This is a genomic window from Shouchella lonarensis, from assembly GCF_900096965.1.
Taxonomy (GTDB): Bacteria; Bacillota; Bacilli; order Bacillales; family Bacillaceae_D; genus Shouchella; species Shouchella lonarensis.
In genome coordinates this window covers 1-57,470 of record NZ_FMYM01000006.1, presented here as the reverse complement: position 1 = coordinate 57,470, position 57,470 = coordinate 1, and the positions used below count along the sequence as shown (strand labels likewise).

Below are 57,470 nucleotides of genomic sequence, written 5' to 3'. Positions count from 1 at the left end.
GTTCGGTACGAATAGACTTACCACCGTTCACATTGGTCGGGGCAACAACGAGAGCTGGCATGATTTCTTCACCATTGCGAGACCGATTTGGCGTTTTGTTGCGGTTGGAATATTATCAACCGGAAGAGCTCATACAAATTGTGACGCGTTCAGCGAGGGTGTTTGGCGTATCGTTAGCCGAAGAAGCGGCATTAGAAATTGCTCGTCGTTCACGTGGGACGCCGCGAATTGCCAATCGGTTACTGCGCCGAGTCCGTGATTTTGCGCAAGTACAAAGCGATGGAACGGTGACATATGATATCGCGTGCAGCGCCCTAGAAGCGTTGCAAGTGGATCCTCTTGGACTCGACCATATTGACGACAAATTGCTAAGAGGGATGATGGAGAAGTTTTCTGGCGGACCGGTCGGTTTAGACACCATCGCAGCTACAATTGGCGAAGAGTCAGACACGATCGAAGAAGTGTATGAGCCGTATTTGTTACAAATCGGCTTTGTGCAACGCACGCCAAGAGGACGCGTTGTGACAAGACAATGTTACGCGCATTATGGATTACAACCGCAGGAAGATGCACATGGCTAAAGTCATTATTGCAGTCGGAGTGGCGCTCGTAGTTGTCGGTTGTATTTGGTTGCTCGTTGACCGCTGGTTGCCACTGGGACGGTTGCCAGGTGACATTGTATGGAAAGGTGAACGAACGACCGTCTTTTTTCCCATTGTGACATGTATTATTGTTAGCATCGTGCTCTCAGTCGTCGTGTCACTTCTGCGTCGTCTGTAAGACTTGCGCTTCTGATGACTTCTGTGTATGCTAGGTAAGGTTGAAGGAGACGATGATAAAAGGTGATGGCATGAAAGTAGAAGCATTTGATTTTGAACTACCAGAAGAATTGATCGCGCAAACACCGCTACCAGCGCGTGCGGATTCGCGTTTACTCATTATAGATAAAAATACGAAGGCGCTCACAGATACAACCTTCACAGCAATTGTAGATGAACTCATGCCAGGCGACTGTTTAGTATTGAATGACACAAAGGTGTTGCCTGCGCGTTTATTTGGTGCAAAGAAAGATACAGGTGGCGCAGTAGAAGTACTGTTATTGAAACAAGAGGCAGAAGATGTGTGGGAGACGCTCGTCAAACCAGCGAAGCGCGTGAAGGTGGGGACCGTGCTCACTTTTGGAGAAGGGCGTTTGCAGGCAACTTGTACAGCCGTGTTGGCGCACGGTGGTCGGATGTTTTCTTTCTCATATGATGGCGTGTTTTATGAAATACTCGATGAGCTAGGAACAATGCCGCTACCGCCATATATTCGTGAACGGTTGGATGAAGCTGATCGCTATCAGACAGTGTATGCGAAACACCGCGGTTCGGCAGCAGCGCCGACAGCTGGATTACATTTTACCGAGACGTTGTTAAAACAAGTGGCAGAAAAAGGTGTCTCCATCGCTTATGTCACGTTACACGTCGGCTTAGGCACATTTCGACCGGTGAGTGCTGAAACAATTGAGGCACACGACATGCACGCTGAATATTACGAAGTGTCTCAGGAAACCGCAAATGTCCTCAAAGAGACGCATACAAATGGCGGACGCATCATTGCCGTTGGTACGACGTCAGCGCGCACGCTAGAAACAGTTTATCGTGATCATGGTGGTTTTGTTGCTTGTGCAGGTTGGACAGATATTTTTATTTATCCGGGTTATACGTATCAAGCCATTGATGGTTTGTTAACAAATTTCCATTTGCCAAAATCTACACTTGTCATGTTGGTAAGTGCGCTAGTCGGAAGAGAAGCGTTACTTAGCGCATACAAACATGCAATTGACGAGCGTTATCGCTTTTTTAGTTTTGGTGATGCGATGTTTATTAGACCTTAATGATAGGAGAAGAGAACCATTATGGCAGCAGTGACATATGAATTAATTAAAACATGTAAGCAATCGGGTGCGAGGCTAGGACGGGTACATACACCACGCGGGTCGTTTGAGACACCGATGTTCATGCCGGTTGGCACGATGGCGACGGTGAAGACACTCAGTCCAGAAGACTTAAAAGAAGTCGGTGCCGAAATTATTTTAAGTAATACGTACCACTTGTGGTTGCGTCCTGGAGAAGACATTATTCGTCAAGCTGGGGGACTGCACAAGTTTATGAATTGGAACGGTCCGATTTTAACGGATTCTGGCGGTTTCCAAGTGTTTAGTTTGAGCAATTTAAGAAAGATCACTGAAGAAGGTGTGCAGTTCCGTCACCATCTCAGTGGAGAGAAACTATTCCTTTCGCCAGAGAAAGCAATGCAAATTCAGCATGCGCTCGGCTCTGATATTATGATGGCATTTGATGAGTGTCCACCTTATCCGGCTGAATATGAGTACATGAAAGCATCGGTTGAGCGAACGACGAGATGGGCTACGCGTTGTTTAGAGACACACGAACAATCAGGGCAGGAAAAGGCGCAAGCATTATTTGGGATTGTACAAGGTGGAGAGTATGAAGCCTTGCGGAAACAGAGTGCAAATGATTTGACAGCAATGGATTTTCCGGGTTATGCTATAGGTGGACTGTCTGTTGGCGAACCAAAAGATGTCATGAATGAAGTACTCGAATTTACGACGCCATTGTTGCCGACGAATAAACCTCGTTATTTAATGGGGGTCGGCTCACCGGATTCGCTGATAGATGGCGCTGTGCGAGGGATTGACATGTTTGACTGCGTGTTGCCGACACGAATTGCGCGCAATGGGACATGCATGACAAGTAGTGGCCGTTTGGTCGTGCGAAATGCTGCTTACGCGAGTGATTTCCGTCCACTTGATGAGCAGTGCGCGTGCCACGTATGTCGAACATATTCTCGTGCGTATATTCGCCATCTCATTAAATGTGAAGAAACATTTGGTTTTCGATTAACGTCGTATCATAACTTGTATTTTCTTCTCAACTTAATGAAGCGTGTCCGCGAAGCGATTCAAGAAGATCGCCTGCTTGATTTTCGGGCGGAGCTTTTTGAGCAGTATGGATTCAATAAAGAAAACGCACGGAATTTCTAGCGTAATCATACAGAAAGGAGGGAAAAGAATGGATCAGTTAGGTATCTTTGGCGCGTTATTGCCATTTATCGGGATCATTGTTGTGTTTTACTTTTTGCTTATTCGCCCGCAACAAAAGCAACAAAAGCGTGTACGTGAAATGCATGCATCACTGCAGCGTGGGGATAAAATTGTGACGATTGGTGGTTTACACGGGGTGATTGACTCGATTGATGAAAACGTCGTTGTCTTAGTTGTGAATGACAATCGAAAGCTTACATACGATCGTTCAGCGATTCGTGAAGTGAAGTCAGGGTCATAAAAAGAAGGGTTATGCCACTCAAACCTTAAAAAAAGAGCTATCTTCAAAAAGTCTACTTCTGAAGATAGCTCTTTAATTTTTTCTTGTTTTATCATATCGATCACGTAGCTTCAATTATTGCCGTTTTTAACCAAATCGATTTGTGCGTAACTTGATGACAACGTTACTCTAATACATACTACTGAACAGATATGAGTGCATCATTCTTAAGAAGGTTTGTTTCCGTATGGGTTGACGCCAACCCATCTTGGGTTTACGGCCCCTGGTATTTGGATGTTTTCTAAAACTTGATTTGTTTTTAGATCGACAACGGTTACTTCAGTTGGGCGATCGGGGATATATAGTAATCGAAGAGGATAAGCATTTTTTAATAGGATAGAGAATGGGTTTAAATTTAATCCATACGGGCTGGAGCCGATATCAGTAATTGTGAACGTGACGACGTTATTTACAGTGTCAATAACAGACACACTTGGATCATTGAAATTTGAAATATAAGCGCGATCAGTTTCAATATCCATAGCTGTGTAACTTGGTTGGTCTCCGACTGTGATTGTAGTGATAGAGACAAAAGGAATACTGGATGTGTCAAAAACCGAGACATTATCATCACCAAAATTCGGAACAAATACTTTTTGTTGTATTGGGTCGATGCCTGGCTTTAGTGGGGCACTTCCTACAGTGAATGTTGTTGTAATTGTATTTGTAGTAGTGTCAATGACAGACACATTTCCAGAGACGTTGTTAGGGACGTATAGTAAATTATTGATAGGATCGAATGTAGATTCTCGAGGGTTGTTCCCAACAGTGATGGTGTTAATTGCTGCAGGTGTCGCCAAGCTATAGTCTACAACCGAGATAGAACCAGGTGTACCAGTATTTGATACATATAAAACGCTTAAATTTGTATTTACTTCACAACCTCGAGGTGTTGTTCCGACAGCCACCGTCATCATAAAAGTGTTTGTTGATCCATCAATGATGGTAATCGTATTATTACCAGCATCTGGAACAAAAATGAGGTTATTGATTGTGTCAATTGCACCACCACCAAATTCATTTGTGCCACCTGTTTGAATTTGTGCAACAATCTCGTTTGTTAAACCATTAATTGCAGAAACTTGGTTAGTTGCTTGTTCACTAACATAGATCATTGGGAAAGCACCACCGCCGTCAGCACCAGTAGGTCCAGGAATGCCAGTGGCCCCGGTAGGTCCAGTGGCGCCAGTCGCCCCTGTGGCTCCAGTAGGTCCAGTGGCGCCTGTGATACCGGTAACGCCAGTAACGCCAGTGACGCCGGTGGCGCCAGTGGCCCCCGTAGGTCCAGTAACGCCAGTAACGCCAGTAGGTCCAGTAGCCCCAGTAACACCCGTTGCCCCAGTAGCGCCGGTCGCCCCAGTAGCCCCGGTAACGCCAGTAACCCCTGTTGCTCCTGTGACGCCAGTAGGTCCAGTGGCGCCAGTCGCCCCTGTGGCCCCAGTAACGCCAGTAGGTCCAGTAGCGCCTGTGATACCGGTAACGCCAGTGGCGCCAGTAACGCCGGTGACGCCGGTCGCCCCAGTAGCCCCGGTAGGTCCAGTAACGCCAGTAACCCCTGTGACGCCAGTAGGTCCAGTAACGCCAGTAGGTCCAGTAGCGCCGGTAGCACCTGTCACGCCAGTCGCCCCAGTCGCGCCAGTAATGCCAGTAACACCGGTAGCGCCCGTGGCACCAGTAATCCCAGTTGCGCCAGTCACGCCAGTCGCCCCAGTGGAGCCAGTAACCCCGGTCGCTCCGGTAACGCCAGTCGCCCCAGTGGCTCCTGTGGCGCCAGTCGCGCCCGTTACCCCAGCCCCCGTCGGTCCGGTCGGTCCTTGTGTACCGAGCTCTTCCCAAGGGTTCCAAGTTGTTCCTGTGTCATCGGTCGCGCTTCGTACATAAATCGTTGGGTTACCAATAAGCAATTGTAAAATCGATGTGGTCGGTCCCGGCGTAATGACAGAAACATACAATGTCCATATCGGGCTTGTAAACCCGAGTGGACCGTTCACAGGTCCGCCTGCATTCCCTTCAGAACTGTAAACACCTTCTGTAATAAACGAATCTAAATCACTCCCAGAAGGCACTTCTTCATACGGAAAAGCGCCAACATCTTCCGCATTTAACGTCAAACTACCATCTGGTGCAGCAGTGATGCCGTTAATGTTTTCAATGCCGCCTGGAATATCGCCAATGGTGAGAACGACATTGCCTGGACCATCAGGAAGGATATTGTTCACACTTGTCACACTGCCAGCTGGTCCGGTCGCCCCAGTCGCGCCCGTCGGTCCGATCAACGTAGGAATGTTTGTCGCTGCTTTCATTTTTGATTCCAGGATAATTTCTTTCTTGAAAATCGTGTCGAGCATGTCGGCAGCACTTTCGTTAATCGATAATATTTCTTGCAATGTAGCAGGGGGTCCAGTGAGACCATTCAATGTTCCAAGAGCGTATTGAATCTTCTCTCCTTCTGCATTAATAATATGTGCTAAGCCCATTTCCTCCATCGCGATCGATGCGAGCAGTAAATTGACGACATCATCACGGTCGAGGGTAATATTGGGCGTGAAATTTGGCATGTTTGGTTGAGACACTTGAATTACTCCCTTCTTAATGTGATTGGAATACTCCTCAAAAAATGTAGAATGAGTACTCTGTATAGCATATGTTGTATCTTTTTTTTTGATTGGACATAGTGGAAACAAAAAGTAAGAGAGGTTTATGTAACAGAAGAGGACGAAAAAAGGCTACTTGAAAGTGGCAAGTAGCCTAAAAAGTAGCCCGATACAAAGTGTGATTTTTGTATGATCGCCTTACTGACTAGATAAATTGACGCCGATCATGCCACCTAAAGCAGCAACGGCGACATACACTGCATGAAAAAGAAGCTGTTTACTACTAAAGGTGGTGTTGTAACCTAAATAGCTAATGAGAAAGACAAGTCCAGAGAAAAGGATTGCAACGAGTCCACCAGCGATCCATCCCTTTGCATTTGCTTTTGCACCTGAGAGAAAGCCACCTATAAATAAAGATAGTAATGCAGTAGGCAACATGAGCCATTCAATCGAGTGTTCAGTCAGGCTCGTGAGCGACAACAACGTGGCCAAACATAAACTAAATAGTAAGATGATGATACATGTGACCACAGTACCGAATAAGACAGCTGGAAAAAAGCGGTTGCTTGTCATATCGTAAAACTCCTTTCGTGTAACGTTTTATATCATGCTTATTCAAAAAGTGGGACAAAGAGAACTGGAGAAATCTACACATGATGAAAGCATGAAAGTTTGGGTATAGTACGAGTAGCACGGTGGTGTGAAATATGGAGTGGGGTGACAGTGAATGGTGATCTTTTCGTTACTTGTATTGATGTTCGTCATCATTTGTGCACGGCGACTTTTTTTGGTGCAAACAGATGATGTAGCCGCTCGTGACAGTAAAGAGAAATGGGTACGCTCGTTGCCATTGATTGTAGATGGGTCAATTGAGCATACACATTTACAACGTTTGAACAAAAATGAGTTTTGGTTACGACAGCAATTGCGACGTTTTGGCTATCGAGACATTAAAAACATCTCTTATTGTACAATGAAGGGTAAGAACCGCTTCTTTGTCGCAGAACGTATCGCATGCCATGACAAGGAGTAGCAGTTCCAACTTTACTTTAAGATTTTGCTAAATAGTGGTAGCTGTTTTAGTTCTTCTTTTTTAATCAGACGTAGGAAGAACATGCCGATCATGTAAAGACATGTGGTCAAACCAATGGCACTTAAAGTCGCAACGAGTGGGTGAGAAAATGTTTGTGAAACCATTGGTTGTAGCAGTGTAGCAGCGTAGCCGACAATAAAAATAAGCATTGAGAGTTTTATAACGGCTCGCGCATTGATGACAAATCCCGTTGTTTTTGCGATCGATGCAAAATGCAAGACGGAGACAAGGACAAACCCAGTCACAATTGCCAGTGCTGCCCCCATGATGCCTAAGCTCGTATGTGTAGAGAGGGCAAAAATTGCGGCGGTTTTAATGACAGCACCAAATAAACTGTTCATCATGGAGACTTTTGCATAATTGAGTGCTTGTAGCGCAGCTTGTAATGGACCTTGGATATATAAAAACAAGGCAAAAGGTGCCATAATTTTTAACATACCGGCAGCTTCTGGCGCATCATACATAAGTGTCATTAAGTCAGTGGCAAATACATACAAAATGATGACGCAAATCCCACCAGAGAGCAGTCCGATACGTAATGTTTGTTCGAGCCGATAATGGATGAGGGTCGTATTTTTTTTTGCCGCAGCTTCGCTCAAATTAGGGAGCAGTGATACAGACAATGCATACGTGATAAAGCTAGGTAACGTCAGTAAAGGTACGACATAGCCGACAAGTAGCCCGTACTGACTCGTGGCGACACTCGTCGCAATGCCAGCGATTGCCAAGCTTTGAGCGACGACAATCGGCTCAAAAAACAAAGAAACGGTTCCAATTAAACGGCTCCCTGTTGTCGGAAGCGCCGTGAATAATAAAGCTTGGCACGTGTGCTTTCCTCCTTTAACTGCGGAGACAAAACGATGCCGAAACCGAAATGATTTATGATGTTTAAACAAATAAAGCATATAAAATAAAGAAGCAAGCTCACCTAAAACGACAGATAACATTGCGCCTGCAGCGGCATATTCCAAGCCAAGTGGGAGAAACGCTGTGGTGAGGACAGCGACGAATGTAATACGAATAACTTGTTCAATGACTTGTGAGTAGGCAGTTGGCTTCATATTTTGCCGACCTTGAAAATAACCTCTGATGACAGAAGAAATGGCGACAATCGGTACAATGGGTGTAATCGCAATTAACGGGTAAAAGGCACGGGCATCTGTCAGTAACGTATTAGAAACAATCGGTGCGAAGGCAATCATACTCGTGGTGAAAATGACGCTAAGTACAGCGGTCATTGCTAAGGAAACCGCAAGAATTTTTTTGACACGCTGTCTTTCTCCCCTTGCTTCTGCTTCAGCAACGAGTTTGGCAATCGCGACTGGTAAGCCCATTTGTGTCAACGTCAAAATGAGCAGGAGTGTTGGTACAGCCATCATGTACAACCCAACACCTTCTGAGCCGAGTATGCGTGCCATAACGATGCGGTTAATAAACCCAAGTACTTTTGTAATAAAACCAGCAGCAATTAAAATGAGTGTACCTGTTAAAAATGTTTGTTTTGTCATGATCGGTCCTCATCCTTTTCCTCATTTTCTAATCTCTGGTCCTTGACGTGTGTACTCCGTATTCATATGTATGCTGCTGCGGGACAGACATGACAAGCATTGTTGAAGCAATCTGGACTGTACATGTCTGTTGCATTGCGCTATACTGAAATTTGTACAAACGGCATTACTTATAGGTCGATAAGGTGGTAAGGAATGGATCCGATCACGTTTTAATTTTTAACATTTGTAACATTGGGGGAAGGTGTGACGATGGGAGAAAAGCAACAATTCGATGTGTGGCAAGAGGAAATCATGCCTGCACTGCACTGTAAGTTAGAAGAGTTTCATGACTTAGGTTATCGTCACGTGCAACTGCAAGATTTATGGGAATGCCTTATCACGAGTGAACGCAAAAAGAAATCATACGTCCCGTTTTACGCATTTGTCGATGCGTGCTTGTCGATGCGTCCACAAGATTATATGACATGGGTCACGATGAAGTCGTATCAAGAACCAGCTGATTGGCAACAAGCTTGGGCAGAGGTGACAGGACAACAAGCGGAAGCTCGCGCTGGATCATTGGCTGAAGAAGCATACAAATAGTCAGCCCCGTCAGGACATCGTAGATAGAAAGGAGTTTTATACGAGATGGCAGTAAAGAGAACGAAAATTTTATTATTCTTTGTGATTGTCGCGCTATGTGCGGCGGGTATTGCGTATACCGCGAAGCCAGTCATAAAGGATGTCAGCCTTGGTCTTGATTTACAAGGCGGTTTTGAAGTGCTTTATGAAGTCGGACCGCTTAAAGAAGGCGACAAAATTAATGAAGATGTGATGCTCGCCACAACGACAGCGCTGAATCAGCGGGTGAATACGATCGGGGTGTCGGAACCGATTATCCAAATCGAAAGTGACAACCGGATTCGCGTACAGCTTGCTGGTGTAAAAGATCAAGAACAAGCAAGAGAGTTGCTTGCGACAGGTGCGCATTTAACGATCCGAGACGTCGATGACAATGAGCTGCTTGATGGCAGTGATTTGGTGCAAAATGGCGCGAAGGGCCAACTGCACCCTGAAACAAATGCACCAATTGTCACGCTGACTTTGAAGGATGCCGACAAATTTGGTGAGATTACGAAAGAGATCTCTTCTTTGCCACCGCCAAATAATATGCTTGTCATTTGGCTCGACTATGAAGAAGGTGACAGTTACAAAGAGGAAAGTAAAAAAGTTGAGAGTGAACAAAAGTTTCTATCGGCGGCGTCGGTTCGGCAACCGATTTTTTCCACTAGTGTTCAGATTGAAGGTGGAGATTTCACAACAGAATCAACACGGCAACTAGCGGAGTTGTTAAATGCTGGTGCACTCCCGGTCCAATTGGATGAAGTCTATTCCACGTCTGTTGGTGCGTCCCTCGGTGAACAGGCGATGAAACAAACAGTTTTTGCTGGGATTATTGGTGTAGCCTTAATCTTTGCTTTCATGGTGATATATTATCGTTTTCCGGGTGTCGTTGCGGTCATTACATTGTCTGTGTACACGTTCCTCGTGCTCGTCATTTTTAATGCATTGAATGCCGTGTTGACGGTGCCTGGCATTGCGGCACTTATTCTTGGGGTCGGGATGGCAGTTGATGCCAACATCATTACGTATGAACGGATGCGCGAAGAATTAAAAGCCGGACGATCGATGTTGTCAGCTTTCAAAGTGGGTGGGAAAGATTCCTTTTCCACGATTATGGATGCGAATGTCACGACATTGATTGCTGCTGGTGTGATGTTCTACTTTGGGACAAGCTCGGTCAAAGGGTTTGCAGTCATGTTGATCATTAGTATCGTCGTGAGCTTTGTAACAGCTGTATACGGTTCACGGTTATTACTGGGGTTATGGGTCAACAGTCGCTTTTTAAATAAGCGTCCACGTTGGTTTGGTGTGAAAGAAGGTGACATCAATGGGCTTTAGTCCAGAGAATTGGAACGTTGATTTTACGAAACATCGGAAAAAGTTTTTTGTTGGTTCGATCGTTGCTGTGCTTCTTGGGATTCTTTGCATGTTTACACTCGGTTTGAATCTTGGTGTGGACTTTGAAAGTGGTTCCAATGTAGAAGTGCAAGTGAATACGTCATTGACAGAGGAAGCATTAAGGGAAGATTTTAAGCAAATGGCACTTGCGCATGAACCGCGCAACATGACAATTGGTGGTGACCAAAATCAGGTTGCAAATGTTCGGTTCATTGAGCCACTTTCAAAAGAAGATATTTCTAAAGTCCAATCCTACATGAAAGAGAAGTACGGTGAGGTACCGAATATTAGTACCGTTTCTCCGCTTGTTGGAAAGGAATTGGCACGAAATGCATTGATTTCCGTATTAATTGCTTCTGTAGCCATCGTGTTGTATGTGGCCGTGCGTTTTCAATTTCTTTATGGTATCGCGGCGATTGTTGGGTTGCTTCATGATGCGTTCTTCGTCATCGTCTTATTTAGTTTGTTTCAAGTAGAAGTGAATGTCCCATTTATTGCGGCCATTTTGACCGTGGTTGGTTATTCAATTAACGACACGATTGTTACATTTGACCGGATCCGTGAGAATGTGAAGAGAGAAAAGAAAGAAAAGCCAATTGAAGATTTCAATCATCTCGCACGAATCGTTAATAAGAGCTTATTGCAAGTCATTACTCGTTCTATAAACACGATGTTAACAGTGTTGTTTGCGGCACTCGCGCTCTTTATTTTCGGTAGCGAAGCGATCCGTTCTTTTTCACTCGCACTGGTGATCGGATTAATTGTCGGTACGTATTCATCCATGTTCTTATGTGCGCAAATGTGGCTTGTATGGGAATGGCGTCGGTTAAAAAGACTCAAAGAAAAACCGCCACAAGAGGAAGAAATGATTTAAACGCTAGCATAGAGGGGGGTGCGAAAAAGTACCCCTCTTTTTCTCTTTTTTAACCTGTTTTTCTCATTGGACACGTGTTTATTCCTTCTGTATAATAAGAGGGTCGAGGGGGATACATAATGTTGCAATCTACCGCGAAATGGCGGATATTAGCGCAAGATGATGAACGAGCGGCAAAGTTGGCATCGTCATTATCGATATCAATGTTGGTAGCGCGTTTGCTTGTGCAACGCGGCATTCATACAGTAGAAGCGGCAAACGTCTTTTTACAAAAAGAGACACCCGCTTTTTATGATCCGTATTTATTAAAAGGGATGAAAGAAGTTGTAGAAAGAATTTGCAAGGCACGTGATCAAGGTGAGAAAGTATTGGTGTTTGGTGATTATGATGCGGATGGCGTCAGTGCGACGGCACTGCTTGTGACGGCATTAAAAATGGCTGGTGCGAGATGTGATTACTATATTCCAAACCGTTTTACAGAAGGTTATGGTCCAAATAAACCAGCTTTAATAGAAGCAAAATCATCGGGTTATCAGCTCGTGGTGACAGTTGATACGGGAATCTCTGCAGTGGAAGAAGCTGCGTGTGCTAGTGAAATTGGGCTAGATTTTATCATTACCGATCATCATGAAGTACCACCAAAGTTGCCCGATGCTTATGCGATTGTGAACCCGAAGCAGCCGGGGTGTCCGTATCCATTCAAGGAACTAGCTGGTGCCGGTGTTGCTTTTAAAGTGGCACAAGCGCTGCTTGGAGATGACGCACTTGAGTTGCTTGATTATGCTGTCATTGGGACGGTTGCTGATCTGGTTCCACTTGTAGACGAAAATCGTTTCCTTGTAAAGAAAGGATTACGTGCGTTGGAAGCGAGTCACCGACCAGGTATTCAAGCGTTAAAAACGCTATGTGGTGCGAGACAAAAAGAGGTCGATGCGGATGTGATCGGATTTGGGATTGGTCCACGTCTCAATGCAGCTGGACGTCTTGACTCAGCTGAGCCTGCTGTCGCGCTCCTTTTGGCAACAGATAAAGCGCAAGCCAAGACGCTTGCAGAGGAAATTGAGCAATATAATCAAATGCGCCAGTCAGTTGTAGACGAGATGACAAAAGAAGCCATCATGCTTGTTGAAGCGATGCAAGCAGAGGAAGTGCAACGTGTCATCATCGTTGCGAAAGAAGGTTGGAATCCTGGCGTAGTTGGCATTGTTGCTTCGCGTCTTGTGGAAAAATTTTATCGCCCAACAATTGTACTTAGTTTAGACAAAGAAAAAGGGTTGGCGAAAGGTTCTGCGCGTAGTATTGCTGGTTTCGATATTTTCTCAGCGCTTTCAAAAAATCGCGATCTCTTGCCACACTTTGGTGGTCATCCGATGGCAGCTGGTTTAACAATGGCATTAGCAGATGTGACAAGATTACAAGCGAGATTAGATGAATATGCGCAAGAAGTATTGACAGAAACCGATTTCACACCGACAATGGAGATTGACTTGGTTGCAAAAGTATCAGACGTCACCCTTGAGGTGACGCGCGAGCTGCAACAGCTAGCCCCTTTTGGTGTAGGGAACCGAAAACCACTCATGCTACTTACCCATGTGTCGTTAGGGGAGATGCGCCAAATTGGCAGCGAGTTAAATCATTTAAAATGTCAGTTTGTTGACGGAGACACCTCACTTGATGCCGTTGCCTTCCGCAAAGGTCATTTGTACGAGGAAATGACCCCTCAAGCGACGCTTTCTGTCGTTGGAACGGCGGAAATAAACGAATGGAATGGCCACGTGAAGCCACAATTTCTCATCAAAGATGTCGCCGTGTCGCACTGGCAACTATTTGACTGGCGTAGCATTCAAGCAAAGCAATTAAATACGAGACTGGCAGCACTTTCAGATGCGCCTGTTTTGCCCGTTGCATTTCAGTCAACGACGCTAGAACGATTACATTTGACGGTTGATGTGATTCATCATCAAGGTGAACAACAATCTCTCAACGGTACGTATATTGTTTTTCTTGACTTACCTGACAGTAGAGATGACTTCATGCAGTTTTTCCGACGTCATGAAGGCGTACCGCATCGTATTTATGTCGTGTTTTCTGAAGAAGAAGAAGCTTTTTTTCGGACGAATCCAAATCGAGAACAGTTTAAATGGTACTATGCTTTTTTACAAAAACGAGGCACATTTGCGGTTGGTGAATTAGCTAAAAAGTTGGAAGCACATCGAGGCTGGTCAGCAGAAACGGTTGCGTTTATGACGACAGTATTTGAAGAGCTTGGTTTTATTACTGTTGAGAGAGGCGTTGTTCGTTTTGTTTCTGATCCAATCAAGAAGTCGTTAGAAGATTCTCCAACCTTTAGAAAAAAGCAAGAACAAACATGGCTAGAGCAAATGTTTGTTTATGCGTCTTATGAACAATTAAAAACTTGGTTTGATCAAGTGATCGAACCTGCCCGAGTTAAAGAAGGAGCGAAGTAAGGATGAATTATAAAGATTATATTACAATTGTGGAAGATTGGCCTCAAGAGGGCATTCGATTTAAAGACATTACGACATTAATGCAAAACGGTCCTGTATACAAAAAGGCAATTGGTGAGTTGGTCACATTTGCACAAGAAAAGCAAGCTGATGTCATTGTTGGTCCAGAGGCACGTGGTTTTGTGGTCGGCTGTCCTGTTGCAACAGCGCTTGAGATTGGTTTTGTTCCTGTGCGTAAGAAAGGGAAATTGCCACGTGAAGTCATTAGCTGTGAGTATGGGTTAGAGTATGGAAAAGATTGCTTGACGATTCATAAAGATAGCATCCACCCAGGGCAACGTGTGATCATTACCGATGATTTGCTTGCTACTGGCGGGACAATTGAAGCGACAATTCAGATGGTTGAAGAGCTTGGTGGAGAAGTTGTTGGTTTAGCGTTTTTGATTGAACTTGCTTATTTGAATGGACGAAACAAGCTGACGCGTTATGATATTTTCTCTTTAACGACATATCAATAGTGCATTTAGGACTGCTTTGTGTACGCAAAGTAGTCTTTTTTTGTTGTTTGCCCTTTACAATAGCCGCCTGTTAGCGGATAATGAAGAAAAACTTGTTAAATAAGTAAGGTGATTGTATGACTTTGGATGAAGTGCTGGAAAAAGCGCGTGCATATTTACATGAGGAGGATCTTCTTTTTCTTGAGCAAGCGTATGAGTTTGCGAAATGTGCACATAGCGGACAATATCGAAAATCAGGGGAACCCTATATTTTACATCCCATTCAAGTAGCAGGGATTATTGTTGGACTTCAGCTCGATCCCAATACAATCGCAGCTGCTTTTTTGCATGACGTGGTGGAAGATACGGATGTCACTGTTGACATGTTAGAAGAAACGTTTAACGCGGAAGTGGCGATGCTTGTTGATGGTGTGACGAAATTAAAAAAGTTTAAATATAAATCAAAAGAAGAGCAGCAGGCAGAGAACCACCGAAAAATGTTGCTAGCAATGTCCAAAGATATGCGTGTGCTTCTCATTAAATTAGCGGATCGCTTGCATAATATGCGTACATTGAAATTTATGCCGCCACGTAAACAACGTGTTACATCGAATGAGACCTTAGAAATTTTTGCACCGTTGGCACATCGGTTAGGGATTTCAACCATTAAGTGGGAATTAGAAGACACCGCATTACGTTATTTAGACCCACAACAATATTATCGTATTGTGAACTTAATGAAACGTAAACGTGCAGAGCGGGAAGCGTATTTGTCAGATGTCATGGAGAGAATTAAACGCCAATTAGAAGAGGTACATGTGACAGCGGAGTTGTCTGGACGTCCGAAACATATTTATAGTATTTATCGAAAAATGGTTTTACAACAAAAGCAATTTAATGAAATATATGATTTGCTCGCGGTAAGGATTATCGTGAAGAATATTAAAGATTGTTACGCTGTGCTCGGAATTATTCACACTTGTTGGCGACCGATGCCAGGACGTTTCAAAGATTATATTGCGATGCCAAAAGCGAATATGTATCAGTCTTTGCATACAACGGTTGTCGGTCCAAATGGCGATCCACTAGAAGTGCAAATTCGCACAGAAGATATGCACCGGGTGGCCGAGTTTGGGGTGGCCGCGCATTGGGCGTATAAAGAAGGAAAAACACTGTCAGGCCCACGCTACTCTTTTGAAGATAAATTAAGTTGGTTCCGTGATGTCATTGAATCACAAACAGAGACAAATGATGCGCAAGAATTTATGGAATCCATGAAAATGGACTTGTTCTCTGATATGGTGTTTGTGTTCACGCCAAAAGGCGATGTCATCGAGTTGCCACGTGGCTCAGTGCCACTTGATTTTGCCTATCGCATTCATAGTGAAATTGGCAATCGCTGTATCGGTGCAAAAGTGAACAATAAAATTGTGCCACTTGATCACGAATTGAAGACAGGTGATATTGTTGAAGTCATGACGTCAAAACATTCGTATGGTCCAAGTCATGATTGGCTCAAGATCACCAAATCATCTCACGCCAAAAATAAAATTAAACAATGGTTTAAAAAAGAGAAACGTGAAGAGAACATTACAAAAGGGCAAGAAATGATTGAAAAAGAAGTTCGCGCGCGTTCCTTGGAGCCAAAAGAAGTCCTGACCCAAGAGCACCTAGCAGAAGTGATACAGAAATTCAGTTTTGCTGGAGAAGAAGATATGTATGCAGCCGTTGGTTATGGTGGCATTAGTGTCAAACAAATCGTGAATCGTCTAACGGAGAAGTGGCAAAAAGAAAAAGAACAAGAGCATGAGCCGCAGTCTTTAGATGAGGCATTGAATGATATTCAGACTTTCTCTCCGAGTAAACGTAAAAATACAATTGGTGTGAGTGTTAAAGGAGTAGACAATGTGCTCATACGTTTGTCACGTTGTTGTACACCTGTCCCTGGAGACGAGATTGTTGGTTACATTACAAAAGGTCGGGGCGTATCAATCCACCGTTCAGATTGTGCAAATGTGACAGATGAAAAGACCCGCGTACGTTTGTTAGAAGTGGCATGGGAATGTCATGGTTCACAGACGAAGTCCTATCCAGTTGATATTGAAATTATCGGGTATGACCGTAACGGTTTGCTAAATGAAGTGTTGCACGTCGTGACGGAATCACGAACACAAATCCAAACTGTATCGGGACGTTCAGATCATAAGCAGAAACTGGCTACGATTGAAATGAGTATACTCATTTCAAATGTGGCTCATTTACAAAAAATCGTTGATAAGATAAAACAGTTAAAAGATATTTACTCGGTGCGTCGGGTAACACACTAAATCGGAAGTCAGAGATCACAATCCGGACTTCCGTCGTCTGGAAAGGGTGGTTGTATGCGTGTCGTTGTTCAGCGCGTCACACGCGGTTGTGTACGGGTCGATGGTGATGTTGTTGGGGAAATTGGTGCCGGTCTTGTCTTGCTTGTTGGTGTGACGCATCAAGATACAGAAGAAGATGTGGCTTATTGCGCAGATAAAATTGCCCATTTGCGTATTTTCAATGATGAAAATGACAAAATGAATGATTCTATTCTCACGCGTGGCGGCCATGTTTTGTCCGTATCGCAGTTTACGTTGTACGGTGATTGTCGTAAGGGGAGACGCCCGAATTTCATGCAAGCCGCAAAGCCTGACCAAGCCGCTTCTTTATATGATTTTTTCAATGAGAAATTACGTGCACACGGTCTACACGTTGAGACCGGGGTATTTGGCGCAACGATGGAAGTGGACCTTGTCGGTGACGGACCGGTCACACTTATTGTGGAGAGCGGTCTTTAGTGGGATAGATAGTATTGAAAGGAGGGAATATCGTGACATCCTTATGGCGTAAGACCGGTATTTCCACACGCTTTGTATCGGAGTTACAACACTTTTGTGCGCAGCATGAGCACATTGATAAAGTCATTTTATTTGGTTCACGCGCACGAGGGGATTATCGCCGTACTTCAGATATTGATTTAGCCATTGTAACCAAGCCTATCTCTCACTCTACGCAAAACCTCATTGCGCAAGCTATTTTAGATATACCTACACCATTGAAGATAGACATCACTTTCGTTGATCGTTTAAGGAAAGAGGCACTTCTTACGCGTATTCAAAAAGAGGGAGTCGTTGTATATGGACAAGGACAGATTGCTTGAAAAACTAAGTAATTACGAACGTGCGCAGATGAGGCTTTACGAAGCGACGTTGATCAATGAAGAAGAACCGATTATTTATGACGGTGTGATCCAGAGATTCAAGTTTACGTTTGAGTTAAGTTGGAAAGTGATGAAGGTATTTTTAGCGTATATGGGTGTGACTGAGCCAAGTAGCCCGCGGACAACGATTAAAGAGGCATTTGCTTACGGTTTGATTGAGGACGGGGAAACGTGGATAGATATGCTGATAGACCGCAATAAAACGTCGCATTTGTATGATGAAGCGGAGTCTAAACGCATCTATGACAAAATTAAATGTTCCTATCAACCATTGTTGTCGCGCTTATATGAACGCCTAAAAGAAGAGATCAACAACCTAGAATAACGAGTTAGAGGAGCACAAACAAATGAATGTCACAGTTTGGAATGAATATAGACATGAACGTCAAAATGAAGAAGTGGCGTCTGTCTATCCGAATGGCATGCACGAAGAGATTGCCTCTTTTTTACGTAAAAGTGGCGTCGAAAAAGTGAACACAGCGACGCTGGATGAGCCAGAACATGGGTTGACAGAAGACGTTTTGGCACAGACAGATGTCCTCATCTGGTGGGGACATATGGCGCATGAAGAAGTGACAGAAGCGGTTGTCAACCGTGTTTACGAGCGGGTGTTAAGTGGAATGGGCTTAATTGTGCTTCATTCAGGACACTTCTCAAAGATTTTTAAAAAGCTAATGGGCACCACATGTGATTTAAAATGGCGGCAGTCGGGTGAAAAAGAGCGGCTATGGGTCGTGCAACCGAATCATCCCATTGTTGAAGGTGTACCAGAATGTATTGAACTTGATAAAGAAGAAATGTACGGCGAGCATTTTGATATTCCGGTACCTGAGGAACTGTTATTTGTTAGTTGGTTTGCCGGTGGAGAAATATGCCGCAGTGGTTGTACTTATACACGTGGACAAGGAAAGATTTTTTACTTCCGTCCGGGACATGAAACGTATCCGACTTATAAACATCCTGAAATTAGGCGCGTCATTTCTAACGCTGTTCGCTGGGCAGCACCGACGAAACGCCCAGCGCCGATATACGGAGAAGCACGAGTAAACAACTAGAGGAGAGAACAACATGAAAGCGTCGATAAAAATTGGTTTTATTGGTGTCGGAGGGATTGCGATCGACCGGCATATTCCAGCATTTGCGCGAGTGCAAACGGTTGCACTAACGGCGGTTTATGATGTCAATGAAGGGCGCGCCATGGAAGTAGCCAAACAGTTTCATATCCCACACGTGGCGACGTCACGTGCACAGTTACTTCAGATGGTAGATGCGGTTGTCATTTGTACACCAAACCGCTTTCACCATGAAGCTGCACTCGAAGCGTTGCAAGCAGGGGTACACGTACTATGTGAGAAGCCGATGGCCCTCACGGAAGCAGAATGTTTGGAAATGGAATCAGCGGCCAAGACATCGGGGTGTGTACTGCAAATTGCCTATCATTATCGTTTTCACCCACAAGCATTGGCAGCAAAGCAGCTTGTTCAAGCCGGGGAAATTGGTGAGCCGCTCGTCATCAAAGTGGAAGCGTTGCGTCGTCGAAAAGTTCCGGGTTGGGGTGTTTTCACGAATCGCGACCTGCAAGGTGGCGGCTGTTTAATGGATTACGGGTGTCACTTGCTTGATTTGGCGTTGTGGCTCGCCGACTTTCCGCCGGTAAAATCTGTTCATGGACAAACGTATGCGGCCGTCAGTCGCGATATTGATCAAGTGAATGAATGGGGTACTTATAATGTGGCCACGATGAATGTGGAAGACCATGCTAGTGCATATATTACATTCGCGAGCGGAGCGACGATGTTGTTTGAGACGTCTTGGGCAGCTAATATCCCGGAAGATCGGGAAACAGTCCGCATTGCAGGAACAGAAGGTGGCATTGATTTGTTTCCGCTCACGCTAAACAAATCGGGTCAAGGGCTGCTCACGACAACAACAGTGGACTGGAGTATGTATGACACCGACCAAAGCCTCGCCCAAGCGCAGCAGTTTATCGCGAGTTGTCTAGGAGAAGCAGAACCGCACGTGCGACCAGAGGAAGCGCGAATGGTGTCGGCGATGATAGAGAGGATTTATGAAGGGAATGAGTAATGAGATTTTACAAAACCACCAGAAGCGACGGGTGGTTTTTAGTTTTATGGATAAGTAAGACAACGATGTATGACAAAATGTGACAATATTACCAAAAAACGCGTGCAAAATGAGGGTATTTGTCGTACGAAAAATGGAAATTAAGGAAGGGAAAGCGGTTATTGCCGTCGAAAAGGAGGAGGAACAACAGAATCAAGGGAGGTCAACGTTTTGGCAATAAATTATGCTGGTTTGTTTGGTGGCAATACCCTTCGTAGGATAACGGAAGACACAGAAAAGCGGCTCAAGCAAATGAACTTGTGGAATAAGGACAAGGAATGGACGCCAGCGCTAATGCGCCGGCTTGGGCGCGAAGACTTTCGGGAATTTAGTTTTGAACAAGTAGCATATTCAGTGAAGAAGATGGCAAAATCCCGAATGACTGCACTTATGAATGAATATGCGTTATCGCTGCATTCTTTACCTCATATTAAAGATGCATTTGAGTATGCCGCATTATTTCAACAACGAGACATCCTCCATCAACTGATTGAACGGTATCATGATGACGAATGTCTGGTGGAATGGGTTCATGTGTACCGCTTGTTGTTGCGGGTGCTGGAAGATCCATTTACGTATGAGGAGATTATTGATGAAGCACGGCATCTTGATGTTAATGTGAAAGAACCCGTTTTGAAGATACGCTTGAAGATACTAGCCGCAAATGCTTATGATCAAATGGGAAGTATTAGAGAATCGTCTTTGTTGCTTGAAAGGTTAGTGGATGATCTCTGGAAAATTGAAACAGGGTACACAAAGAGTGTGTTGGCAAGCCGTACATTATTGTTGGTAGGTAATTACTATTTGTATGGCGAAGGAGACGTAGAAAACGCAGAAAAAAACTATTTAGCGGTGACTGTAAACGAATCCACACCAGAAGCAGCAAAAGTTGCCCCTAATCATGGATTAGGGTTGATCATGATGTGCAAAGGAGATCGCTTACAGTGCGCGTATTATTTCCAAGAAGCAATCCGGATTGCAAAAGAGACAGGACAATATGCATATCAAGAGTGTTTAGAGCGTCAATATTATCCGTTTGCCCGTAGTATATTAGGGGAAACAGTTTCTGTAGAGGGGATTACTCTTGAAGAACAAGCGCACCAATATATTGTACGTGGTGAGCGTGAGAAAGCGTTGCGTTTAATTGGAGAGTTAGAAGTGTCAGTAAAAAGTGATCCTCATTTGACATGGTATAAAGGAATGGCGACAGGGAAGAAAGAGCTTTTGTGGTCGGCATTAGGACAATTTAAAGAGAAGAGCTACGCCCATTTGGTCATGCTTATTCAACAACAACTGGAAAGCCCTACTACTAATTTGGGAGGGGAAGTTAAATGAAGGTGATAAAATGTTTCTTATTTGCTGCTGTGGTTGTGCTTGGTGTTGTAGGTTCGCATGCAAGTGCAGAGGTCGAAACTGCTGGAGGCGGAGGTGGCAAGCCAGAAATTAAGTCGCACGCAGATGATAAATAGTACATCTCATTTAGTTGGGGGCGCTTCCCCTTTTTTATTTCACGCTGTAGCTAGCGAATTTGTTCTTTTCTTTTCATAAACCGATTAAGATCGTCCATAATAGGCGATCTTAATACTGTACATGAAAGGAGCGGAATTGCGCGTGCGTATTCACCCGAAGAAAAGTCTGTATACACAACAACATCCGGAACAAGAGAAGTCTTTGCTGGTTGAGGAAAATGTGCAATCACAGACGTGGCATGAGTCAGGCTTATCGTCTGCGGACTTGTTTTTATATAAAAAGCAACAAGAAAGACACTAGGAACGATTCGTAAGAAAGATTTACATAAAAGAACACATGATCGCTTGACGGATGAAAAAAGAATGCGTATAGTTTAGAAACTAACTTTTACTGACATTAATATATCAACTGATGACAAGGCATGTCATTTAGAATACAAATGCTAAAGAGAAGATCGTCGTGGCTGAGAGCGATCGCATTTGTCTAAATGAGTGAACACCTTCGAGGTTTTCTTTCTGAACCGATACATTGCAGTAGGAAAGAACGTTGCTGGCGTTAACAGACAGAGTGGAGGCAGTTTTTTGCCTCAAATTGGGTGGTACCACGGGAGATTCTCTCGTCCCAGATGATTCATGCATCTGGGGCGAGAGTTTTTTTATTTCTAACGTGAAAAAAGAAAGGGGCTTTTCATGATGGCGATGCAGCTTCCACGGGGAACGCAAGATATTTTACCTGAGGATATACTTGTATGGAAACAGATTGAGAAAGTGTCGATGGAAACATGTGAGGCGTACAATTTTAAGGAGATTCGTACGCCGATATTTGAGCATACGGAAGTGTTTGCAAGAGGTGTTGGCGACACAACTGATATCGTTCAAAAAGAGATGTACACGTTTAAAGATCGCGGTGATCGAAGTTTGACGTTACGTCCAGAAGGAACCGCTTCTGTCGTCCGTGCATTCGTGGAACATAAGTTATATGGTTCACCTGCGCAGCCGACAAAACTCTTTTATACTGGACCGATGTTCCGTTATGAACGTCCGCAAGCCGGTCGGATGCGCCAGTTTGTTCAATTTGGGGTTGAGGCACTAGGGAGTGCGAGCCCGCAACTAGATGCTGAAGTAATGGCATTATTAATGGACATTTGTCGGCGACTTGGATTAACGCATTTAAAATTAGTCATTAATTCGTTAGGTGATACGGAGAGTCGCGTGGCTCATCGTGAAGCGCTCATGAAACATTTTGAACCGGAGCTACATACATTATGTGGCGATTGCCAGCAGCGCTTTGAAAAAAATCCTCTCCGTATTTTAGACTGTAAAAAAGATCACGCGCACCCGTTGATGGCGACAGCACCGTCGGTGTTAGATCATTTGAATGAGGAGTCAAGCCAATATTTTGCGGAATTGAAGCAGACACTTGATTTGCTAGAAATTCCTTATGAAGTCGATGCCAACCTCGTTCGTGGGCTTGACTACTATAACCATACTGCATTTGAGTTAATGAGTACGGCGCCAGGGTTTGGTGCGATTACAACTTTGTGTGGTGGCGGGCGTTATAACGGACTTGTTGAGCAATTTGGCGGGCCAGAGACACCAGGGATTGGTTTTGCGTTTAGCATTGAACGATTGATTTTGGCGCTGAAAACGGAAGGTGTGGCGTTACCAACAGCGCAAGGGTTGGATGCTTATGTCATTGCTCTTGGCAAAGACGCGCACATGCAGGCGATGAAATTGTTATACGACTTACGTCAAGCGGGTGTGCATGCAGATAAAGATTATTTAGATAAAAAGATGAAAGCTCAGTTCAAAGCCGCTGACCGGTATCATGCGAAATATGCGGTGATTTTAGGGGAAGACGAGTTGGCGCGTTCATGTGCGGTTGTCAAGCATATGCAACGAGGGACACAACAAGAAGTAGCACTAAGTGAGCTCGTGCCGTGGTTGAGACAAGAACTGGAGGGAGAGGAACATCATGAGTAAAGGTCGACATCAATGCGGGAAATTAGGGAGCGATCATATCGGACAAGTTGTCCATTTAAAAGGATGGGTGCAGCGGCGCCGTGACTTGGGGCAACTAATCTTTTTAGATGTACGTGATCATTCGGGGATTGTGCAAACGGTTTGTAGCCCGGAAATTAATGAAACGGCATTACAAGAAGCGGAGAAAATGCGGAATGAGTATGTTGTATCCCTTAGTGGTACGGTGGTGGCACGCGAACCAGAAAATGTCTCAACGAAGCTTGTGACAGGTGCGATTGAAGTGCATGTCCATGAAATGACATTAATCAATGCAGCGAAGTCGTTGCCCTTCCAAATTGAAGCCAATACAGATGCCTCAGAAGATGTACGGTTACACCATCGGTATATTGACTTGCGTCGTCCTGATATGCAAACCGTTTTTGCATTGCGTCACCGGGTGACAAAGGTGATGCGTGATTTTCTCGACCGTGATGGCTTTTTAGAAATTGAGACGCCAATGTTGACGAAAAGCACACCAGAAGGGGCACGGGACTACCTCGTCCCGAGTCGGGTACATCCGGGCTCATTTTATGCGCTCCCACAATCGCCACAAATGTTTAAGCAGTTGCTGATGGTAGCAGGGTTTGAAAAATATTTTCAAGTTGTTCGTTGTTTCCGTGACGAGGATCTTCGTGCCGACCGACAACCAGAGTTTACACAAATTGATATTGAAACAAGTTTTTCAAGTACAGAAGAAATATTGGTGATGACAGAGTCTATGATGAAGCTGTTGTTAAAAGAGACACATGCCCTTACGCTAGCCGAGTCTTTCCCGCGAATGACGTATGCTGAAGCGATGGATCGCTATGGTTCTGACAAACCGGATACACGTTTTGCGATGGAGTTAGTTGAGCTTGGTGAAGTAGTGGCGGATACAACGTTTCAAGTATTCACACGTGCACTTGAAGCAGGTGGCATCGTCAAAGGATTGACACTTGCTGGAGGCGCAGACAAGCTGTCGCGTAAAGAGATTGATGCACTGGCCGAATTTGTGAAGCCGTACGGAGCAAAAGGGTTAGCGTGGCTGAAAGTGACCGAAGAAGGCATTGCTGGACCGATTGCGAAGTTCTTTGATGAGGATCAAACTAAGGCATTGTTGACAGCGATGGGCGCCAAGCCATCGGACTTGCTCTTGTTTGCCGCAGACAAAAGTCAAATTGTGTATGATGCGCTCGGCGCTTTGCGGTTAAAGCTAGCGAAACAGTTTGGTTTGATTGACGAGACGAAGTTCAACTTCTTATGGGTCGTCGACTTCCCGCTTGTTGAGTATGATGCCGGGGCAAAGCGCTACGTCGCGTTACATCATCCATTTACACGGCCGAAAGCAGAAGATGAGCATTTAATGGAGACGGCTCCTGAAAAAGTACGGGCAGAAGCGTATGATCTCGTATTGAATGGTTATGAGCTCGGCGGCGGATCACAGCGGATTTATGAGCGTGAATTACAAACACGGATGTTCCAATTACTCGGGTTTAGTGAAGAAGAGGCAAAAGAAGCGTTTGGATTCTTACTAGAGGCATTTGAATATGGTGCCCCGCCACACGGCGGGATTGCCCTCGGGTTAGACCGGATTGTCATGCTGCTGGCAGGCAAGACAAATTTACGTGACGTCATTGCCTTTCCAAAAACAGCAAGTGCAAGTGACTTGCTAATGGATGCGCCAAATGAAGTCGCGCTCGCGCAGTTGTTAGATTTACATGTATCTGTACAAACAAAATAAGCATGCACAGCGCCTCCTTTCTGAATGACAGTAAGGAGGCGCGTTTCATGTTTGTGAGCGGAAAGTTGTTTCGGGAACAAGGGTTTTAAAAGCGGCAATGAATGCTTTCGGGTTGGTGTTAATTTGGTAAGTGAGGACACCGCGGCTTGTATGCAAATATAAAAACCCAATCGTTTTTTCGCCACTCGGTAACCGATAAGAGACGTCAAAAATGATAGAAAGAGCGATCTTTTCTCCTTTTACGTCAATGTGATCATCGTATAAAGACATTGTGAAAGGAATTTGCGTCACCTTTTTCTCAAGTGAATTTATTTCTTGTCTTACTTCTATACATTGTTGCGTTGCACGTGCGTCCATAAACTTCACACCTTTTAGTGGTTAAATATTTTTTGTCCTATAGATAGTGTAACGGAACATTAGCGAGGATACAATGAGCGGATGCAAAGTTAAAAAAATGTTAGGTGAATTTTCAGAACAACTTGCATAGGGCAATGTAGTCTGATATAATCAAATCAAGAAATCACGTGATCCTGTGATGTGCGTAAGATGTTTTTCTTTGAGCCAACACTTTAGACGAGGGAGCTTGGCGTTGTTTGTCCGATTACAAGCCTTGGAAGTGAAGGGGACGTAAAAAGGCAAATGCAGAGCGCCCACCTGCGTAGCAGGTTCAAAGCGTCACCTTTTACGGCATTAGCGGGACATAAAAAAGTACCCAAGTGGGTACTTTTTTATGTGAATACGAACATGAGAGAGGACAGGGTCGACGATGTTACATCAATTTTCAAGAAATGAATTAGCAATTGGTCAAGAAGGATTGCAGCGTTTAAAGGAGAGCACGGTCGCTGTCTTAGGTGTTGGTGGTGTTGGTTCGTTCTCTGCTGAAGCATTGGCGCGTTCAGGTGTTGGCCGGATCATCCTTGTCGATAAGGATGATGTTGATATTACAAATGTGAATCGACAAATCCACGCCCTTCTTTCGACGGTAGGTCAGCCGAAAGTGGAACTAATGGAAGCGCGTATAAAAGATATTAACCCAGCTTGTGATGTGGTGGCATTAAAGATGTTTTATACCGAGGAAACATATGAAAGTTTTTTTGAATATGGGATTGATTACGTCATAGATGCAAGCGATACAATTTCTTATAAAGTACATTTAATTGAACAATGTAAAAAGCGGGGTATCCCGGTTATTTCAAGTATGGGTGTGGCGAATAAGATGGATCCAACACGATTGCGTGTCGTGGATATATCTAATACAAGTTATGATCCGATTGCACGAGTGGTGCGGACGCGTCTTCGTAAAGTCGGTATTCATAAAGGGGTTGACGTTGTCTTCTCTGATGAGAAGCCGATCCGGATTCGGGAAGAAGTGCGTGCCGATATTGTCCCGCCTGCTGCGGAAGAAGGACCGATTCGGAAGGCGAAAATGCCCCCGTCATCTAATGCATTTGTGCCGTCTATTTCTGGCTTGATGATGGCAGGCCATGTGATTAATCGATTGCTTGAAGGGATAAAGATTGAGCGGCAACCATAAAAGAACCAAGCCAGAGGGCATGGTTCTTTTATGTGAAAATCGGTGCTCCTTAATTGGAGAGCTTTTCAAGATTACCATTAGGCTCCATTCGAAAAGTCGCGCTGTCAGTTTGTTCATCTTCTAAAATGGCCATCCGGCGCGCCCGGTTCATAATTTGAATGAGTGATTGATAATCTTCTTCAATCATACTATGATCTTGTTTATGTTTTTGGAGCGAGGTTTCAAGCTCCTGTAAACGTTGTTGTGATTGCCGGAGTTCATTCCGAAGTTGCTCATTTTCTTGTAGCAAGCCTGTATGTTGTTGTTCAGTTGTTGCATATTGTTGCAGTTGTTGAATGATGGACGCGAGTGTTACATTTGTTGGCGTATGTGCTTGCTCGTGATCCATTTGAAAGAATCGTGAAACGGGTTGTCTCGTTTCTTGCCTGCGAGGTTGTGAGAAAAAGTGCGTTGTTTGGGCACGTTTTCTTTCTTTTCGCTCCCGTTTTGCTAATTCAATATTTTGCAAGTGTTTTTTACGGACAACGGCGTTCCATCTAAAGCCACAGGCAGCGGATGTCCGGTTTAATAGATCGCCTACTTCATCAAACGCTCTTAGTTGTGTGCTACCTTCTTTGATATGAGTGAGGACTGTCTCAGCTAGCAGGACATCGTCTTCGTGGGACCATGCGTCTTGTCTCACTTTCATATGTTCAACCCCTTTTGCTATGGTATGACTATAATATTTCCTTACAAAAAGAATTTTATACAAGTCTTGCATGAGGAAGTGAGACAAAATGGATGATCAACCTCGTCATATCATTTGTGCTGTAACGTTTCATAAACTTGCGCAAGCGCTTGTTCAAATTTTCCTGTCTTCTTTGCATCATAATATTGGTGGTGCGCAATGGCATCCGGTAAGTATTGTTGTTTCACCCAACCAGATTTGTGGTTATGTGGATATTGATAGGTAAGACCATTGCCTAATTGTTTTGCGCCTTGATAGTGTGCATCTTTTAAATGGCGTGGAATTGTCCCGCTCTCTCCTTTGTGTAATGCAGCAATGGCATGATCAATCGCTTGATAGGCGCTATTGCTTTTAGGGGACAGTGCGAGTTCTACGACAGCGTTAGCAAGTGGGATTCGTGCTTCTGGCGGTCCTAATCGCTCGGAAGCTTCAATGGCAGCGAGTGTACGAGGTCCAGCTTGTGGATTCGCAAGTCCAATATCTTCATAGGCGATCACAAGGAGACGGCGATGAATACTTGCAAAGTCTCCAGCGACAAGCAAGCGCGCCAAATAGTGAAGGCTTGCATTGACGTCACTGCCGCGAATAGATTTTTGAAATGCAGAGAGGACATCATAGTGTGCATCGCCATCTTTGTCATGCTGAATGTATTTTTTTTGAATGCTTTGTTCCGCTGTTTTTAAAGTGATGTGGCGTTCCCCGTGCTCGTTTTTTGGCGTAGATAAAACGGCTAGCTCCAGCGCATTTAAAGCAGCGCGCACATCCCCACCGCAAGCGCGTGCGAGATGAGGGATGGCTTCTTCTTCCATATGAATAGATGCTTCGCCAAAGCCATTTTTGCTATCTCTTAATGCGCGTCGAAGCACATTTTCAATGTCATCTGGCTGCGGGGTGGCTAGTTCAAAAATATGGCAGCGACTGCGTACCGCAGGATTGATCGCGTGATAAGGGTTAGCAGTTGTGGCACCGATAAGGCATAATTGTCCATTTTCAAGGTGAGGGAGGAGCAAATCTTGTTTTCCTTTGTCAAGCCGGTGTACCTCGTCTAATATTAGTAATAGTGAACCGGACATTTTCGCTTCTTCAATCACGACGACAATATCTTTTTTCTGGTGTGTAGCTGCATTAAGCATGCGAAACGGGTAACCACACGTACCAGCAATGGCGCGAGCAAGCGAAGTTTTTCCTGTACCTGGTGGTCCGTATAAAATCATAGAAGATAGTTGTTTTGTTTCAACCATTCTACGTAGTAACATTCCCTCTCCTAAAATTGCGGATTGACCAATGATGTGTGCAATGTCGGTTGGGCGCATGCGGTAAGCAAGTGGTTGTTTTTTCATAGGTGGTCGTTCGCCTCTCTTCCAATTTCATACTATTATACGTGTAAAGAAGAAGAATTTCGTAAACTAACAGTGAAAAATCCTTTCATTCTCATTTTCGGCAGTGTATACTATAAAGTATAACATCCTTTCACGATTTTGAGGGCAAAAGGGAGGTGTGACAAAGCAAATGAGTGAACAAATGCTGGAAAAAATCTTACACAAACTAGGCGATATGGAAGCGGATATTAAAGTGATGAAACAAGATCAGTCATCAATGAAAGAAGATCTGTTATCAATGAAAGAAGAACAATCGTTTATGAAAATGGAGCAGCAACAGATGAAGCAAGCTGTATTGGAAACGAATGACAAAGTACATGAGATTGACGAAAATATGCAAGTTTTAAAGCGACAACAGAAGGAACATAGCCGGTTATTAGGGGTTTTGTCAGCTCGTTCATTATTACATGAGGCATAAATAGTACGATAAGTGATAGCGATTGTGTAATGAGGTTCCTTGCTTACTTAGATACAGGCTTCAAAGACCAGAGGAACCTTTTTGTTTTCTTTTGTGTTACGTAGGAAAAATCGGTACATAAATAACAGAATTAACTTTAAAATTGATTTATTTGTTATTTTTGTCGCATCTCCTTTTTCAATCGTGGGTGTTAACGTTATAGAGAAACATGTTATAATATGGACGGATAAAGAAGCATATTTAATAGTGGAAATTCAAAAGAGCAGTGATGCAAGAAAGTTGCGCCATTGAGACGATAAAGGGTGATAAGATGAAGATTTCAACGAAAGGGCGTTACGGCTTAACGATGATGATGGCACTTGCGAAAAAGGCTGGAGAAGGACCGATTTCATTAAAGTCGATCGCCAAGGAACACAAGTTGTCGGAACACTATTTGGAACAGTTGATTACACCATTGCGTCATGCAGAGCTTGTCAAAAGTGTGCGAGGCGCTTATGGTGGTTATATGTTAAATAAACGAGCAGAAGAAATTACGGCCGGTGATATTATTCGTGTACTGGAAGGACCAATCAGTCCAGTTGAAGTATTAGAAGATGAAGAGCCAGCCAAAAGAGATTTATGGATCAAAATTCGTGATGCGGTGAAAGAGGTCCTTGATCAAACAACGTTAGCAGATTTAGCCAATTTTAAACAAGAGCGTGAGCAGGAATATTACATGTTTTATATTTAAAACTGATTTGCGATGAATGCCAGTGAAAAGGATTCGTTTCTGGCTTCTGGAAAAAGGGAGTGATCTCATGGAAACGAAGGAAGCGGTCTATATGGATCATGCAGCGACGTCCGGATTGCATCCGGTCGCTTTCGAGGCAATGTGTCCTTACTTTTTAGAGCGGTATGGTAACCCATCGAGCTTGCATCAATTTGGACGTGAAGCAAAAAAGGCGGTTGTGTCTGCCCGCCAAACCATTGCTTCGTTGCTTTCTGCGTCCCCTGCTTCTGTTTTATTCACCAGTGGTGGCACAGAGTCGATTAACCTTGCTTTATTTGGCTATGTGCGACAGTACGGTCGTCCAGGGGCTCATATCATTACAACCGAAATTGAACACCACGCGGTTGCACATGCAATTTCTGAGCTAGAACAGGAAGGGTACCGAGTGACGCGTTTACCCGTTAACCAATCAGGTGTGGTCTCCGTTGAAGCAATTAAACGCGTATTGACAGATGACACGGTGCTTGTATCCATTATGTATGCGAATAATGAAACAGGTGCACTTGCGCCAGTTCCAGAAATTGGTAGACTCCTGAAGGGTCATCCGGCAGTGTTCCATACAGATGCGGTACAAGCTGCAAGTAGTTGTTTGCTTGATGTGGATGTACTCGGCGTAGATTTAATGTCAATTTCTAGTCATAAAGTAAACGGACCAAAAGGAGTAGGCTGTTTGTATGTGCGTAATGGTATTGTGCTAAAACCGTTACTTTATGGTGGCGAACAAGAACAAAAGCGTCGAGCAGGAACAGAAGATGTACCGGGCATTGTCGGATTTGCGAAAGCATTTGCAATTACTGCCGAAGAGCAAGACATACGAAAGCAGCATTACATGACGCTCAGACAAGCATTGTTGACGATATTAGCGCGTGAAGGTGTGTCTTATGAGATTAATGGCACAAGTGAACGTACGTTGGCGCACATTCTGAATATCCATTTCCCGAAAGTGAAGACGGAGACGCTGCTTGCCCAATTAGATTTAGCTGGCATTGCTGTGTCGGGTGGTTCTGCTTGCACCGCAGGCACACTTGAACCATCACATGTTTTACAATCAATGTATGGAAAACAGTCACCGCGAGTACAAGGATCGATTCGGATTAGTTTTGGTTATACAAATACATGCGCAGAAGCAACTTACGTGGGCACAATGCTCGCCAAATATGTGCGACAAGCGCAGATGGACGAGCCATTTATTCAATAGTATTGCGGAAATAAGGAAGGTGGCAAGGTGATGGAAGCACAGAGAAAAACGCGTGTGGTTGTGGGCATGTCTGGCGGTGTAGATTCATCGGTGACAGCATTATTATTAAAAGAACAAGGGTACGATGTCATCGGTATTTTTATGAAAAATTGGAATGAAGAGAACGACGCCGGCTTTTGCTCAGCGCAAGAAGATTATGAAGATGTCGCACGTGTGTGTGAACAACTAGATATTCCGTATTACGCTGTAAACTTTGAAAAACAGTACTGGGATAAAGTGTTTACTTACTTTTTGAATGAATATAAAGCTGGAAGAACACCGAATCCAGATGTGATGTGTAATAAAGAGATTAAATTCAAGGCATTTTTAAATCACGCGCTCACACTAGGTGCCGATTATGTTGCAACCGGACATTATGCACGACTTGAAGCGCATGATGGTGAATATCAGTTATGTAAAGGTTTGGATCAGAACAAAGACCAAACGTACTTTCTTTATGCATTGAGTCAGAAGCAGTTGTCAAAAGTAATGTTTCCACTTGGTGAATTGCCGAAAGTAGAAGTTCGTAAACGTGCGGAGGATGCAGGACTGGCAACCGCAAAGAAGAAGGATAGCACCGGCATTTGTTTTATTGGCGAGCGCGATTTTAAGTCATTTTTGCAAACATTCCTGCCAGCTCAACCGGGTCGGATGGAAACCGCTGCTGGAGAAGTGAAGGGTACTCATGACGGTTTAATGTACTACACACTTGGTCAGCGTCAAGGTCTAGGAATCGGTGGCGCAGGTGAACCTTGGTTTGTCATTGACAAAGACATTGCCCGCAATGTACTTGTGGTTGGGCAAGGGGATGACCACGAAGGATTATATAGCGCTGGATTGATCGCTACGGATGTCAATTGGATTTCAAAAGTAGCACCGACAAAACCTTTTTCATGCATGGCAAAGTTTCGCTATCGCCAAGCGGACCAGGCGGTGACGGTTGTGCCGAACGAAGAAGGGAAAGTGCATGTTACTTTTGAAACGCGACAACGGGCAATTACGCCTGGTCAAGCGGTCGTTTTTTATGAAGGAGATCGCTGTATTGGTGGCGCAACGATTGACCAAGTATTAAAAACGTTGTAACAGGCGGCTGTTGCCATTGGGAGGAGCAATACAAAATGGATGAACAACAAGGCGCAACTTTCATGCGCGAAGGAAAGTATGAAGAGGCAGCAAAGTATTTTACTGCATATATTGAGGAAAATCCGAAAGAAGCTGTTGGTTATGTGAACATGGGGAACTTGCTCCATGTGTTGGGCGATCAAGAGCGGGCACACATTTTTTTTGAACGTGCAATTGAATTAGAACCTGATTCGGCCGTGGCTTATTACAGTGCTGGGACACTGTATTATGAGCAAGAAATGTATGAGCAGGCGATTCAACATTTTAAACATGCACATAAAAACGGTTTAGATGAAGCGGACTTGTATTATATGCTTGGGATGAGTTATTACCAGCAAGGGACGTTGCCGCATGCATTGGCAAACTTTAGTCGAGCGCATGAAATGAATGAGATGGATGTAGAGGTTTGTTTCCAATACGGTCTTTGCTTGGCGCAATTAGAACAGCTAACAGAGGCACGTAGGCTGTTTGAAAAAACGTTGTCATTAGATGAAACACATGCGGACGCCCATTATAATTTAGGGGTTGCACAAGCTGCAAATAATGAAATAGATGAAGCATTGGCATCGTTTACCCGCGCATTACATTCCCAGCCCGATCATTTACTTGCTGGGAATGGCAAGCGTGTAGTAGAAGACGCATTAAATAAAGGATGACCGGCATGGAACGTCCAGCAGAGCTGAGTACGCAAGGTTTCATTAAAGGTGAGATTATCCACGTTCTGTTTCGTAACGATGAAAATGATTATACAGTGGCGTTATTACGTGTGCATGAAACAAATGAAGAACTTCACACAAAAAAAGTCACCATCGTGGGCCATTTACCGACGTTGGAGTTACATGAACTGTTTATTTTTCAAGGACAAATGACAGAACATCCACGTTTTGGCACACAGTACCGTGTGGATGCCTTCCGTCGTGACATACCTCAGACAAAAAATGGGATTGTGCGTTTCTTAGCAAGTGATCGTTTTCCAGGTGTGGGAATAAAGACAGCAGAGGTGATTGTCAATACGCTTGGAGAACGTGCGATATCGTGCATTGTGGAAGACCGATCTGTCCTTGATGATGTGCCGAAACTAAAAAAAGACGTTGCTGATAGATTGTATGAGCAGTTGCTCGATCAGCAAGGGGCAGAACAAGTATTATTACAGTTATCACAGTATGGATTCGGAACAGAGCTATCGATGGCAGTTTATCGCGCGTACAAGCTCCAAGCACTGGATATTATTCGTACAACCCCATATAAATTGATTGAAGATGTCGAAGGAATTGGTTTTCGACGCGCAGATCAGTTAGGGGCGGCAGTTGGTTTAACTGGCAGTCATCCTGAACGATTGCGTGCAGGGCTACTTTATTTGCTTGGCGAATTAAGTGTGCAGCAAGGGCACATGTATCTTTTGCAGCCTGATCTTGTGCAAGAAGCAAGCGCTTTGTTAAGTCACCCACATACTGAGATTACTGTAGACGAGTTGAACAAAACACTTATCGAGATGAGTGAAGAAGATTTATTATTCATTGAAGAAGATCGTGTCTATATGAAGACGTTATACTTTGCTGAAAAAGGCATTGCCCGCAACACGCATCGCTTGTTGTCGCAAACAATGAAACAGCAATTTCCAGACTCAGAAATTGAAAAGACGTTAGGGTTTTTGGAGGAATCACACGGGGTGACGTACGCGCTCGCGCAGAAAGAAGCCATACACAAAGCACTGTCTTTACCATTATTATTATTGACAGGTGGTCCAGGGACTGGGAAAACAACAGTGATTAAAGGCATTGTGGAGGCATATGCCCACCTACATGGTGTTTCTCTATCTGTTGAGACATACAGCGAGAACAATCCTTTTCCGTTAAAATTAACAGCGCCAACAGGTAGAGCGAGTAAACGTATGGCCGAAGCGACGGGGTTACCAGCGAGCACGATCCATAGTCTGCTTGAATGGAAAGGAAGCGATATCGGTTTTGGTAAAGGTGATCATGACCAATTAGACGGCGAATTACTCATTGTGGATGAAGTATCCATGGTGGATGCTTGGGTCGCACATCAATTATTTAAGGCCATTCCGCGTGGGATGCAGGTTGTTCTTGTTGGCGATGAAAACCAATTGCCGTCCGTAGGGCCTGGACAAGTACTAAAAGATCTGTTAGCTTGCGGGAACATTCCCACCGTGCAGCTGACAGGGATTTATCGCCAAGCGGAAGGTTCATCCATTATTGAATTAGCGCATGCTGTCAAGGACGGGATCATCCCGAGCGATTTTCAAGCTCAGAAACCAGACTATCGCTTTTTTCCTTGTCATCCAGGACAAGTGCAAGAGATGGTCGGTCAAATTTGTATGAATGCAGTAAAGAAAGGTTACACGGCAAAAGATGTCCAAGTATTAGCACCGATGTATAAAGGGCCTGCCGGTATTATTGCCCTAAATGAGTGGTTACAATCGTTATTTAATCCACCAAAAAAAGGACGACGCGAATTGTCGTATGGGGACGTGGTGTTTCGTACAGGGGACATGGTTTTGCAACTGATTAACAACGCAGAAGATGGTGTTTATAACGGTGATCGAGGTGAGGTTGTCGGAATCATTTATGCAAAAGAAACGGTGGAAAAGCGCGATCAAGTGGTTGTCTCTTATGATGGGGTTGAGGTGACGTATGAGAAAAAGGATTTAGGTAATATTACTCATGCATATTGCTCATCCATTCATAAAGCACAGGGAAGCGAGTTTCCAATTGTTGTTTTGCCCGTTGTTGCCAATTATCATCGTATGTTACGTCGCAACTTATTGTATACAGCCATTACGCGTGCGCAACAGTTTTTGTTGTTGTGTGGAGATATACGTACCATTGAAATGGCTGCAAAAAATACCCATGACATTGAGCGGTATTCAAAGCTGCAAGAACGTCTCACCATGACTACAAGTGAGAGAGCAGAAGCCAAAATCCAAAGTGATGGCGCCCGGGACGAGTAACTTTCAGGAAATGACTTCCGACTCCTCGGTTGCATAGCGTCGTGTGGAGATGCTTAAACTAAAACTGTTCGGAAGGGTGGGTGTCTACTTTGCGAACAGTACAAGCGTTTGTCGGGCTGCCAGTCATTGAGCGCGCTACTGGAATAGAAAAGGGTCGTGTCATTGATGGGCTGCTTTTTGAATCACGTATCATTGGCTTTTTAGTGCAGAAGCGGCGCCTCTTTTCTCATACCCATTTTCTATCCGTAGATGCTGTCACAAGTGCGGGTTCAGAAGCAATGATGATTGAACATGCTTGTGCGCTTGAACCAGTGTCCCACAAGCATAAGCAGTGTTATTCAATTGTCACGGGGAAACGTCGTTTTCGAGGCAAGCCATTGTTGTCGTCAGAAGGCGAGACGCTTGGGTTGGTAGAAGATGTATACTTCGACGTTGAGCTGGGTACAATCGAAGGGTATGAAGTGACGGATGGTTGGCTTTCTGACATCACAGAAGGGCGAAAGATTGTTCGAGGCAAAGACCTTGTGATTAGTAAAGATCGCGCGGTGTTGTCTCTATGAGCGCTTAGATTCATGATGGAAGTAAAGTCATCATCTGAGATCATTCCGAAAAAACGGAGGCCCAGACGATGCGTTGCCCAAACTGCCAACGAAAAGACATCGGTAAAATTGGTATGAACCAATATTATTGTTGGCATTGCTTTATTGAAATGAGCTTAGTGGATGGCTGCTTGTCTTTACACCAAGTGGAGGAAGACGGTTCGCTCAGCTCGCTTGACGACTTGTTTGAAGAAAATGAGCGTCGCATCAATTTGTGACGTTCAATCCGGAGGTGAGTCGTATGAAAAAAGCAATGACCCCGCTCGTTGTATTAGGCCTCGGTGCTGCTTGGTACTCAATGAGCGATAAAAAGACGAAACGGAAAATGCAACACGTTCTTGCGCCAGTATTGGCAATGGATCGACAGCTTATGGACACGCGAGTATGGAAAAAAGCGAAGAAAAAGCTGCGACACATGTTTCGTTAAGTGTAAGGAGTGGTCTAAGATAGACCGCTCTTTTTTTTGATGTTTAACATCCTGTCTGTCCTCTTCACCATACAAAATGGAAGCAGTCGCTAGATGCGCTCTATGATAGACAGATGAAAAAGCGCCCCATTGGAAAGAGGCGCTACACGTGGAAATTGCTGAATGTAGGTTATACATTTGCACCAAGTGAAAGGTATAGGCTAAAAGGTAATGAGATAGTACCACTTTAAATCTGAGAAGCTTTTTTATTTTTCCCTGACACAACGCTCTTCTTCCTAAGTGGAACAATACGCCAGTATGTTCCAAGACGCCAAACCCATTCTAAAGGTCCATACGCAAAGCGTTCCAGCCATAGATGGCTAAATACCATTTGCAATAGGAAAACGAATAATCCGAGCACGAGCAATTGAATTTCTGAAATGGTGTCTATGAGTCCCCATCCTGAAAAATACTCGTGCTCTGTCTGTATAGCGATCATGGCAAATATAAGCGACTGTAACAAGTAGTTCGTAAATGCCATTCTGCCAACAGATTGAAAAGGAGTGAGCAACGAACGAATTTTCTTCTCACTTGTACCGATGGCTAAAAATAAAAATACATAACCTGCTGTAACGAGCAAACAGGATAATAGAAAAATCGTATGAAAGAACACATCACTGGAATCAAATATACCGTTGAAATGCATGACTTTTACTGGAATTCCTATGACGAGAAAGATACACGCCGCGCCCCAAAGAAGAAGACGTTTTTTCGGTAGATGTGTAAACAATCCAGCGCGATACGCGTACATACCAGGCAACATGTATCCTAAATAAGCTAAAATTAAAGGGAGCCCGGCCATCTGTTCTATCTGGATCGCAACAATCCCATAAATAAAGAAGACGATACTGAGCGTTAAAAGCCATTTTTGTGGAAGTTTTACAAACAAGACGAGTATCAAGCCTGCGAGTCCATATCCAAGTAAAATATCTACACTAAAAATAAATGCTGCATGAATGACGCCGAATGGTACCAATATGAACATCCGTCTAAGCAAAATGATTGTCGGATTCGCTTGACGTTTGCGTAAATTATTATAGAGGATTGCTGCACTGACTCCGAACAAAAACGCAAACAACGGGGCAGCACTCATGGAAAATAAAATATCCGGAATGACGGTGATGCTCCCCGTTGTCAACGGTGCAATAAACATAGGGAGGTGAACGAGCAAAATGAACAAAAGCGCGATGCCTCGCATACTGTCCAGCACATTGATTCTCCCGATTTTTTGTATATCTTGATTCATTATTATTCCCCCATGTGTAAAATTTTCGTAAATAACATGTTTTAATTATAGATAAAATAGGACGATCATCCCATAGAATTGTCTTGCAAAAGCGTTGTATAACATTACAATCATGTCATGTAACGTTTTTACCGTCCGAGTGGCTCCCTTGAGCGTCCCACTATTTACAAACAGAAGTGGTAAAAAATACTGTCGAAACGTTCATGTACCATGCCAATGCTTTTCAAGGAGTGCGCGATATCTTAAGTGATTTAAATGACCAAGTCGTGTCCTTTTTCAGGTTGTTACAAAAGCGGTTTCTTCTTGTCTTCCCGATTAGATTTTCACTTGATGGTACATCCTAACGAAAACATGGGACGAAAGGGAATGAACACATGAACAATGAGCAACATATTATCAACTTGTTAAAATGGACAAAATGGCTGATCATTGCGCTTCTTTTCCTTATTGCAAGTCGGTTAATGCCCTTTTTTCACCCCGTTTGGGATGTCATCTGTACATTATTCTGGCCTATTTGTGTGGCGGGATTATTTGCTTATTTGTTACACCCTATCATAGAGAAGCTTGTTCATATAGGTATGTCTCGAACATGGGCTGTCGTAAGCTTATTTGTAACATTTATTGTTGTGACTGGTGCGGTAGTATTTTTTGGTGTGCCGATCCTGATTAGGCAAATAACAGAAGCGATAGACGTATTGCCTGGACAACTAGCTGAATTTGAAAAGTTGCTATTGCATGTGCAACATACTGTAGATCGTTTACCTGAACCAGTAGATGATTACATGGATGATTGGACTGGACGATTAGAGGGATGGAGTGCTCAAGCATTAGACTTAATGGAGCAAGGGTTGTTACGCGTAGCGCAATCAATGATCGTTTGGCTCGTTGTCCCTTTTTTAGTCTTTTATTTACTAAAGGATTACACGCTACTCGTTCGCGTAAGTTATTATTTAACACCGAGGAGATGGCGAAAGCCGCTGCATCAGTATGTTCATGAAGTAGATGTGACGTTTGGAGCGTACATCCGCGGGCAATTATTTGTTGCACTCTGCGTTGGAATGCTTTCTGTTATCGCCTTCTGGTTGCTCGGAATTCCTTATTCATTGATTTTAGGATTGTTTATTGGGGCAACGGACTTGATTCCTTATTTTGGGGCTTTTATTGGGGCAGCCCCTGCTGTTGTTGTCGCTTTCATGAGTTCACCAACGCTTGCCCTGTACACCATCATTGTTATTTTCGTGATCCAACAAATAGAAGGGAATGTCCTCTCTCCAGTCATTGTTGGGCGGACTGTCCACTTGCATCCGGTTTTTATTATTCTTGCATTGCTTATTGGTGTGGAAGTGGCTGGAATTATCGGTTTACTCGTAGCGGTGCCTATTTTGGCAATTGTGAAAGTGACACTTTTGCACGTACGCAAATATATAGATCAAGCGGGCGATAAAGTGTGAAAGAAATTGTGAAAAAGAAAGGGGAAGTCAGTAACAGTACTAGTGAAGCCCATATACTTTATGGTATAATAAAGGTCATGATGAAAGAATGACAAGTAGTGGCATACGGATGCGTGACATAACCGAATCTATAGGTGACAATAGGGTTACTTATCCTTGGGAAGGTTTTCAATACGTCATAGCGATCCTCGTCCGAGTTTGGAGAGGACTTTTTTCATTTTTTATACATAGATAGGAGCGATCATTGTGAAACGACTAACCTCAGCACAAGTTCGACAAATGTTTTTGGATTTCTTTGCTGAAAAAGGACATGCGGTGATGCCAAGTGCGTCGCTCGTTCCTTTTGAGGACCCGAGTCTTTTATGGATTAATAGTGGTGTCGCAACATTGAAGAAATATTTTGACGGTCGGGTTGTGCCGGACAATCCGCGGATGGCAAATGCGCAAAAATCAATCCGTACAAATGATATTGAGAATGTCGGAAAGACAGCCCGCCACCATACATTTTTTGAAATGCTTGGGAACTTCTCTATTGGTGATTATTTTAAAGAAGAAGCCATTCAATATGCGTGGGAGTTTTTAACGAGTGATCAGTGGATCGGTTTTGACCCAGAGAAGTTATCGGTAACCGTGCACCCAGAAGATGAAGAAGCATATACGTATTGGCACGATGTCATTGGCATCCCGTCTACACGGATCGTCAGACTAGAGGGGAACTTTTGGGATATAGGAGAAGGACCAAGTGGACCGAACTCAGAAATTTTTTATGACCGCGGTCCTGCATATGGTGATGACGAAAATGATCCTGAGCTTTATCCTGGTGGAGAAAATGATCGTTACTTAGAAATTTGGAACTTAGTGTTCTCGCAATTTAATCATAATGCTGATGGCACATATACACCGCTACCAAAGAAAAATATTGATACGGGTATGGGGCTTGAGCGGATGGTATCGGTCATTCAAGAGGCGCCGACAAATTTTGAAACCGACTTGTTTATCCCGATTATTAAGGAGACAGAGCGTTTTACAAAAGAAACATATATGGAAAGTGCAGACGAGAAGCGGACAGCATTTAAAGTCATTGCGGATCATATTCGAACCGTTTCATTTGCGATTGCAGATGGCGCGCTTCCTTCTAATGAAGGGCGAGGGTATGTATTAAGAAGGCTACTTCGACGAGCGGTTCGTTTTGCAAAAACGCTTAGAATTGAGCGACCATTTATGTATGAGCTTGTGCCTGTAGTTGCGGAAGTGATGGTGGATTTCTATCCGGATGTGACGACAAAACGTGATTTCGTTCAGCGAGTCATTCGTACAGAAGAAGAACGTTTTCATGAGACGTTAAATGAAGGCTTAGGTTTACTAAATGATGTGATGACCCGTGCGAAGCAAGAAGGGACGACAGTCATTGCCGGTAATGAGGCGTTTCGTTTGTACGACACATATGGATTCCCGATTGATTTGACAGAAGAATATGTTGCAGAACAAGGACTCACTGTTGACCGTGCGGGTTTTGACAAGCAAATGGAAGCCCAACGGACGCGTGCGCGTCAAGCACGACAAGAAGTAGCTTCAATGGGCATCCAAGAAGGTGTCTTAAGTGATCTTAATGTACAAAGTATGTTTGTTGGTTATGACAAATTTGATGTGCCTGCAGTCATTACAACGATCATTTCTGGACAAGCGCTTGTGACGCAGGCGCAAGCAGGTGAGACGGTACAAGTACTGTTGAATGAAACCCCATTTTACGCTGAAAGTGGTGGTCAAGTAGCTGACTGTGGTTTACTTGTAACTGACGGCGCGCAGGCACGTGTTTGTGACGTGAAAAAAGCGCCGAATGGTCAACACTTGCACACTGTGGAAGTGATCGAAGGCACGTTGTCTGTCGGTCAATCGCTTAATGCATCTATTTCTGCACACGAGCGATTAGCCATTCAAAAAAATCATACAGCGACCCATTTGCTTCATCAAGCGCTCAAAGATGTGCTCGGGGCGCACGTGAATCAAGCAGGATCGCTTGTGGAAGAAGGGCGATTACGCTTTGACTTCTCTCATTTTGGTGCTGTTACAAAAAATGAGCTTGCCCAAATTGAAACACGCGTGAACGAGAAAGTGTGGCAATCATTGCCAGTAAACATCGCAACAAAAACATTGGAAGAAGCAAAAGCAATGGGTGCGATGGCGCTTTTCGGTGAGAAATATGGTGAACATGTGCGCGTCGTACAGCTTGGTGACTATAGTTTGGAGTTGTGTGGTGGTTGCCATGTGCATAACACAGCAGAAATTGGTTTGTTTAAAATTGTGTCTGAAGTAGGCATTGGCGCCGGTGTACGCCGAATTGAAGCAGTGACATCAAAAGGGGCATATCAATTTTTAAGTGATCAAGTGATGGTGTTGCAAGATGCTGCCGAGCGGTTGAAAGCAAAACAATTAACGGATGTGCCAACGCGCATTGAACGAATTCAAGAAGAACTTCGCGAAGCACGGCGTGAGAACGAATCACTTACAGCGAAGGTCGGGCAACTAGCATCTGGTGATTTAATGTCACAAGCGCAAGAAATTAATGGTGTGACAGTGCTTGCAGCAAAAGTCTCTGCGAAAGATACGGAGGCGCTTCGGAAGATGATTGACGTACTGAAACAGAAATATGATGCTGCGGTCATCGTACTTGGAGCCGAGACAGGTGAGGCAGCCACCTTTGTTGCAGCTGCTACAAAGGATGCCATTGCAAAAGGACATCATGCCGGTAAATTAATGAAAGAAGTTGCGACACGTGCAGGTGGTGGAGGCGGTGGACGTCCAGACATGGCACAAGCCGGAGGCAAAAGACCAGAAAAAATTGATGAAGCACTTGCTTATGTTTACGAGTACGTAAAATCCCTTTCCTAATGTGCGATAGATAGTGTACAATGTAAGGGATAAGATATTTGTCCGGTATTTTAGGAATATGCGAAGAAGAGGTGAGAGCGGTGAGTTCAATCGATCATACGATGCAATTCAGTTTCAATGATGACTCCTTCGATGCAGATGTACAAGAAGTGCTCTTGTCTGTTTATGATGCGCTTGAGGAAAAAGGTTATCATCCAATTAACCAGATTGTTGGCTACTTATTATCAGGGGATCCGGCCTATATTCCACGTCATCGTGACGCAAGAACGCTCATTCGAAAGTTAGAACGAGATGAATTAATTGAGACATTAGTGAAATCCTATTTGATGCAACACGGTAGGACCTATAAATGAGGATAATTGGTTTAGATGTTGGAACAAAAACGGTTGGTGTGGCTTTAAGCGATGCACTTGGTTGGACGGCGCAAGGATTGGAAACGATAGCGTTTAATGATGAGAACAAAAGCGACATGTTTAGCAAGCTGGTGTCATTAGTAAATATGCATGAAGCACAAACTGTTGTCGTTGGTTATCCTAAAAATATGAACGGCACGATTGGTGAAAGTGGACGCAGGAGTGAAACTTTTGCTAAAATGCTAAGAGAGCATGTTGATGTACAAGTCGTGCTCTGGGATGAGCGATTAACAACTGCAGCAGCAACACGCGTGCTCGTTGACGCCGATGTCAGTCGAAAAAAACGCAAAAAAGTGATTGACAAAATGGCAGCAGTACTTATATTACAAAGCTATTTAGACCACGCGAGCCATCGACCGACATCTATCTAACGACAATTGGAGGAAAAAAAATGTCCCAAGAAGAAAGAGAACGCATTGTAATCCCTGATGAAGAAGGAAATGAACATTTATTTGATGAGTTATTTCGGTTCACTGTAGACGAGACAGGACGTTCTTATATTATGCTAATCCCGGAGGGCGCTGACTCAGAAGAGGAAGAAGTTGAGGTGTTCGCGTTCCGTTATGAAGATCGTGATGATCCAGACAACGACATTGCCCTTTTTCCAGTAGAGACAGACGAGGAATGGGAAATCATTGAGGAAATGCTCAATACTTTTTCGGAAGAAGAGGGAGCCGAGGAAGAATAAAACAAGGAACCCGTGCCCATTAGGTAGCGCGGGTTTCCTTTGAAATATTTGTGGCAAAGGGGGTTAAATCTACTTACACCCTTTTTCCACTTGTTTGGTATGGGGAGGCAGTTATGTCCAAAAAACAAGATAAACAGTTTATGACGCAATACGAGGAACAAGTTTCCCGGGCAAAGACCGTTCGAAAAATTGTTTTTATTTGTGTCGTATCTCTGCTATCGCTCATTGTGGTCGTAGGTGTTGGTGCATATATTTATGTTTCATTGGCCTTAAAAGCAATGGATGCAGACGGAGAGGGACGAGATGTACATGTATCAATTCCAATAGGCTCTTCAACGACAACAATTGGTGCCATTTTAGAAGAACAGGGGCTCATACGTAATGCGTCCATTTTTCGCTACTATACACGTTATAAAAATGCATCAGATTTTCAAGCAGGTGAGTATAACCTTAGCACTGAGATGGATATTGATCAATTGATTGCCACGTTGAAAGACCCAAGTGCGACAGCAGATGCGGCGCATTCTTTTATTATTCCCGAAGGATGGACACTACAGCAAATTGCTGCACGTGTGGCTGAACATGTCCCTGAAAAAAAGGAAGAGATTTTAGCAAAAATGGATGACCATGACTATGTGAAGTCACTCATTGAAAAGTACGATATGTTGACAGATGAAATTTTGAATGAACATATTCGTCACCCGCTTGAAGGTTATTTATATCCGTCCCGTTATGATTTTACAGAAGAAAATATGTCACTTGATGCAGCGATTAAGGCAATGCTTGACCGTACGCAAAAGATGATCGATGATAAGCAAGCACTCATTCGTGCAAATGAAGGGAAGTATACAATTCATCAGTTACTTACCATTGGTGCCATTGTCGAGCGTGAAGCATTAGAGCAAGAAGATCGTTTCATGATTTCAGGTGTGTTGCATAATCGTCTAAATAAAGACATGAAATTACAAGTTGATCCTACTGTTGCCTACGCAAAGGGAGAACATTTATATATGACGTCCCTTAAGGATCTTGAGGTCGATTCACCATACAATACGTATAAAAATAAAGGCTTGCCACCTGGACCCATTGCGAACATGCGTGAGGAATCCTTTATGGCTGCGGCTGATCCAACACAGACGGACTACTTATTTTTTTACGCTCGTTATAATGGAGAGATTATTTATAATGTTGATCTTGAGGCGCATGAAGCTGCCCGCAATAAGTATAGGAGCGAGTGGGAGGAAAACAAGAAAAAAGATGATGAGTAAATATGACATCTTCCACAAAGGACGTAAAAAAGGATGGTTCACATGATAAATAACCGCGTAAAGGGCTATGTTGAATCATGGATTCCTGACCGCGTGCCATTATTACAAGAAATGGAGCGCGTCGCTAAAGTGGAAAACGTCCCGATTATGGAACTCATTTCACTCGAGATGATGTTGTCACATCTGTTATTGCAGCAACCAAAGCGCATTTTAGAGATCGGTACGGCAATCGGTTATTCGGCGATCCGGATGGCACTTGCCATACCATCTGCTCATATCGTGACGATTGAACGCGATCCAGTACGATTTGCGCAAGCGGAAGGTTTTGTAACGGAAGCAAAATTACAAGACCGGATCACACTTATTCATGCAGATGCAACAGAAGCCGTAAACCAAGTTGTACATTTTCAGCCATTTGATGTATTATTTATTGATGCAGCAAAAGGACAGTACCGCACTTTTTTTGAGCAATATGAGCCATTTGTTAAAGCAGGTGGCGTTATATGGAGTGACAATGTATTGTTTCGAGGTTTGGTTGCAGTGGCAGATGAAGAAATTTCTGAAAAGAGATTGCGTCCCCTCGTCAAAAAAATTCGTCACTACAATGAGTGGTTGATGAAGCATCCAACGTATGAGACGCGTGTTTATCCGATTGGTGATGGTGTTGCATGCAGTGTAAAAAAATTGTAACCGAACGCGTCATAAAAGTCGTTGTTTTCGTGTAGGATGATTTAAGTTTTACTTGTATAGGAGAGAAGAGCATGCAGTCAAGCAGACCCGTGATAATTGGTGTAGCAGGAGGGACGGGTTCAGGAAAAACGACCGTCGCGCAAGAAATTTTTAAGCAGTTTCAAGGCTCATCGATTGTTTTAATTGAACAAGACGCTTACTATAAAAATCAAGACCATTTATCTTTTGAAGAGCGCTTAAAAACAAATTATGATCATCCGCTCGCATTTGACAATGAATTGTTATACACGCACTTACTACAGTTGGCTGATCGGGCGCCAATTGAAAAGCCCAGTTATGACTATGCGAATCATACACGGGCAAAAGAAGTGACGAGAATTGAACCAAAAGATGTGATCATCCTAGAAGGCATTCTCATCTTAGAAGATGAACGTCTAAGGAGCTTGATGGATATTAAAGCGTTCGTCGACACAGACGCAGATATCCGTATTATTCGACGTCTCATGCGAGATACAAAAGAGCGAGGTCGTTCGATTGACTCGGTTATTGAACAGTACACATCCGTTGTTCGCCCGATGCACTTGCAGTTTGTAGAACCTACAAAACGTTATGCGGATGTGATCATTCCTGAAGGTGGACAAAATAAAGTGGCCATCGATTTGTTGGCAACAAAGATTCATACAGTTGTGGCGAACAAATCATTACACGGGTAATAAGGCAGCTAATTCGCGATATGACAGTAATTTTAGTAGAAAATAAAAACGAAATTGATGAGGAGTGACGATGATGGCAGCAGAAAAAAAGCATTATATGACAGAAGAAGGAAAGCGAAAGTTGGAAGATGAGTTACAACAACTTATTACTGTTCGCCGTAAGGAAGTGGTGGAGCGGATAAAAGTGGCACGGAGTTTTGGGGACTTATCGGAGAATTCAGAGTACGATTCAGCTAAAGAAGAGCAGGCTTTTGTAGAAGGGCGCATTGCACAGCTGGAAAAGATGATTCGTAATGCGGTCATGATTGAAGCAACAACGACAGAAGACCATGTGGTTTCTCTCGGGAAAACAGTCCGCCTCGTCGAGCTGCCGGATGGAGAAGAAGAAGAATATACAATTGTTGGAAGCGCAGAATCAGACCCGCTTGACGGGAAAATATCCAATGATTCTCCAATGGCGAGAAGTTTGCTAGGTAAAACGGTCAATGACAAGGCCGTCGTAAATACACCAGGTGGAGAGTTAGAGGTCAAGATTTTAGAGATTCGCTAATAGCGCAACGTGTGTTTGTAGATGGTTAAAGGAGTGTGAGCATATGAGCAAGCGATATGAGAACCGGAAAAGTAGACGGATTAATCGGTTGTTAAATATTGCAATCGCAGTTGTCAGTGTTCTAATCGTCGTATTAGGTGTGACGCTTGTGACGCATTGGATGTCTTCAAATACGCAACAGGCGAGCAACAATGAACCAGAAAAAGAAAACAATGGGCCAGCGCTTGTTGAAGATGGTAAAGACGAGGACAAGCAAGCATCTGCGAATGTAGACGCGCGTGCAGAAGAGGAAGAAGAAAAAGAGAAACCTTCTGAATCTGAAGAGACAGAGGAAGAAAAAGAAGAGGAAGAAGAAACGACCTCAGAAGAAAAGCAAGTGGAAACAGCGCAAGAAAATCCAACACCAAACGATTTTACTATGGGTAGTCAGAATTGGAATGAAATGGAAGAAGCCGTTTATTTAGGTACGAATTTACGCGATGGAGTCAATGGTGCGATCTTATGGCGTTTAGAAAATGGTGGTTCATCTGCAGCGCGTGCTGTGATTAGTGCTGCTGGCAGTCATGATACACCACAAGAAGTACAATTAAAGTGGGTAGACGGTGTTGGTTGGGAAGTGACATCGGTCGAGCAAATGACAAGCAACCCATACCGATAAAACAAGAGTTGGAAAAGTGAGGAGATAACGTGCGGGTTGGTATTATTGGTGCAATGGAAGAAGAAGTTAATGAATTGCGGGGGAAAATGGTCGAACCAGTTGTAGAAACAGTCGCTCATTGTACGTTTACATTAGGTAAAATTGAAGGTGTGGAGGTTGTGCTCACTCTTTGTGGGATCGGTAAAGCGAATGCGGCGATGGCGACAGCGCTTTTAAACGACCGCTATCGTCCAGATTACGTTGTGAATACAGGGGTTGCTGGGGGATTGCATGAAGCTATGGCTGTTGGTGACATTGTCATCTCAACAGAAGTGCGTTATCATGACGTTGATGCAACGGTATTTGGCTATGAATATGGACAAGTCCCCGGCTCTGTGCCTGCCTACATGCCTGCAAAGAAGCTCATTGATATTGCAAAGCAAGCAGCGCAAGAAGTGGGCATCCGAACGGAGACAGGTCTTGTGCTGACGGGTGATTCTTTTATGGGAGAAGCCACACGTGTGCAGCAAGTGAAAGGGCAATTTCCAACGGCTTATTGTGTCGAAATGGAAGCAGGGGCAATTGCCCAAGTGTGTCATCAATTTGAAACACCGTTTGTCATTATTCGGGCGTTGTCAGATGTAGCTGGGGGCGAGGCACACGGATCTTATGAAACCTTTTTAAAGAAGGCTGCAGATCACTCAGCGCAACAAGTGTTACACATGTTGCGTGCTTTGGCGGCATAATACCAAAATTTCTCTTCTCACGTCATCTATCATATTTGTTAAGATACAAAAGAAGACACTTTTGTAGATAAAGAATAAAGATGTCCTATATCTTAGGAGGACGAGCAGATGGAGAAACAATTGGAGGCAGCACAGCAAGACTATCATCGGTTTAGTTGTTTATTTCTATCATTAGGGCTATTTTTGACGCTAGGCTTTTTATTGCCACCAGGCTACCGAATAGATGTGAAAGCACAGCCGATGTATGTTCTCATTGTGATTGTCACATTTATGGTTGCAGCTATATTTTGTTGGTTATCTATGCGAGCAAAGCGGGCACGTGAGCAAATGAATGAGTAAGTATGATGAGAAAAAGCCGTGCATTTGCATGGCTTTTTCTCAATGAGGGAAAGATGTCACAAGAAGAGGGGGCGTAAAAATGAGAGGAACAAAACGCCCATTTGTACTAGCAGCCATATTACTGGCAATGTTTATGGCTGCGGTGGAGGCAACGATTGTGGCAACCATTATGCCACAAATTGTTGGTGACCTTGGTCAATTTTCATTGTTTAGCTGGGTGTTTTCAGCTTATTTACTAATGCAAGTTGTCACCATTCCAATTTATGGTAAACTCGCAGACATTTATGGAAGAAAACGTATTTTTACCATTGGTGTGTTAATATTCTTAATCGGATCTGTCCTGTGCGGCTTTGCACCGTCAATGGCCTGGCTCATTGTTTTTCGTTGTATACAAGGTTTAGGCGCGGGGGCGGTGCAACCAATTGCGACGACAATCGTTGGTGACATATATACGAAGGAAGAACGTTCGCGTATTCAAGGGTATTTGTCTAGTGTGTGGGCAATTGCGGCGGTGACAGCCCCTTTTTTAGGTGCGTTGCTAATTACGTACGTACATTGGTCCTGGGTTTTTTGGTTAAATGTGCCAATAGGGTTGATCTCAGTCGTTGGAATTATCCTCTTTTTAAAGGAGTCTGTTCCAAAAGAGAAGCAACCGATTGATTACAAAGGGGCTGCGTTGTTACTTGTGGCGACGATGACACTCATGCTCGTCCTTGTGCAAGAACAGTCATTTTTACAAACGTCTACGTTTATTTGGGTGTTGTTAGTTGTCAGTGCGATTAGTTTGTTTTGGTTTATTAAACATGAGCTGCGCACAACACATCCAATGATGACGTTGCCACTTTGGCGTCGGCGGACGGTATGGACGATCAATGTCGGCAGTTTATTTATCGGGGCAATCATTTTAAGCATCTCAAGCTTTTTGCCTACATATATGCAAGGGGTATTGCAAGTGTCTCCGCTCATTGCAGGGTTGTCACTTACGACGCTTTCTGTAGGTTGGTCGACGTCAGCTGTTGTTGCTGGAAAGATGATGTTAAAAACGGGATTCAAGAAAACAGCGTCAATTGGCGCTGTCGCGTTATTAATAGGTGCGAGTTTATATGTATTGTTGCATGTGACAGCACAAGTATGGCTCGCTGCGTGTGCGTCTTTAATTATTGGTGTCGGAATGGGCTTTTGCTCGATGACGTATATTGTGTCTCTCCAGTCCAGTGTCGCTTGGAATGTACGTGGTGAGGCGACAGCGATGCTCATGTTCACACGTCAATTAGGTGGGGTGATGGGTGTCTCTTTTTTAGGTGGCCTGTTAAATGCGCGTTTAGCGACAGAGCTGTCACGAATGCAAACATCATTTACTGAACAGCCATCGCTTGAGAAAGTGAATCAACTGCTAAATCAACAATCAGTGCTTCCGGCGGCAGAGAAGACACTGATTGCGAATAGTCTTTCTAGTGGGTTGTCAGCCGTTTTTATTGCGATTGCCATATTTGCAGTGTGCATTTTCATTGTAAACATATTTGTCCCTAAAGGGGATCAGAAGACGTCATCTCCTGCTGCAAATGACTAAGGAATTGCTGTAAGATTCGTGCTGTCAATCCCCAAACGGTTCGCCCTTTATATGTGTAGAAATACTCTTGTAACATGTAGGTACGACGGATGTACCCCCCTTGATTTGCAATTTTTTCGATTGGGAAATCTTCAGCTGGTTCGACCGTTACATTGAAGTGTCCAATCTGTGGTGGATTCGTCAATAAGTAGGCGAGTGGGATCGTGAACCAATCGGCGACTTCACTTGGATCGATGGTGATCTGGTGAACATCACGAATGTTTGCTAAGTATGGATGGATGACAAGCTGTTGATGAGGGGCTTCAACTTTTGGCAACGGTGCGATCATGGTAATATCTGTTTGTGCAAGCCCTAGCTCTTCAGTACATTCACGAATCGCAGCGTGCGCGACGGTATCGTCAAATGGTTCTACGTGCCCGCCGGGAAAGCATGTTTCCCCAGGTTGTTTTTTCAATGTATGTGCGCGCGTCTGAAACAGTACATGCGTCTGTCCACCAATAGTGACAAGCGGCAAAATGACTGCCGCTTGTTTAGCTGGTTGAGATGACGGAGCCGGGTGTACTTTAAAAATCCGTTCAATTTGTTCGATTGTAGGCAAGAGGCATCCTCCTTTCAAATGAGTGTCCTGTTACGCATAGAGAAGCTGGAGAAAATCATCAGCGTCAATAGTGCCAAAGTAGCCTTGTAAATCGACAGGAGCGAGCACTTGTTGTAAAGGTTCAAATGCATACCGTGTGCCGATGAGCACATCTGCAAGCTCGGCAACATCTTGCGTCCCGAAGAAATCACCATAAATTTTACAAGATGTAATGACTCCTTTACGTACATTTAAGCGCACATCAATTGTGCCAATGGGGAAACGCTTGGCGCGTTGGATATCAAACGTGGGGGACTTGCCGAAATTCCAATCCCAATTTTTATAGCGTGCTTCAGATAACGAGTGAATGTCTGCCCAATCTTGTTGCGACAATTTGTATGCTGGGATCGTTTCGTTCGTATGGAAAATGTGCTTGAGGAGATGTGCTTTAAAATCGGCCATCGACATAGGTTCAGCTAAAAACTCAGCGATGTTAGCCACACGGCTACGAATGGATTTAATTCCTTTGGAACGAATTTTTTCATCTTTCACGTTCAATGCCGACACAACGTGTTCGATTTCTGAATTAAATAACAAGGTCCCGTGGGAAAACATCCGTCCTTTCGTTGTAAACTGAGCATTGCCGGAAATTTTGCGCTCGCCTACTTGAATGTCGTTACGCCCAGTAAGTTTTGCATCAACGCCAAGTTCAGCGAGCGCGCGGACAACGGGTTCTGTAAACTTTTTGAAGTCGTTAAAAGATGCCCCATCATCTTTTGTAATAAAGCTAAAGTTTAAGTTACCAAGGTCATGGTAGACTGCGCCGCCACCGGAGAGTCGTCTCACGACATGAATGCCATTTTCCTTTACATAGTCTAAGTTGATTTCTTCAAATGTATTTTGATTTTTGCCGATAATAATGGAAGGCTCGTTGATGTAAAATAGTAAGTATGTTTCATCCTCGTCCAAATGTTTTAATGCCCACTCTTCGACAGCGAGATTGATACGTGGGTCAGTGATTTGTTCATTGTCAATAAACTTCATGTGAGTGGCTCCCTTCATGTGGTTCATCAAGTAAAGTATATCTTTTTTCATCACAAAGGTCGAGTAAATGTACATTCAAATAATTACTTGAATATTATATTGACAAAAAGGGTAGGCTATGTGTAAACTAATAATCAAATGATCATTTGATTGAGGTGGATAGTGGATGACAACAAAGAAGCAAACGAAAGAAGTGTGTGAAACATTTTGCTATGACGAAGAAAAAGTGAGACGTGTTTCCTTGTTAGTAGCAAAAGAGGATCTTGCGCCAGTCGCAAATATATTTAAAGCATTAGCAGATGAGACACGCTTGAAAATTGCTTATTGCTTGTTGCAAGAAAAGGAACTATGCGTGTGCGACATTGCCACAATCATTGGTGCAACAACGGCGACAGCCTCGCATCACTTGCGGCATTTACGCTTGTTAGGCATCGCAAAGAGTCGCAAAGAGGGGAAACTCGTGTTTTATTCTTTACAAGACGATCATGTAAAAGACTTGGTTCATATTGCCAATATCCATAGTAAGGAGATGTCGGGTCATGGGTGAATCACTCGCGCGTGAAGACAAAAAAGAAATTTACCGTGTGAAAGGCTTTAGTTGTCCTGGATGTGCTGAAACGTTTGAAAAAAATGTGAAACGGCTAGACGGGGTGCAAGACGCTAAAGTAAACTTTACGGCTGAAAAGATTACGGTTTATGGCACAACAACGATAGCCGCATTAGAAAAGGCAGGCGCTTTTGAAAAGCTCGTTGTTAAAGTAGACGAAGAAGCTGGTCATGCCGCAGAAGATGTGAAAAGCACCTCATTAATAGAAAGGTATGGACATATTCTTATGGCGTCGTTTCTTGTGGTTGCTGGATTGATCCTGCCTCTCTACACAGGTGCGCACTGGCTTTTTACAATTTTGCCATTTGCACTTGCGATGATTATTGGTGGCTACACACTGTTTATAACAGGATTTATGAATCTTCTGCACGCGCGCTTCGATATGAAGACGTTAATGACGATTGCAGTCATTGGTGCCGCCATTCTCGGTGAATGGGTTGAAGGAGCAATTATCGTTGTGTTGTTTGCGGTTGGTGAGGCGTTGGAACGATTTTCGATGGATCGCGCCCGACAGTCCATTCGTTCGTTAATGGGAAAGACACCGAAGACTGCCACAGTGAAACGTGATGGTCACGAGGTGAGTGTAAAAGTAGAGGATGTCACAATTGGTGAAATGATGATTGTGAAACCAGGTGAGAAAATTGCATTAGATGGGACGGTTGTAACGGGGCATTCGACAGTGAATCAGGCCGCCATTACAGGTGAATCCTTGCCAGTTGAGAAGAAAGTGACAGACCAAGTGTATGCAGGGACGTTGAATGAAGAGGGCTGGTTAGAGATCGAGGTTACAAAACATGTGGCCGATACAACGATTGCGAAAGTCATTAAACTCGTTGAAGAAGCGCAAGCAGCGCGCGCGCCAGCACAAGCGTTTGTCGATCGGTTTGCTAAATATTACACGCCGGCAATTATCATTGTCGCATTACTTGTAATGATCATCCCGCCATTGTTATTGGGTGCTTCTTGGACAGTATGGGTGTATCAAGGGTTAGCGGTGCTCGTTGTAGGTTGTCCATGTGCGCTTGTCATTTCCACACCAGTTGCCATTGTGACTGCGATTGGCAACGCCGCAAAACACGGTGTGCTCATTAAAGGCGGTGCGTATTTAGAAGCGCTCGGCTCCATGAAAGTCGTCGCATTTGATAAGACGGGCACATTGACAGCTGGCGTGCCTGCTGTGACCGATGTACGTATGCATGGGGTGTTTGATCGGGGAGAAGCACTTGCTTGTCTAGCGGCGCTTGAGAGCCGTTCACAGCATCCGCTCGCTTCTGCGGTGTTAAAGCAGATCTCTGCAGAAGGGATTGCTTTTCAACAGTTGGAAGTGGACGATTTTTCTTCCATGACTGGGAAAGGGATTTGCGGTGTGATTGATGGTATCACATATTACGCGTGTCGTCCGGCATTTTTTCAGTCACGTTTAAAGGAAGTGGAGAACGCGTCATTACAAGCTGAGATTACCACCTTTCAACGTCAAGGAAAAAGTGTAATTGTATTTGGGACAGATCGCGACTTGATCGCCGTGCTGGCAATTGCTGACCAAGTACGTGAAGAAAGCAAGCACGTCGTCTCGAAGTTACAACAACTTGGGGTAAAGAAAACGGTCATGTTAACAGGTGATCATGAGACGACAGCACAGGCGCTTGCGCAAATGGTTGGGATCACGGAAGTACGCGCCTCGCTCATGCCAGAAGATAAACTTGATGCAGTAAAGTCGTACCGCGAGGAGCACGGAAAAGTTGCCATGGTGGGCGATGGGGTAAATGATGCACCAGCATTGGCAGCTGCAACGGTCGGCGTTGCGATGGGTGGCGCGGGTGTCGACACCGCACTCGAAACAGCCGATGTCGCACTGATGTCAGATGACTTAAAAAAGTTACCGTACGCGATGAAACTAAGTCGACGGGCTTTAGCGATTATTAAACAAAATATTTCTTTTGCGCTCGGCTTAAAATTGTTCGCTTTATTGCTTGTGATTCCAGGTTGGCTCACACTTTGGGTTGCAATTTTATCTGATGTTGGCGCGACGTTACTCGTCATTTTAAATAGCTTGCGATTGCTTAAGGTGAAAGATTAACTGCCTATGACAAAAATCCCGCAGTAGCTGGGGGCACTCATTCTTCCCGACTTCTTTTTTGAGGATGTAAATGCCCCCGGCTTTGTTTGTAAAACTCATGAAACAATTTCATTAATGCACGTTTCTCAATCCTTGAGACGTAACTACGCGAGATGTTCAATTTTTTTGCAATCTCCCGTTGTGTCTTTTCTTTATCTGTTTGTAAACCGAACCGACTCATTATCACTTCTTGCTCACGTGCGTCTAAAATATGGATATATTCATGTAGTTGTTTCTTCTCCATCTCTTTTTGGATGATATCAGCAATGTCATCAGATTCCTCTTGAATGACATCAATAAGAGAAATGATATTGCCTTCTTTATCCGTACCAATAGGATCTTGTAAAGAAACATCGCGCCTAACTTTTTTTAATGATCTTAGATGCATAAGGATTTCATTTTCAATGCATCGTGCTGCATACGTGGCAAGTTTGGTGCCTTTCCCGGCGGAATAACTTTCAATTGCTTTAATCAGACCAATCGTACCAATCGAAATAAGGTCTTCTGTGTCTTCACGTGTATTTTCGAACTTTTTGACAATATGTGCTACGAGACGGAGGTTGTGTTCAATTAAACGATTCCGTGCTTCAATATCTCCTTCGGCCATTAATTCAAGGCATTTTTTTTCTTCTGATTTATTTAATGGCTGTGGAAAGGCGTTATTTTTAACATAAGAAACAAAAACAACAATTTCTTTTATAAAGTACGTCATAGCTGCAAGGATGCTAGACATCGCACATTCCCCCTCCCATGCGTTGTTTTAATGTATGCACTGAATTGGGCTGGTGTGTCTGTACGATGTCAATTCATTAAAAAGTAGTTGGGATGAAATCGTAAAAAACCACTTCTGCATGTGAGAAGTGGTTTTTTAAGGTTGCTTGTACGGATGAATCCTACAAGCGTATATAAAACACGGGTGAGGAATTAGCCGTTGACAGCGTCTTTTAATTGCTTACCTGGTTTGAATGCAGGATTTTTTGTTGCTGCAATTTCAATTTCCTCACCTGTTTGTGGGTTACGACCTTTACGAGCAGCGCGTTCGCGGACTTCAAAGCTGCCAAAACCAACAAGTTGTACTTTTTCACCTTCTACAAGTGCAGATGTAATTTTCTCAAAAACTGCGTCAACAGCTTTTGAGGCATCCTTCTTTGCGATATCTGTTTCTTCTGCAACTGCATTAATCAAATCTGTTTTGTTCATTTTGAAAAACTCCTTTTCTTATTATAGAATGGCGTTCGTTCTTACTTAAGTACATGGCTTGCAAATGTCACAAGGACAAGGAGAGACGTGATGCCTGTCCTTAATTTACTTAGGAATGCTTGTGATGTCAAGGGTTAAGAGAAAAAGAGTAGGATTTTTTTTGTTTTTGGCTTGGAAGCCTCCTCATATGATGAAAAATTTGGTACACTGGAAGAGGACTTCCCAAGCTTATGCTTTTTTAATTCTGATGTTGCTAATCATGAGCCCAGCCAATGAAATCATAAGCACGGTATACATGGGTGCGCCAATGTTGCCATGAAATAATGAAAAGAAAACGAGTAAACAGCCAGCAGCAGTAATGGGTAGCCCGATGAATTCATTTTGCGATTCAGTAATATTAAATCGGGCGAGGCGTAGTGCACCACAAGTGATAAAGAGAACAACGGCCACCCCACCGATAAAACCAATTTCCGTTAAACTTAGTTGAAAGATGAGAACAGCAGGTGCGACGCCAAATGAGACAAGGTCGCTTAAAGAATCCAATTGTTTTCCAAGTTCAGAGGTAATGTTTAATTTTCTGGCAAGATAGCCATCTAAACGATCGAGCATGGCAGCAATAATAATAAATAAAAGTCCTGCGTTCGTATTTCCTTGCAATGTCAGAAGGATAGCCGTGACGCCTGCACCTAAATTGGCCAGCGTGGCGATGTTTGCAAGTTGTGTTTTTATCTTTTTTGTTGTGATGGAAAGTTGTTCGAGCAAAAACATATGTTGTTCACCTCTTCTCTAGAAGGTGGATCCCCTTCTTGAACGTATATTATATCATAAAACAATGAGGAGTCGAAGAATATATCGCGTATCAATTTATTTTGGAAGTAAATATACAAGGATGTCGTTGGAGGATTTCATGAAAAAACAATTATTTCGTGCGTGTATTGAACTACATAATCACAAAGTAGCAAGCGCATTGTTAAAAAAATTTTCGCAGTCACGTATGAGTAAAGGTTTGATCCCGTGGTATTGTCGTACATATCAAGTTGACGTATCTGAAGCAAAAGCGCCAATAGATGACTTTGACAGTCTCCATCACTTTTTTATTCGAGAATTAAAAAAAGGTGCAAGGCCGATCGCTTTAGGTGAGGATGAAATGGTTGCTCCTGTCGATGGGGTTTGCGTGGAGGCAGGTGAAATGACGCCTGAGATGTGTTTTCAAGTGAAGGGAAAACAGTACGCAGCTGAAGAACTCCTTGGAGGGAAAGATGTGGCGAGCCAATATGAAAGGGGGCAGTACGTTGTCTTATATTTAAGCCCGAGCCACTATCACCGTATCCATAGTCCGGTTGATGCGACATGTGTACGTGAACGAGTGCTTGGCGGGCGTTCGTACCCCGTGAACGAATTAGGGCTCAAATACGGCAAAAGAGCGTTATCAAAAAACTACCGGCAAGTGCTCGAACTATTGTTACCATCTCAAAAAAAGATGGCACTTGTAAATGTTGGCGCGACAAATGTCAACAGTATTATCCGAACGAATAAAAGTGACGCATGGAAGAAAGGAGAAGAAGTTGCTTATTTTTCATTTGGTTCGACGGTCATTTTGATTTATGAGCACGGAACAGTCGATATAAAAGTGAAAAATGGGGACGAGGTTAGAATGGGGGAAGTGATTGGGGCGTTGTTGTGAAATACATCAGGACTGTTCTTAAAGATCAATGTGATCTTTTGGAACAGTCCTGTTTTGGTAGACGTAATGCCACAGTGGATAAAGGAAATTTATGCGAAATCGAAGGCATTTACCGGTTACCGCTGAATTAGCTTTATTTTTTTCTCCTGTTTGCTTGACAGTAGGCAGGAGAAAAGATGTGTGCGAATGGATGAAGTAGTGTAGAGATGTTCTACTTGTAAAAAAGACTGTCTAAAGATCACGCTCTGATCTTTAGACAGTCCCTGTCGTATCATAATTTAACTGCCCATGCGCTATTCAGGATCAACACTCAGTTTGATAAAGGTGAGAGAAGCGTTTGTAAACGCTACACCATCGACAGGCGTATTGTCTAATGTGAGGCTGGCGCCAAATGGGAACCATTCAATGGTTGATTGCGTAGTTACACTTACAAATGTCACGAGTGTCGTTGATTGATTAGCAATAACTCGGTTTGTAGAGCCAAATATAGGATTTCCGTCAACACGCAGTCGGACGTTTGTATCTGCTGTGCCACGTACAACGATATACATTTCATAAACGCCGGGCTCCAGTTGGTAAGAACCTGGTGTCACTTCTGTAATAAAGTCGGTTGCTAACGATGCAGGTTCTTCATGTTGGAAAGTAATGGTGGCATTTGATGCGAAAGGTCCTTGACCATCAGAAGAAAGAATGATATATCGGGCAACGGCGCCGACAGGTCCAGTAGGTCCAGTAGGTCCAGTAGGTCCAGTAGGTCCAGTAGGTCCAGTAGGTCCAGTAGGTCCAGTAGGTCCAGTAGGTCCGGTAGGTC

At 43.8% G+C, this 57,470-nt stretch carries 61 protein-coding genes, 1 other RNA gene and 1 other annotated feature (1 of these 63 running past the window's edge); of the genes, 49 read left to right on the top strand and 13 right to left on the bottom strand.

What is annotated here, in order from left to right:
- The 5 genes from ruvB to yajC all read left to right on the top strand — a co-directional run.
- Positions 1-581, top strand: partial view of a Holliday junction branch migration DNA helicase RuvB gene (ruvB, locus tag BLT29_RS07385; protein ID WP_090775684.1) — the 3' portion only. Its footprint begins 430 nt before the window's first position; only the last 581 of its 1,011 coding nucleotides appear in the window; its start codon lies beyond the left edge, outside the window; it ends in the stop codon at positions 579-581.
- Positions 574-780, top strand: coding sequence for a DUF2905 domain-containing protein (locus BLT29_RS07380; RefSeq protein WP_090775683.1), 207 nt, complete (start codon positions 574-576; stop codon positions 778-780). The genes ruvB and BLT29_RS07380 overlap by 8 nt, the downstream gene beginning before the upstream one ends.
- A 70-nt stretch (positions 781-850) precedes the next feature.
- Positions 851-1,879 (top strand): tRNA preQ1(34) S-adenosylmethionine ribosyltransferase-isomerase QueA, encoded by a 1,029-nt coding sequence (queA, locus tag BLT29_RS07375; protein WP_090775823.1) that lies wholly within the window; start codon positions 851-853, stop codon positions 1,877-1,879.
- A 21-nt stretch (positions 1,880-1,900) separates the two neighbouring features.
- On the top strand, positions 1,901-3,049 hold the full coding sequence (gene tgt / locus BLT29_RS07370; protein WP_090775682.1) for a tRNA guanosine(34) transglycosylase Tgt: 1,149 nt from the start codon (positions 1,901-1,903) through the stop codon (positions 3,047-3,049).
- A gap of 28 nt (positions 3,050-3,077) precedes the next feature.
- Positions 3,078-3,350 carry a preprotein translocase subunit YajC gene (gene yajC, locus BLT29_RS07365; protein ID WP_090775681.1) on the top strand — a complete coding sequence of 91 codons (273 nt, stop codon included), beginning with the start codon at positions 3,078-3,080 and terminating at the stop codon, positions 3,348-3,350.
- 206 nt (positions 3,351-3,556) lie between these two features.
- On the opposite strand, the gene BLT29_RS14025 is transcribed toward yajC, so the two are convergent.
- Positions 3,557-5,962 carry an alpha-helical endospore appendage domain-containing protein gene (locus tag BLT29_RS14025; protein WP_141769866.1) on the bottom strand — a complete coding sequence of 802 codons (2,406 nt, stop codon included), beginning with the start codon at positions 5,960-5,962 and terminating at the stop codon, positions 3,557-3,559.
- A 219-nt stretch (positions 5,963-6,181) separates the two neighbouring features.
- Positions 6,182-6,556 (bottom strand): TIGR04086 family membrane protein, encoded by a 375-nt coding sequence (locus BLT29_RS07350; protein ID WP_090775679.1) that lies wholly within the window; start codon positions 6,554-6,556, stop codon positions 6,182-6,184.
- A 154-nt stretch (positions 6,557-6,710) separates the two neighbouring features.
- On the opposite strand from BLT29_RS07350, the gene BLT29_RS07345 reads away from it, so the two are divergent.
- A complete protein-coding gene (locus tag BLT29_RS07345; protein ID WP_090775678.1) occupies positions 6,711-7,016 on the top strand; it encodes a YetF domain-containing protein in 306 nt (101 codons plus the stop codon).
- Between the two features lie 11 nt (positions 7,017-7,027).
- On the opposite strand, the gene spoVB is transcribed toward BLT29_RS07345, so the two are convergent.
- Positions 7,028-8,584 (bottom strand): stage V sporulation protein B, encoded by a 1,557-nt coding sequence (gene spoVB, locus BLT29_RS07340; protein WP_090775677.1) that lies wholly within the window; start codon positions 8,582-8,584, stop codon positions 7,028-7,030.
- 252 nt (positions 8,585-8,836) lie between these two features.
- Here spoVB and BLT29_RS07335 point away from each other — a divergent pair, with 252 nt between their 5' ends.
- From BLT29_RS07335 to aspS, 16 genes are all read left to right on the top strand, one after another.
- Complete coding sequence (locus BLT29_RS07335) at positions 8,837-9,169, top strand: post-transcriptional regulator (RefSeq protein WP_090775676.1); 333 nt, start codon at positions 8,837-8,839, stop codon at positions 9,167-9,169.
- Positions 9,170-9,214: 45 nt separating this feature from the next.
- Positions 9,215-10,528, top strand: coding sequence for a protein translocase subunit SecD (secD, locus tag BLT29_RS07330; protein WP_090775675.1), 1,314 nt, complete (start codon positions 9,215-9,217; stop codon positions 10,526-10,528).
- Entirely contained in the window at positions 10,518-11,462 is a 945-nt protein-coding gene (gene secF / locus BLT29_RS07325; RefSeq protein ID WP_090775674.1) for a protein translocase subunit SecF, read from the top strand. The genes secD and secF overlap by 11 nt, the downstream gene beginning before the upstream one ends.
- Positions 11,463-11,581: 119 nt before the next feature.
- Positions 11,582-13,930: a single-stranded-DNA-specific exonuclease RecJ gene (gene recJ / locus BLT29_RS07320; protein ID WP_090775673.1), complete on the top strand. Its 2,349-nt coding sequence runs from the start codon at positions 11,582-11,584 to the stop codon at positions 13,928-13,930.
- Between the two features lie 2 nt (positions 13,931-13,932).
- Entirely contained in the window at positions 13,933-14,448 is a 516-nt protein-coding gene (locus BLT29_RS07315; RefSeq protein WP_090775672.1) for an adenine phosphoribosyltransferase, read from the top strand.
- A gap of 116 nt (positions 14,449-14,564) precedes the next feature.
- Positions 14,565-16,754 (top strand): RelA/SpoT family protein, encoded by a 2,190-nt coding sequence (locus tag BLT29_RS07310; protein ID WP_090775671.1) that lies wholly within the window; start codon positions 14,565-14,567, stop codon positions 16,752-16,754.
- Between the two features lie 54 nt (positions 16,755-16,808).
- A complete protein-coding gene (dtd, locus tag BLT29_RS07305; protein WP_090775670.1) occupies positions 16,809-17,252 on the top strand; it encodes a D-aminoacyl-tRNA deacylase in 444 nt (147 codons plus the stop codon).
- Between the two features lie 32 nt (positions 17,253-17,284).
- Positions 17,285-17,614, top strand: coding sequence for a nucleotidyltransferase domain-containing protein (locus BLT29_RS07300; RefSeq protein ID WP_176763856.1), 330 nt, complete (start codon positions 17,285-17,287; stop codon positions 17,612-17,614).
- Positions 17,592-17,999 (top strand): nucleotidyltransferase substrate binding protein, encoded by a 408-nt coding sequence (locus tag BLT29_RS07295; protein WP_090775668.1) that lies wholly within the window; start codon positions 17,592-17,594, stop codon positions 17,997-17,999. The genes BLT29_RS07300 and BLT29_RS07295 overlap by 23 nt, the downstream gene beginning before the upstream one ends.
- 22 nt (positions 18,000-18,021) lie before the next feature.
- Entirely contained in the window at positions 18,022-18,729 is a 708-nt protein-coding gene (locus tag BLT29_RS07290; protein WP_090775667.1) for a ThuA domain-containing protein, read from the top strand.
- A gap of 13 nt (positions 18,730-18,742) precedes the next feature.
- Positions 18,743-19,759: a Gfo/Idh/MocA family protein gene (locus tag BLT29_RS07285; protein ID WP_090775666.1), complete on the top strand. Its 1,017-nt coding sequence runs from the start codon at positions 18,743-18,745 to the stop codon at positions 19,757-19,759.
- A 210-nt stretch (positions 19,760-19,969) separates the two neighbouring features.
- Entirely contained in the window at positions 19,970-21,133 is a 1,164-nt protein-coding gene (locus BLT29_RS07280; protein WP_090775665.1) for an AimR family lysis-lysogeny pheromone receptor, read from the top strand.
- The gene (locus tag BLT29_RS13360; RefSeq protein WP_176763855.1) at positions 21,130-21,267 is read left to right on the top strand and encodes a hypothetical protein; all 138 of its coding nucleotides are present in this window, start codon (positions 21,130-21,132) and stop codon (positions 21,265-21,267) included. The genes BLT29_RS07280 and BLT29_RS13360 overlap by 4 nt, the downstream gene beginning before the upstream one ends.
- Positions 21,268-21,409: 142 nt before the next feature.
- Positions 21,410-21,568, top strand: a complete 159-nt coding sequence (locus tag BLT29_RS13355) for a hypothetical protein (RefSeq protein ID WP_176763854.1) — start codon at positions 21,410-21,412, stop codon at positions 21,566-21,568.
- A gap of 102 nt (positions 21,569-21,670) precedes the next feature.
- Positions 21,671-21,895 (top strand) — a binding site (T-box leader).
- A gap of 65 nt (positions 21,896-21,960) precedes the next feature.
- Entirely contained in the window at positions 21,961-23,250 is a 1,290-nt protein-coding gene (gene hisS, locus BLT29_RS07275; protein WP_090775664.1) for a histidine--tRNA ligase, read from the top strand.
- A complete protein-coding gene (aspS, locus tag BLT29_RS07270) occupies positions 23,243-25,009 on the top strand; it encodes an aspartate--tRNA ligase (RefSeq protein WP_090775663.1) in 1,767 nt (588 codons plus the stop codon). The genes hisS and aspS overlap by 8 nt, the downstream gene beginning before the upstream one ends.
- A 45-nt stretch (positions 25,010-25,054) precedes the next feature.
- On the opposite strand, the gene BLT29_RS07265 is transcribed toward aspS, so the two are convergent.
- The gene (locus BLT29_RS07265) at positions 25,055-25,366 is read right to left on the bottom strand and encodes a hypothetical protein (RefSeq protein WP_090775662.1); all 312 of its coding nucleotides are present in this window, start codon (positions 25,364-25,366) and stop codon (positions 25,055-25,057) included.
- A gap of 167 nt (positions 25,367-25,533) precedes the next feature.
- On the opposite strand from BLT29_RS07265, the gene ssrS reads away from it, so the two are divergent.
- Both ssrS and BLT29_RS07255 read left to right on the top strand, forming a co-directional pair.
- Positions 25,534-25,713, top strand: a non-coding RNA gene (ssrS, locus tag BLT29_RS07260) — 6S RNA.
- Between the two features lie 62 nt (positions 25,714-25,775).
- The gene (locus BLT29_RS07255; protein ID WP_090775661.1) at positions 25,776-26,543 is read left to right on the top strand and encodes a tRNA threonylcarbamoyladenosine dehydratase; all 768 of its coding nucleotides are present in this window, start codon (positions 25,776-25,778) and stop codon (positions 26,541-26,543) included.
- Positions 26,544-26,592: 49 nt separating this feature from the next.
- Here the strand turns inward: BLT29_RS07255 and BLT29_RS07250 are convergent, their stop codons facing one another.
- Positions 26,593-27,231 carry an RsfA family transcriptional regulator gene (locus BLT29_RS07250; protein WP_090775660.1) on the bottom strand — a complete coding sequence of 213 codons (639 nt, stop codon included), beginning with the start codon at positions 27,229-27,231 and terminating at the stop codon, positions 26,593-26,595.
- 110 nt (positions 27,232-27,341) lie between these two features.
- On the bottom strand, positions 27,342-28,610 hold the full coding sequence (locus BLT29_RS07245) for a replication-associated recombination protein A (protein ID WP_090775659.1): 1,269 nt from the start codon (positions 28,608-28,610) through the stop codon (positions 27,342-27,344).
- A gap of 169 nt (positions 28,611-28,779) precedes the next feature.
- Between BLT29_RS07245 and BLT29_RS07240 the strand changes: the two genes are divergently transcribed.
- The 9 genes from BLT29_RS07240 (at position 28,780) to BLT29_RS07200 (ending at position 36,192) form a co-directional block, all read left to right on the top strand.
- Entirely contained in the window at positions 28,780-29,067 is a 288-nt protein-coding gene (locus tag BLT29_RS07240) for a hypothetical protein (RefSeq protein WP_090775658.1), read from the top strand.
- Positions 29,068-29,377: 310 nt separating this feature from the next.
- Complete coding sequence (cymR, locus tag BLT29_RS07235) at positions 29,378-29,797, top strand: cysteine metabolism transcriptional regulator CymR (protein ID WP_090775822.1); 420 nt, start codon at positions 29,378-29,380, stop codon at positions 29,795-29,797.
- Between the two features lie 67 nt (positions 29,798-29,864).
- A complete protein-coding gene (locus tag BLT29_RS07230) occupies positions 29,865-31,034 on the top strand; it encodes a cysteine desulfurase family protein (protein ID WP_090775657.1) in 1,170 nt (389 codons plus the stop codon).
- 30 nt (positions 31,035-31,064) lie between these two features.
- Complete coding sequence (gene mnmA / locus BLT29_RS07225) at positions 31,065-32,156, top strand: tRNA 2-thiouridine(34) synthase MnmA (RefSeq protein WP_176763853.1); 1,092 nt, start codon at positions 31,065-31,067, stop codon at positions 32,154-32,156.
- A 35-nt stretch (positions 32,157-32,191) separates the two neighbouring features.
- Positions 32,192-32,851: a tetratricopeptide repeat protein gene (locus tag BLT29_RS07220; RefSeq protein WP_090775655.1), complete on the top strand. Its 660-nt coding sequence runs from the start codon at positions 32,192-32,194 to the stop codon at positions 32,849-32,851.
- A gap of 5 nt (positions 32,852-32,856) precedes the next feature.
- Entirely contained in the window at positions 32,857-35,166 is a 2,310-nt protein-coding gene (gene recD2 / locus BLT29_RS07215) for an SF1B family DNA helicase RecD2 (RefSeq protein WP_090775654.1), read from the top strand.
- A gap of 89 nt (positions 35,167-35,255) precedes the next feature.
- On the top strand, positions 35,256-35,726 hold the full coding sequence (locus tag BLT29_RS13670) for a PRC-barrel domain-containing protein (protein WP_245701154.1): 471 nt from the start codon (positions 35,256-35,258) through the stop codon (positions 35,724-35,726).
- 68 nt (positions 35,727-35,794) lie between these two features.
- Complete coding sequence (locus tag BLT29_RS07205) at positions 35,795-35,983, top strand: YrzR-like zinc ribbon domain (protein ID WP_090775653.1); 189 nt, start codon at positions 35,795-35,797, stop codon at positions 35,981-35,983.
- Between the two features lie 23 nt (positions 35,984-36,006).
- On the top strand, positions 36,007-36,192 hold the full coding sequence (locus tag BLT29_RS07200; RefSeq protein ID WP_090775652.1) for a DUF3918 family protein: 186 nt from the start codon (positions 36,007-36,009) through the stop codon (positions 36,190-36,192).
- 226 nt (positions 36,193-36,418) lie between these two features.
- Here the strand turns inward: BLT29_RS07200 and BLT29_RS07195 are convergent, their stop codons facing one another.
- Positions 36,419-37,477 carry a DUF418 domain-containing protein gene (locus tag BLT29_RS07195; RefSeq protein WP_090775651.1) on the bottom strand — a complete coding sequence of 353 codons (1,059 nt, stop codon included), beginning with the start codon at positions 37,475-37,477 and terminating at the stop codon, positions 36,419-36,421.
- Positions 37,478-37,851: 374 nt separating this feature from the next.
- Here BLT29_RS07195 and BLT29_RS07190 point away from each other — a divergent pair, with 374 nt between their 5' ends.
- The 13 genes from BLT29_RS07190 to BLT29_RS07130 all read left to right on the top strand — a co-directional run bounded on the left by BLT29_RS07190 (position 37,852) and on the right by BLT29_RS07130 (position 49,431).
- Positions 37,852-38,928, top strand: a complete 1,077-nt coding sequence (locus BLT29_RS07190; RefSeq protein WP_090775650.1) for an AI-2E family transporter — start codon at positions 37,852-37,854, stop codon at positions 38,926-38,928.
- Positions 38,929-39,174: 246 nt separating this feature from the next.
- On the top strand, positions 39,175-41,817 hold the full coding sequence (gene alaS / locus BLT29_RS07185; RefSeq protein WP_090775649.1) for an alanine--tRNA ligase: 2,643 nt from the start codon (positions 39,175-39,177) through the stop codon (positions 41,815-41,817).
- An 80-nt stretch (positions 41,818-41,897) separates the two neighbouring features.
- Positions 41,898-42,170, top strand: coding sequence for an IreB family regulatory phosphoprotein (locus BLT29_RS07180; protein WP_090775648.1), 273 nt, complete (start codon positions 41,898-41,900; stop codon positions 42,168-42,170).
- Entirely contained in the window at positions 42,167-42,601 is a 435-nt protein-coding gene (ruvX, locus tag BLT29_RS07175; protein ID WP_090775647.1) for a Holliday junction resolvase RuvX, read from the top strand. Before BLT29_RS07180 ends, ruvX begins: the two co-directional genes overlap by 4 nt.
- Positions 42,602-42,621: 20 nt before the next feature.
- Complete coding sequence (locus BLT29_RS07170) at positions 42,622-42,918, top strand: DUF1292 domain-containing protein (protein WP_090775646.1); 297 nt, start codon at positions 42,622-42,624, stop codon at positions 42,916-42,918.
- Positions 42,919-43,031: 113 nt separating this feature from the next.
- A complete protein-coding gene (gene mltG, locus BLT29_RS07165; protein ID WP_090775645.1) occupies positions 43,032-44,186 on the top strand; it encodes an endolytic transglycosylase MltG in 1,155 nt (384 codons plus the stop codon).
- Between the two features lie 42 nt (positions 44,187-44,228).
- On the top strand, positions 44,229-44,876 hold the full coding sequence (locus tag BLT29_RS07160) for an O-methyltransferase (RefSeq protein ID WP_090775644.1): 648 nt from the start codon (positions 44,229-44,231) through the stop codon (positions 44,874-44,876).
- 71 nt (positions 44,877-44,947) lie between these two features.
- Positions 44,948-45,589: a uridine kinase gene (gene udk / locus BLT29_RS07155; protein WP_090775643.1), complete on the top strand. Its 642-nt coding sequence runs from the start codon at positions 44,948-44,950 to the stop codon at positions 45,587-45,589.
- 73 nt (positions 45,590-45,662) lie between these two features.
- A complete protein-coding gene (greA, locus tag BLT29_RS07150) occupies positions 45,663-46,139 on the top strand; it encodes a transcription elongation factor GreA (RefSeq protein ID WP_090775642.1) in 477 nt (158 codons plus the stop codon).
- Between the two features lie 43 nt (positions 46,140-46,182).
- On the top strand, positions 46,183-46,797 hold the full coding sequence (locus BLT29_RS07145) for a DUF1510 family protein (RefSeq protein ID WP_090775641.1): 615 nt from the start codon (positions 46,183-46,185) through the stop codon (positions 46,795-46,797).
- Between the two features lie 29 nt (positions 46,798-46,826).
- Positions 46,827-47,522 (top strand): 5'-methylthioadenosine/S-adenosylhomocysteine nucleosidase, encoded by a 696-nt coding sequence (gene mtnN / locus BLT29_RS07140; RefSeq protein ID WP_090775640.1) that lies wholly within the window; start codon positions 46,827-46,829, stop codon positions 47,520-47,522.
- A 108-nt stretch (positions 47,523-47,630) separates the two neighbouring features.
- A complete protein-coding gene (locus BLT29_RS07135) occupies positions 47,631-47,861 on the top strand; it encodes a YrhC family protein (RefSeq protein WP_090775639.1) in 231 nt (76 codons plus the stop codon).
- A 79-nt stretch (positions 47,862-47,940) separates the two neighbouring features.
- Positions 47,941-49,431, top strand: a complete 1,491-nt coding sequence (locus BLT29_RS07130) for an MDR family MFS transporter (protein ID WP_090775638.1) — start codon at positions 47,941-47,943, stop codon at positions 49,429-49,431.
- Here BLT29_RS07130 and BLT29_RS07125 read toward each other — a convergent pair.
- Both BLT29_RS07125 and lplA read right to left on the bottom strand, forming a co-directional pair.
- Complete coding sequence (locus BLT29_RS07125) at positions 49,388-50,029, bottom strand: NUDIX hydrolase (RefSeq protein WP_176763852.1); 642 nt, start codon at positions 50,027-50,029, stop codon at positions 49,388-49,390. The genes BLT29_RS07130 and BLT29_RS07125 overlap by 44 nt on opposite strands.
- A 30-nt stretch (positions 50,030-50,059) precedes the next feature.
- Positions 50,060-51,052: a lipoate--protein ligase gene (lplA, locus tag BLT29_RS07120; protein WP_090775636.1), complete on the bottom strand. Its 993-nt coding sequence runs from the start codon at positions 51,050-51,052 to the stop codon at positions 50,060-50,062.
- A gap of 166 nt (positions 51,053-51,218) precedes the next feature.
- Between lplA and BLT29_RS07115 the strand changes: the two genes are divergently transcribed.
- Together BLT29_RS07115 and BLT29_RS07110 are read left to right on the top strand one after the other, a co-directional pair.
- Positions 51,219-51,599 (top strand): ArsR/SmtB family transcription factor, encoded by a 381-nt coding sequence (locus BLT29_RS07115; protein WP_090775635.1) that lies wholly within the window; start codon positions 51,219-51,221, stop codon positions 51,597-51,599.
- Positions 51,592-53,736, top strand: coding sequence for a heavy metal translocating P-type ATPase (locus BLT29_RS07110; RefSeq protein WP_090775634.1), 2,145 nt, complete (start codon positions 51,592-51,594; stop codon positions 53,734-53,736). The genes BLT29_RS07115 and BLT29_RS07110 overlap by 8 nt, the downstream gene beginning before the upstream one ends.
- Before the next feature lie 37 nt (positions 53,737-53,773).
- On the opposite strand, the gene sigK is transcribed toward BLT29_RS07110, so the two are convergent.
- The 3 genes from sigK to pssA all read right to left on the bottom strand — a co-directional run bounded on the left by sigK (position 53,774) and on the right by pssA (position 55,743).
- A complete protein-coding gene (gene sigK / locus BLT29_RS07105; protein ID WP_090775633.1) occupies positions 53,774-54,508 on the bottom strand; it encodes an RNA polymerase sporulation sigma factor SigK in 735 nt (244 codons plus the stop codon).
- Positions 54,509-54,699: 191 nt separating this feature from the next.
- Positions 54,700-54,975, bottom strand: coding sequence for an HU family DNA-binding protein (locus BLT29_RS07100; RefSeq protein ID WP_090775632.1), 276 nt, complete (start codon positions 54,973-54,975; stop codon positions 54,700-54,702).
- A 228-nt stretch (positions 54,976-55,203) separates the two neighbouring features.
- Positions 55,204-55,743: a CDP-diacylglycerol--serine O-phosphatidyltransferase gene (pssA, locus tag BLT29_RS07095; protein ID WP_090775631.1), complete on the bottom strand. Its 540-nt coding sequence runs from the start codon at positions 55,741-55,743 to the stop codon at positions 55,204-55,206.
- 139 nt (positions 55,744-55,882) lie between these two features.
- On the opposite strand from pssA, the gene BLT29_RS07090 reads away from it, so the two are divergent.
- Positions 55,883-56,659 carry a phosphatidylserine decarboxylase gene (locus BLT29_RS07090; RefSeq protein WP_176763851.1) on the top strand — a complete coding sequence of 259 codons (777 nt, stop codon included), beginning with the start codon at positions 55,883-55,885 and terminating at the stop codon, positions 56,657-56,659.
- Between the two features lie 293 nt (positions 56,660-56,952).
- On the opposite strand, the gene BLT29_RS13350 is transcribed toward BLT29_RS07090, so the two are convergent.
- The coding region (locus BLT29_RS13350; protein WP_176763850.1) for a hypothetical protein at positions 56,953-57,470 on the bottom strand (518 nt) is incomplete at its 5' end.

What these genes read in the sequence shown, in the direction of transcription:
- BLT29_RS07380 (WP_090775683.1), top strand. Translation starts at nt 574, where the DNA reads ATGGCTAAAGTCATTATTGCAGTCGGAGTGGCGCTCGTAGTTGTCGGT.
- queA (WP_090775823.1), top strand. Translation starts at nt 851, where the DNA reads ATGAAAGTAGAAGCATTTGATTTTGAACTACCAGAAGAATTGATCGCG.
- tgt (WP_090775682.1), top strand. Translation starts at nt 1,901, where the DNA reads ATGGCAGCAGTGACATATGAATTAATTAAAACATGTAAGCAATCGGGT.
- yajC (WP_090775681.1), top strand. Translation starts at nt 3,078, where the DNA reads ATGGATCAGTTAGGTATCTTTGGCGCGTTATTGCCATTTATCGGGATC.
- BLT29_RS07350 (WP_090775679.1), bottom strand. Translation starts at nt 6,556, where the DNA reads ATGACAAGCAACCGCTTTTTTCCAGCTGTCTTATTCGGTACTGTGGTC.
- BLT29_RS07345 (WP_090775678.1), top strand. Translation starts at nt 6,711, where the DNA reads ATGGTGATCTTTTCGTTACTTGTATTGATGTTCGTCATCATTTGTGCA.
- spoVB (WP_090775677.1), bottom strand. Translation starts at nt 8,584, where the DNA reads ATGACAAAACAAACATTTTTAACAGGTACACTCATTTTAATTGCTGCT.
- BLT29_RS07335 (WP_090775676.1), top strand. Translation starts at nt 8,837, where the DNA reads ATGGGAGAAAAGCAACAATTCGATGTGTGGCAAGAGGAAATCATGCCT.
- secD (WP_090775675.1), top strand. Translation starts at nt 9,215, where the DNA reads ATGGCAGTAAAGAGAACGAAAATTTTATTATTCTTTGTGATTGTCGCG.
- secF (WP_090775674.1), top strand. Translation starts at nt 10,518, where the DNA reads ATGGGCTTTAGTCCAGAGAATTGGAACGTTGATTTTACGAAACATCGG.
- recJ (WP_090775673.1), top strand. Translation starts at nt 11,582, where the DNA reads ATGTTGCAATCTACCGCGAAATGGCGGATATTAGCGCAAGATGATGAA.
- BLT29_RS07315 (WP_090775672.1), top strand. Translation starts at nt 13,933, where the DNA reads ATGAATTATAAAGATTATATTACAATTGTGGAAGATTGGCCTCAAGAG.
- BLT29_RS07310 (WP_090775671.1), top strand. Translation starts at nt 14,565, where the DNA reads ATGACTTTGGATGAAGTGCTGGAAAAAGCGCGTGCATATTTACATGAG.
- dtd (WP_090775670.1), top strand. Translation starts at nt 16,809, where the DNA reads ATGCGTGTCGTTGTTCAGCGCGTCACACGCGGTTGTGTACGGGTCGAT.
- BLT29_RS07295 (WP_090775668.1), top strand. Translation starts at nt 17,592, where the DNA reads ATGGACAAGGACAGATTGCTTGAAAAACTAAGTAATTACGAACGTGCG.
- BLT29_RS07290 (WP_090775667.1), top strand. Translation starts at nt 18,022, where the DNA reads ATGAATGTCACAGTTTGGAATGAATATAGACATGAACGTCAAAATGAA.
- BLT29_RS07285 (WP_090775666.1), top strand. Translation starts at nt 18,743, where the DNA reads ATGAAAGCGTCGATAAAAATTGGTTTTATTGGTGTCGGAGGGATTGCG.
- BLT29_RS13360 (WP_176763855.1), top strand. Translation starts at nt 21,130, where the DNA reads ATGAAGGTGATAAAATGTTTCTTATTTGCTGCTGTGGTTGTGCTTGGT.
- hisS (WP_090775664.1), top strand. Translation starts at nt 21,961, where the DNA reads ATGGCGATGCAGCTTCCACGGGGAACGCAAGATATTTTACCTGAGGAT.
- aspS (WP_090775663.1), top strand. Translation starts at nt 23,243, where the DNA reads ATGAGTAAAGGTCGACATCAATGCGGGAAATTAGGGAGCGATCATATC.
- BLT29_RS07265 (WP_090775662.1), bottom strand. Translation starts at nt 25,366, where the DNA reads ATGGACGCACGTGCAACGCAACAATGTATAGAAGTAAGACAAGAAATA.
- BLT29_RS07255 (WP_090775661.1), top strand. Translation starts at nt 25,776, where the DNA reads ATGTTACATCAATTTTCAAGAAATGAATTAGCAATTGGTCAAGAAGGA.
- BLT29_RS07250 (WP_090775660.1), bottom strand. Translation starts at nt 27,231, where the DNA reads ATGAAAGTGAGACAAGACGCATGGTCCCACGAAGACGATGTCCTGCTA.
- BLT29_RS07245 (WP_090775659.1), bottom strand. Translation starts at nt 28,610, where the DNA reads ATGAAAAAACAACCACTTGCTTACCGCATGCGCCCAACCGACATTGCA.
- BLT29_RS07240 (WP_090775658.1), top strand. Translation starts at nt 28,780, where the DNA reads ATGAGTGAACAAATGCTGGAAAAAATCTTACACAAACTAGGCGATATG.
- cymR (WP_090775822.1), top strand. Translation starts at nt 29,378, where the DNA reads ATGAAGATTTCAACGAAAGGGCGTTACGGCTTAACGATGATGATGGCA.
- BLT29_RS07230 (WP_090775657.1), top strand. Translation starts at nt 29,865, where the DNA reads ATGGAAACGAAGGAAGCGGTCTATATGGATCATGCAGCGACGTCCGGA.
- mnmA (WP_176763853.1), top strand. Translation starts at nt 31,065, where the DNA reads ATGGAAGCACAGAGAAAAACGCGTGTGGTTGTGGGCATGTCTGGCGGT.
- BLT29_RS07220 (WP_090775655.1), top strand. Translation starts at nt 32,192, where the DNA reads ATGGATGAACAACAAGGCGCAACTTTCATGCGCGAAGGAAAGTATGAA.
- recD2 (WP_090775654.1), top strand. Translation starts at nt 32,857, where the DNA reads ATGGAACGTCCAGCAGAGCTGAGTACGCAAGGTTTCATTAAAGGTGAG.
- BLT29_RS07205 (WP_090775653.1), top strand. Translation starts at nt 35,795, where the DNA reads ATGCGTTGCCCAAACTGCCAACGAAAAGACATCGGTAAAATTGGTATG.
- BLT29_RS07200 (WP_090775652.1), top strand. Translation starts at nt 36,007, where the DNA reads ATGAAAAAAGCAATGACCCCGCTCGTTGTATTAGGCCTCGGTGCTGCT.
- BLT29_RS07195 (WP_090775651.1), bottom strand. Translation starts at nt 37,477, where the DNA reads ATGAATCAAGATATACAAAAAATCGGGAGAATCAATGTGCTGGACAGT.
- BLT29_RS07190 (WP_090775650.1), top strand. Translation starts at nt 37,852, where the DNA reads ATGAACAATGAGCAACATATTATCAACTTGTTAAAATGGACAAAATGG.
- ruvX (WP_090775647.1), top strand. Translation starts at nt 42,167, where the DNA reads ATGAGGATAATTGGTTTAGATGTTGGAACAAAAACGGTTGGTGTGGCT.
- BLT29_RS07170 (WP_090775646.1), top strand. Translation starts at nt 42,622, where the DNA reads ATGTCCCAAGAAGAAAGAGAACGCATTGTAATCCCTGATGAAGAAGGA.
- mltG (WP_090775645.1), top strand. Translation starts at nt 43,032, where the DNA reads ATGTCCAAAAAACAAGATAAACAGTTTATGACGCAATACGAGGAACAA.
- BLT29_RS07160 (WP_090775644.1), top strand. Translation starts at nt 44,229, where the DNA reads ATGATAAATAACCGCGTAAAGGGCTATGTTGAATCATGGATTCCTGAC.
- udk (WP_090775643.1), top strand. Translation starts at nt 44,948, where the DNA reads ATGCAGTCAAGCAGACCCGTGATAATTGGTGTAGCAGGAGGGACGGGT.
- greA (WP_090775642.1), top strand. Translation starts at nt 45,663, where the DNA reads ATGGCAGCAGAAAAAAAGCATTATATGACAGAAGAAGGAAAGCGAAAG.
- BLT29_RS07145 (WP_090775641.1), top strand. Translation starts at nt 46,183, where the DNA reads ATGAGCAAGCGATATGAGAACCGGAAAAGTAGACGGATTAATCGGTTG.
- BLT29_RS07135 (WP_090775639.1), top strand. Translation starts at nt 47,631, where the DNA reads ATGGAGAAACAATTGGAGGCAGCACAGCAAGACTATCATCGGTTTAGT.
- BLT29_RS07130 (WP_090775638.1), top strand. Translation starts at nt 47,941, where the DNA reads ATGAGAGGAACAAAACGCCCATTTGTACTAGCAGCCATATTACTGGCA.
- lplA (WP_090775636.1), bottom strand. Translation starts at nt 51,052, where the DNA reads ATGAAGTTTATTGACAATGAACAAATCACTGACCCACGTATCAATCTC.
- BLT29_RS07115 (WP_090775635.1), top strand. Translation starts at nt 51,219, where the DNA reads ATGACAACAAAGAAGCAAACGAAAGAAGTGTGTGAAACATTTTGCTAT.
- BLT29_RS07110 (WP_090775634.1), top strand. Translation starts at nt 51,592, where the DNA reads ATGGGTGAATCACTCGCGCGTGAAGACAAAAAAGAAATTTACCGTGTG.
- sigK (WP_090775633.1), bottom strand. Translation starts at nt 54,508, where the DNA reads ATGTCTAGCATCCTTGCAGCTATGACGTACTTTATAAAAGAAATTGTT.
- BLT29_RS07100 (WP_090775632.1), bottom strand. Translation starts at nt 54,975, where the DNA reads ATGAACAAAACAGATTTGATTAATGCAGTTGCAGAAGAAACAGATATC.
- pssA (WP_090775631.1), bottom strand. Translation starts at nt 55,743, where the DNA reads ATGTTTTTGCTCGAACAACTTTCCATCACAACAAAAAAGATAAAAACA.
- BLT29_RS07090 (WP_176763851.1), top strand. Translation starts at nt 55,883, where the DNA reads ATGAAAAAACAATTATTTCGTGCGTGTATTGAACTACATAATCACAAA.